Source organism: Pseudomonas sp. St29, assembly GCF_001547915.1.
Classification (GTDB): Bacteria; Pseudomonadota; Gammaproteobacteria; order Pseudomonadales; family Pseudomonadaceae; genus Aquipseudomonas.
Genome location: NZ_AP014628.1, coordinates 5,891,988 through 5,948,354, shown reverse-complemented (window position 1 = coordinate 5,948,354; position 56,367 = coordinate 5,891,988). Strand labels below are relative to the sequence as shown.

Genomic DNA, 56,367 nt, shown 5'->3' with positions numbered 1-56,367 from the left:
GGGGTTCTGATCAGCCCACCGGCGTGGGGCTGGAGCGTGAGCGCTACGCTGCGCGTTTGGCCAAGGCATCCGGGTTGCCGTTGCTGACCAGTGGTGGGTTGCATTACGGCACGCCGCCCACCGAAGCGGCGCTGATGGCCGAGTCCTTGCTCAATGACTTTGGCGTGACGGTGCGCTGGCAGGAAGGTCGCAGTCGCACCACCTGGGAGAACGCGCAATTCAGCGCCGAAGTCTTGCAACCCTTGGGTATCAGGCGCGTGGTGGTGGTGACCCAGGCCTGGCACATGCCTCGCGCCGTCTGGAGTTTCGAGCATGCGGGGTTTGACGTGGTACCGGCCCCGGTGGGCTTTCTCGGGGTGGACAACGCCCGTCCGCTGGGCGGCTGGATGCCGGAGTTCAAGTCGATCTGGCAGAGCGGCCAGCTGCTTAACGAGGCGGTGGGACAACTCGGTTACCGAGTCTTCTATCGCTGAGTGGCGCGCCGGCTCCCGCAGGAGCCGGCTGGCCGGGGATGGGCTTCAAACGGTCTTGGCAATGCGACTGGCCAACAGGGCCCAGCCGAACAGTAGGGTGCAGAGCACCACCAGCGGCCACGAGCGCCACTTCAGATAAGGCGTCAGATTGTGCATGGGCACCACTTCGCCATACAGGATGCCGCGCTCGAACTGTGGAATCTGCACGGTGATCTTGCCGAACGGGTCGATCAGCCCGGTGACGCCGTTGTTGGTGGCGCGGATCATCCAGCGTCCTGCCTCCAGGGCGCGCATCTGTGCCATCTGCAGATGCTGCAGGGGGCCGATGGAGGTGCCGAACCAGGTGTCGTTGCTGATGGTTAGCAGCAGGTCGCTGCGGGCCGAAAGACCGGCGGCGAACTCGGGATAGACCACTTCGTAGCAGATGAAGGGGGCAATCTGATAGCCCTTGGCCTGCAGCAACGGCTGGTCCGCCGGGCCACGGGCAAAGTCCGACATCGGCAGGTTGAAGAAGTCGATCAGGCCGCGCAGCACTTCCTGCAGGGGAACGTACTCGCCGAAGGGCACCAGTTTTTGTTTCAGGTAGGTGCCGTCGCCTTCGCCGGTCACGGTAATGCCGTTGAAGTAGCGTTTTTCATGGTGCACCAGCTGGCGCACCGGAACCCCGGTAATCAGTGCGGAATGACGATCGGCGGCAAAGTTGCCCATCATCGTCAGGTAGCCTTCGGCGGATTCCTTGAGCACCGGAACCGCGGTTTCCGGCCAGACCAGCAGGTCCACCCGCTTGCTGCTGAAACTCATGTCGCGGTACAGGGCCAGTTGGGCATTGAGCTGGGCGGGGTCCCATTTCATGCTTTGTTCGATGTTGCCCTGGATGGCCGCTACCGACATGGGGTCTCCCGACGGGCTGGTCCAGGCATGGCCTTTGAGCGCCAGGCCGATCACCCAGGGAGCTGCCAGCAGTAGCAGGCCGGCGACAATGAACCCTTTGCGCCCGGCCTTGATCAGGCGCGGCAGGTTGTAGAGCAGCGCGGCGGTCAGGGCCAGGGAGAAGGAGATCAGCCAGATTCCGCCCACTGGCGCGAGCCCGGCCAGGGGGCCGTCGAGCTGGCTGTAGCCGGAGTAAAGCCAGGGGAAACCGGTGAGGAACCAGCCGCGAAACGCCTCCTGGCCCAGCCACAGGGCAGCAAACGCCAGAGCATCCGCCAGCGGTGCTTCATTGCGCCGCAACCAGCGGGCCCAGAGCCAGGCGGGCAGGGCAAAGAACCAGGCAATGGCGGCGATGAAAGCCAGCATCAGCAGGCCGGCGAGCAAGGCCGATGCGCCGCCGTAGGTGTGGATGCTGACGTAGATCCAGCTGGTGCCGGCGCCGAACAGGCCGAAGCCGAAGCACCAGCCCCGGCCCAGGGCCTGGCGTGGCGTCAGTTCTCGCAGGCCGGCATAGAACAACCCTACCGCCAGCAAAGCCAGGGGCCAGATGTTGTAGGGCGCCAGCGCCAGGGTGGTGATGGCGCCGGCTGCCACGGCCAGCAGGTTGCCGGGCCAGCCGGGTCGGGTTGAGCGCTGCAAGAGGCGTTTCATCAGCTCTTTCCTGTTTCGCACCGGGCAGGGCGCGAGGAGATGGGTGGGTTGGATTCAGATGGGCATCGCGCCGTGCGGCTCAGCGGCCTGTCCCCGAGAGCCGTCGCCCCGAGCCCGGGGTTCCGGTTTCGGGGCGACGTTTCGTTGTACAGGAGAGCTGATGCCCCTGGCCCCTAGCGGGAGACGGGAGTCAGGCGCAGCAGATGAATCCGCCGGCTGTCGGCATTGAGCACGCGGAAGCGATAGGCGCCGATTTCAGTGATTTCGTTGCGTTTTGGCAAGTGGCCGAAGGCGCTCATGACCAGTCCGCCGACGGTATCGAACTCGTCATCGGAGAAGGTGCTGTCGAAGAACTCGTTGAAGTTCTCGATCGGCGTCAGCGCCTTGATCAGGAAGTCGCCGCTGGGCAGGGGCTTGATGTAGCTGTCTTCCTCGACGTCATGCTCGTCTTCGATGTCGCCGACGATCTGTTCCAGCACATCTTCGATGGTCACCAGGCCGGCCACGCCGCCGTACTCGTCGATGACGATGGCCATGTGGTTGTGATTGGCGCGGAACTCGCGCAGCAGCACGTTCAGGCGCTTGGACTCCGGGACGAAGGTCGCCGGGCGCAGCAGGTCCTTGATATTGAAGCTGTCGCCGTTCTCCTTGAGGATCAGCGGCAGCAGGTCCTTGGCCAGCAGGACGCCCATCACGTCGTCATGGCTTTCGCCGATCACCGGGTAGCGCGAATGCGCGGAGTCGATGACGGCGGGCAGGAACTCCCGGGGTGTCTGGGTCGCCTTGATGCTGATCATCTGCGAGCGCGGCACCATGATGTCCCGGACTTGCAGGTCAGCCACCTGGATGGCGCCTTCGACGATGGCCAGCGCTTCGCTGTCCAGCAATTTGTTCTGATGGGCTTCGCGCAGCAGCTCCAGCAGCTCCTGGCGGTTTTTCGGCTCATGGGCAAAAGCCTGGGTCAGTTTGCCCAGCCATGACTTTTGCCCGTTGCTCGATCGATCTTCGCTCATAGCGATTGCTCTGAATCCTTGGTTGTTACAGGGGGTTGTTGATCAGCTTTCGTCGTCTGCATAGGGGTCGGGATGACCCAGTTCTGCAAGCAACGTTCGTTCCAGTGCTTCCATTTCTTCGGCTTCGTCATCATCTATATGGTCGTAACCCAACAGATGCAAGCAGCCGTGAATCACCAGATGGGCCCAGTGGGCCTGAAGTTCCTTGCCTTGTTCGGCGGCCTCGCGTTCGACCACCGGAATGCAGATCACCAGATCCCCCAGCAAGGGGATATCCAGCAGCTCATCCGGCACGTCGGCAGGGAATGACAGCACATTGGTGGCGTAATCTTTGTGACGCCAGGTGTGGTTCAGCTCGCGGCCTTCGGCTTCGTCCACCAGACGGATGGTCATTTCCGAGTCGGCGGTTCGCTGGCGCAGGGCCAGTTCGCACCACTGGCGAAACTGTTCGTCGCTGGGGGCCGGCTGCTGGCTGGCGCGCTGCAGATCAAGCTCAAGCATCGTGGCGCTGGCCTCTGTCGGCGGAAGCCTTGGCGGTCTCGTCGTCGGCCCGCAACTCGAAGCGCTCGTAGGCTTCGACGATGCGTTGCACCAGCGGGTGGCGCACCACGTCCTTGGGCATGAAGTGGGTGAAGCTGATCCCGGGCACATCCTTGAGCACGTTGATCACCTGGGCCAGGCCGGACTTGGTGCCCTTGGGCAGGTCGACCTGCGTGATATCGCCGGTGATCACCGCGGTGGAGCCGAAGCCGATCCGGGTGAGGAACATCTTCATTTGTTCCACGGTGGTGTTCTGGCTTTCGTCGAGGATGATGAAGCTGTTGTTCAGGGTTCGGCCACGCATGTAGGCCAGGGGCGCGATCTCGATGACCTGGCGCTCGATCAGCTTGGCCACTTGTTCGAAGCCGAGCATTTCATACAGCGCGTCATACAGCGGGCGCAGGTAAGGGTCGATCTTTTGCGCCAGATCACCGGGCAGGAAACCGAGCTTCTCGCCGGCTTCCACCGCCGGACGCACCAGCAGGATGCGTCGCACCTGCTCGCGCTCCAAGGCGTCCACCGCGCAAGCGACGGCCAGGTAGGTCTTGCCGGTGCCGGCTGGACCGATGCCGAAGTTGATGTCGTTGCCCAGGATCTCCTTGACGTAGCGCTGCTGATTCAAGCCGCGTGGGCGAATCATGCCTTTCTTGGTACGCAGGGCGATGGCGGCGTCAGCCACCGAGGGGTTATCCAGCTCTTCCACAGCGGACTCCTGAAGGAACAGGTGCACCAGGTCCGGCGACAGCTCGGTTCCCTTGGTTTCCCGGTAGAGACGGCGCAGAAGATTTTCCGCGGAGGTGGTGTGCTTGGGTTCGCCGATCAGTTCGAACTGATTGCCGCGATTGCGGATCTGGATCGTCAGGCGCTGTTCGATCAAGCGCAAATGCTCGTCGAATTGCCCGCACAGATTGGCGAAGCGGCGAGCCTCGAAGGGCTCGAGGATGAAACGATGAGGTTCTATGGGTGCGTTCAAGGTCGTTTTTTAGCCGCCCAACGGCAATTAAGATGAATTCAAGGATAACGCCAGCGGCCTGGGTGCGAAAGCTCTTATGCGGAGCGTGTACCGGTGATGCTTTCTTCGTAGGAGCCGGCTTGCCGGCGAAGGCGGTCCTGAAGGACCCTTCGCCAGCAAGCCGGTGCCTACACAAGCCAGTTCTTACGATAACAGCGAGCCGCGCAGCGAGTGGGGCTGCGCCGAGTCGATATGCACGTCGGCGAATTGGCCGATCAGTGTGGGATCGTCGCAACGGAAGTTGACGATCCGGTTGTTCTCGGTGCGGCCCTGCAATTCGCCCGGATCTTTCTTGGAGTAGTCGGTCACCAGGATGCGCTGGGTCGACCCGACCATTTGTCGGCTGATTTCAAACCCTTGCTGGTTCAGGCGGTGTTGCAGCGCGTTCAGGCGTTCCTTCTTCAGTGCTTCCGGCGTGTCGTCGGCCAGGTCGGCGGCCGGAGTGCCCGGACGCTGGCTGTAGACGAAGGAGTAGGAGAAGTCGAAACCGACGTCTTCGATCAACTTCATGGTCTGCTGGAAGTCTTTTTCCGTCTCGCCAGGAAAGCCGACGATAAAGTCCGAGCTGATGCAGATTCCCGGTACCGCCGCTCGCAGCTTGCGCAGTTTGGACTTGTACTCCAGGGCCGTGTGATTGCGCTTCATCGCCGCCAGAATCCGATCCGAGCCCGATTGCACGGGCAGGTGCAGGTGCTTGACCAGCTCCGGCACTTCGGCGTGGGCCTGGATCAGGCTGTCGGAGAACTCCAAAGGGTGCGAAGTGGTGTAGCGAATCCGCTCGATGCCGTCCACCGCGGCAACTACGCGGATCAGCTCGGCCAGGTCGGCCAGGCGTCCGTCGTGGGTCTGGCCCCGGTAGCCATTGACGTTCTGGCCCAGGAGGGTGACTTCGCGCACGCCGTTTTCCGCCAGGTGGATGATTTCGGCAATCACGTCGTCAAACGGCCGGCTGACCTCTTCGCCCCGGGTGTAGGGCACGACGCAGAAGGTGCAGTACTTGCTGCAGCCTTCCATGACCGAGACATAGGCACTGGGGCCGTCGATGCGCGGCTCGGGCAGGTGGTCGAATTTTTCGATTTCCGGAAACGAGACGTCCACTTGCGGCAGCTTGCTGACGCGCGCGGCATCGATCATTTCCGGCAGGCGGTGCAGGGTCTGCGGACCGAAGACCACGTCCACATAGGGCGCGCGATCGCGAATGGCCGCGCCTTCCTGGCTGGCCACGCAGCCGCCGACGGCAATCACCATGTCCGGATTGGCCAGTTTCAGCTCGCGCCAGCGACCCAGCTGGGAGTACACCCGATCCTGGGCGCGCTCACGAATGGAGCAGGTATTGAGCAGGATGACATCCGCGTCTTCGGCACGTGCGGTGACTTCCAGGGCCTGATGTTCACCCAGGAGGTCCACCATGCGCGAGCTGTCGTACTCGTTCATCTGGCAACCGTGGGTTTCGATGTAAAGCTTCTTGGCCATGGACCTCAGTCTCACGTGATTCAAAGAACCGCGCATTATAGGGTCCATGCCCACAGGTTCCTAGCGTTGTGCATCGGGTAGCTATGCTATAGTTCGCGCCCTATTTTTATCCCCCGATGTGTTGCCCGCCCACCATGACCAAACGTGAAGCCCCAATCTACAAGGTGATTTTCCTCAACCAGGGCCAGGTGTTCGAGATGTACGCCAAGCAGATCTACCAGAGCGATCTGTGGGGCTTCCTGGAAGTGGAAGAGTTCGTCTTTGGCGAGCGCACGCAAGTGGTCGTCGATCCGAGCGAAGAGAAGCTCAAGGCGCAATTCGAAGGCGTGGTGCGCAGCTTTGTGCCGATGCATTCGATCGTGCGCATCGACGAAGTGGAGCGCCTGGGCACGCCGAAAATCAGCGAAGCCCGTGGCGTGAGCAACGTCATGCCGTTCCCGATGCCGATGCCCGAAAAATAAGCCTGGCTGGCCACTTCTTCGCAAGGGTTCGGTTTGTGTCTGTAGGCGCTGGCTCGCCAGCGAAGGGCATGGAGGCTTTTACGGCAATGGCGAAAAAGGCGAGCGCCCATCGGCGCTTTGCAGTTCCATCAGGTATTTGCGGAAAATCTGTCCCAGCACCTGGGTCGCGACTTCCAGCTCGTCGCGCTGCATGTGCTCGGCGACTTCGTCGGCGGTGTCCAGAGCGTCTTCGGCACCGTTGACTGCAGCCATCTTCAGCACGATATAGGCCTGGACATTGTTGGCCGGCACGCCCTCACCGTGGAAGAACATGGTGCCGAGTTTGAATTGCGCCTGAGCGTGGCCTTGCAAGGAGGCTTTTTCGAAATAGCTCAGGGCTTGATTGAGGTCCCGCGGCGCGCCTTTGCCTTCGTAGTAGAACTCACCCAACTCGTATTGCGCCTCGGCGTCGCCTTCGTCGGCGGCTTTCTGGCACGCGGCTAGCGCCTCGGCCTGTTCCTGTGCCTGGGGATCGAGGGTGCAGCGACCCATCGCTGGGATCAACAACGAGTTGCCGCCTGCTTGTGCGTGCGCGAGCAGGGGCTGAAGGAGCAACAGGCAGCCCAGTGTCAGGGCGCGGCCGGTGCGGTTCATGGGAATCGACTTACCTCTGAGGGGCGCGCGGACCCAGCGAGGGGTCCAATAAGCGCGCATTATGAAATAAGCGGGGCCAACCTTACAAAGTCTTTACTCGTTTTTCTGCTGCGTGGCCGCGATATCCGTCGCCTTGCTGGGCATTTGTCCCCTTGGCGGGGAAAAGTCCGAGTAAAGCCTCCCGCTGGCGCGGTTGATTACCACGCCAGCCCGCCTGTGCTTATTTCAAGGCGGCGAATGCGCGCTCGGCGGCATCCAGGGTCAGTTGCAACTCGGCTTCGCCGTGGGCGATCGAGGTGAAACCGGCCTCGAAGGCACTCGGCGCCAGGTACACGCCGCCTTCCAGCATCAGGTGGAAGAAGCGCTTGAACAGGTTGGCGTCGCTGGCCATCACGTCGTCGAAGGTGACGATGTCATCGGCACCGCTGAAGTACAGGCCAAACATGCCGCCGGCCTGGGTGGTGACGAACGGAATGCCCGCGGCGTCCGCGCGTTGTTGCAAACCTTCAAGCAGACGGCTGGTGTAGTCGCTCAGTTCGGCATGGAAGCCCGGGCGACTGATCAGGCGCAAGGTGGTGAGGCCAGCGGCCATGGCCAGCGGGTTACCGGACAGGGTGCCGGCCTGGTAGACCGGGCCCAGGGGCGCGATGTGCTCCATGATCTTGCGTTTGCCGCCGAAGCAGCCCACCGGCATGCCGCCGCCGATGATCTTGCCGAAGGTCGACAGGTCCGGTGTCACGCCGTAATGGGCCTGGGCACCACCGAGGGCGACGCGGAAGCCAGTCATCACTTCGTCGAAAATCAGCACCACGCCGTGTTGGTCGCAGAGGCTGCGCAGGCCTTCGAGGAAACCCGGTGCCGGCGGTACGCAGTTCATGTTGCCGGCCACCGGCTCGACGATGATGCAGGCCACTTCCTGGCCGACTTCGGCGAGCATCTTTTTCACGGCGGCAATGTCGTTGAACGGCAAGGTCAGGGTGTGTTTGGCGAAGGCCGCAGGAACCCCGGCGGAGCTTGGCACGCCCTGGGTCAGGGCGCCGGAACCGGCCTTGACCAGCAGGCTGTCGGAGTGGCCGTGGTAGCAACCTTCGAACTTGATGATGCTGTCGCGGCCGGTAAAGCCCCGGGCCAGGCGAATGGCGCTCATGGTGGCTTCGGTGCCGGAGCTGACCATGCGTACCATTTCCATGGACGGCACGATGGAGCACACGAGATCGGCCATTTCGGTTTCCATGGCGGTCGGTGCGCCGTAGGACAGGCCGTGTTCCAGCTGCTTGCGCACCGCATCCAGTACGTCCGGATGACTGTGGCCGAGGATCATCGGGCCCCAGGAACCGACATAGTCGACATAGCGCTTGTCGTCTTCGTCGGTGACGTAGGCGCCTTCTGCGTGCTTGAAGAACAGCGGGGTGCCACCCACGCTCTTGAAGGCGCGAACGGGCGAGTTGACGCCACCGGGGATGTGTTTCTGGGCGTTGGCGAACAGGGTTTCGGAACGGGACATGAGCGGGCTCTCAAAAAGTCAGCTGTTGAATAGGGCGTTGAAGGCGCGGGCGCGACGGGTCACTTCGTCGGCGCTATCGGCGCCGAACAGGCCGTGGACCACCGCCAGCAGGTCGGCGCCGTGGTGTACCAGCGGCGCTGCGTTATCCAGGGTGATGCCGCCGATCACGCAGATCGGCAGGTGCAGGCTGGCCCGGGCCTGATCCAGCAACTCCAGGCTGGCCGTGGGCGCGCCGGGTTTGGTGGTGGAATTGAAAAAGCGGCCGAAGGCGACATAACTGGCGCCTTCCTGCGCGGCTTGCTCGGCCAGCGACAATTGGTCGTGACAGGTGGAGCCGATGATCGCCTGGCGACCCAGCAGGGCCCGGGCCGGCGTCAGTGGGCCGTCGGTCTGGCCCAGGTGCACGCCGGCACCAATGCGCGCGGCCAGTTCGGCGTCATCGTTGATGATCAAACGGGTCTTGTAGCGCTCACACAGGGTCAGCAGGGTTTCGGCTTCCCGCAGGCGGCGGGCCTGATCGTCGCTTTTGTCGCGATACTGCAACAGGGTGACGCCGCCTTCGAGCGCCGCCTCCACGTACTGCAAAAACTTGCCGGCCAACAGCTGGCTGTCGGTGATGGCGTACAGACCACGTAGTTTCATCGAGCGGGCCTCATGACATTACGAGCAGAAATCCAACGGCAAGCGACGTGGGACGAATTGGCCGCGACCCAGTTGTTCGGCGTCGCGCAGGGTGCGCCAGGTGTAATCAAGGGCCGATTTCACGGCGCTGGCCAGGTGCTCGCCTTGAGCCAGGCGTCCGGCCAGGGCGCTGGCCAGGGTGCAGCCGGAGCCGTGATAGCTGCCCGGCAGACGCTGGCAGGTGTAGGTTTCGCGCAGGCCGTCACGGCTGTACAGGCGATTATGCACTTCGTGTTCATCGCCATGGCCGCCGGTGATCAGCAGGTGCTTGACGAACGGCAGGAGTTTTTCGGCGCATTGGTCGGCGCTGCCTTCGGGCAGTTCCGCAAGAATTCGAGCTTCAGGAAGGTTGGGGGTGGCAATGGTGGCCAGGGGCAGCAGGCGTTCGCGCATGGCGTAGCCGACTTCATCCTTGCCCAGCCGGCCACCGCCGCCGGCGCGCAGCACCGGATCGCAGACCAGCGGCAGATGCGGGTGCGCCTGGAGCAGTTCGACCACGGTGTCGACCATCTCCAGGGAGCCGAGCATGCCCAGCTTGACCGCGGCGACCGTGGAGTCGTTGAGCACGGCATTGGCCTGGGCCAGTACCCACTCGCGATCCAGAACGCGGAAATCGCTGACGTTGACCGTGTCTTGCACGGTCAGGGCGGTGACAGCCGGAGCTGCGTGACAACCCTGAGCCAGCAGGGCTTCGATATCTGCCTGCAAGCCGGCGCCACCACTGGGGTCGTGGCCGGAGAGACAGAGGACAACGGGGCGAGAGCTGTAGATATTCATGGGCGGCGAGCTTACCACCAATCGCTTTTTTTCGCGGCGCCTGGCGTCTGCTGGAAAATGTCGCCGCGCTGGGCGCGAACGTCTTGACCGATGCAACAGCTCTAGCTCGCGGTATTGCGCTGAAAGGCTTGATCTAGAGCCTTTAGACTAAAATTTACAATGGTGTTCATTGGCCATCAGCGGCTATGCTAGAGTGCATTCAAACCAATAACAGGTCATGCCGGTTATACGTCTGCTCAAGGGAAATGGGGGGACTTCCTGACATCACCGGACAAGCCACGCTGGGTCTTTAATGCGCTATTTGCTGCTGTTGCTGTTGAGCTTGCCGATGTTGGTGGGTGCCGCCGAGTTCGACGAGTTCACCCAGCGCCTTCCTTTGGGCCGAGTGATGCAGGTCCTTGAAGACACGGGGGGTGAAGCGACCATTGCCGACGTCAGCTCGGGGCCACTGGCCGAGCGCTTCAAGCCTCACGATAAAGACACCCTCAATGCCGGTTATTCACGTTCGGCGTTCTGGCTGAAGATCGACCTCGATTACCGCCCCGGCAACCCCACGGCGCAGCGCAACTGGTTGCTGGAGCTGGCCTATCCGCCCCTGGATCACCTGGATCTGTACCTCCCCGACGAAAGCGGGGGCTATCGCCTGGCGGAGCGGACCGGCGATGCCTTGCCCTTCGACAGTCGGCAGATCCGCCAGAACAACTACCTGTTCAACCTGAATTTCGCTCCCCATGAGCACAAGACGATCTATCTGCGGCTGGCCAGCGAGGGCTCGATCCAGGCGCCGGTGAGCCTGTGGTCCAATACCGCCTACCTTGAGGCCCAACCCGTGCGTCTCTACGTACTGGGCCTGATCTACGGCGTATTGCTGGGCATGCTGGTGTACAACCTGTTCATCTACCTCAGCGTGCGCGACACCAGCTACCTCTATTACATCTTCTATATCGCCTCCTTCGGCCTCTATCAGTTGTCGGTCAACGGTGCGGCGGTGGAGTACTTCTGGCCCAACAGCCCTTGGTGGGCCAACGCCGCGACGCCCTTCTTCATCGGTTCGGCCGGGCTGTTCGGCAGCCAGTTCGCCCGCAGCTTCCTGCAGACTGCCGGCCACAGTCCCTGGGTTGACCGCATATTGATGGCGTTGATGGGCTTTGGTGCGCTGGTCATGGCGCTGTCGCTGATGACCAGTTACGCCCTGGCCCTGCGCCTGGCTACCACCCTGGCGCTGCTGTTCACCGTAGTGATCTATGTCGCGGGAATCGTTGCCTGGTGGCGCGGGTTGCGGGTGGCGCGCTATTTCATCATCGCCTGGTCGGCTTTCCTGTTCGGTGGGGTGATCAACACCTTGATGGTGCTGGGTTACCTGCCCAACGTGTTCCTGACCATGTACGCCAGCCAGATCGGCTCGGCGATCGAGGTGGCGTTGCTGTCCCTGGCCCTGGCCGACCGGATCAACGCGATGCGCGAGCAGCAGGCTCAGACTCTGCTGGAGGCGGGGCAGAAGCTTGAGGTGCTGAACCAGCAACTGGCCCACAGCAACCGGCTCAAGGATGAATTCCTGGCCACCCTGACCCATGAACTGCGCACGCCGATGAACGGTGTCATCGGTTCACTGGAATTGATGCAGACCCTGGAGCTGGACCCGGAGCTTGCGCAGTACCAGCAGACTGCCGCCGGTTCGGCGCGAGACATGATGCGCATGGTCAACGGCATCCTCACGCTGACCGAACTGCAGGCCGGCAAGCTCAGCGCCCAGCGCCAGCCCTTCAGCTTGCGTTCGCTGCTGACCGCGTTGCAAACCCAGTACGCGGCCAGTGCGGCGGCCAAGTCCCTGTCGTTTCAGGTCGATCTGAGTGCGGGATTGCCCGATCGCCTGCAGGGGGATCGCTGCAAGCTCAGCCATTGCCTGGAGTGCCTGCTGGATAACGCCGTCAAGTTCACGCATTCCGGCGGCGTGGTCTTGCGGGTGGTGACTCGTGCCGTCTCGGTCGAAAGGGTCAGCTTGAGTTTCGAGGTGATCGACAGCGGCATAGGTTTCGTCAATCTGGACGAGGCGATGCTGTATCAGCGCTTCTTCCAGCTCGATGGTTCCATGACCCGCGAATATGGCGGATTGGGCATCGGCTTGGCGATCTGCCGCCAGTTGGTGGAACTGCTGGATGGGCAATTGACCCACGAATCCACGCCAGGGCAGGGCAGTTGCTTCCGTTTGCAGGTGGAGTTTGAGGTGCAGGAGCCGATTGCCCGGCTGCCCGCCGCCCATCAGCGGCGGACACCCCAGGACTGCACCGTGCTGTTGATCGATGACAATGACGTCGACCAACTGGTGCTGCGGGGCATGTTGCTCAAGCTCGGTTATCGGGTCCGCACGGTCGGCAGCCCAACCGATGCCCTGCAACTGTTGGGGCGCGAGCCGGTCAGCGCGGTGCTGATCGATGGCCAGATCAGCGCGGCGCAGTTAGGGGCGTTTCGCCTGCAGGCTCAGGCGATGCCCGGCTATGCCCAGTTGCCTATCCTGTTGGCCTGTGTTCCCGGCACCGAAGGGGGCGCGGCCACAGCGGGAGCCGATTGTCTCGGCAAACCGGTGAAATTCGAGGCCTTGCAGCTGCTGCTGTCCAAGCGTGTGCTCGCTGTGGAACAGGGCGAAAGCGCCGACATTTAGGCGGGTATGCCACTTTGTTCAGGGTGGGGCCGGTGCTTAACTTGGGGCCTTGGCACACCCTGAAGGAGCCCGGCAATGAACCTCCACCAGTTCGCTGAAACCCACGAAGTCACCAACCAGCCGCCCGCTCTGGATGGCGCCAACCTCTATCGGATCGATCTGCCGTTGCAGCAATGGATGCAGCGTTTCGATGCCGGTTGGGCCGAATCCCGGGTCGATGCCTACGGTGCATTGGCGGGGGGGCCGTTGATGGAGGCGGGGTTCCTGGCCAATCAGAACAAGCCGGTGTTTGCCAGTCACGACCGCTTCGGTCATCGAATCGATCTGGTGGAGTTTCACCCGGCCTACCACCAACTGATGCAGGCGGCCATCGAGGGCGGACTGACCTCACTGCCCTGGACCCACCCGCAAGCAGGAGCCCATGTGGCGCGTGCCGCCATGACCTATCTGCACAGTCAGGCCGAAGCCGGCAGCGGCTGCCCGCTGACCATGACGTTCGCCTGCGTGCCGGCCCTGAAGCTGCAGCCGGATATTGCCCGGCTATGGCTGCCGAAGATCCTCGCCACCGAGTACGACCCGCGCAACGTCGGCATGCAGCACAAGGCCGGGCTCACCATCGGCATGGCCATGACCGAGAAGCAGGGCGGGACCGATGTCCGGGCCAACACCACCCGGGCCTACCCGGTGGGGGCCCCCGGGCCGGGGCAGGCCTATGAGCTGGTGGGGCACAAGTGGTTCTGCTCGGCGCCGATGTGCGATGCCTTCCTGACCCTGGCCCAGACTGACAAGGGCCTGACCTGTTTCCTCCTGCCCCGTCATCGCCCGGATGACAGCCGCAATCAGTTCTATATCCAGCGTCTGAAGAACAAGCTCGGCAACCAGTCCAACGCCTCCAGTGAAGTGGAGTTTCGCGGCGCTCTGGCCTGGATGATCGGTGAGGAGGGGCGCGGGGTGCCCACCATCATCGAGATGGTGGCCATGACCCGCTTCGATTGCATGGTCGGTTCCAGTTCGCTGATGCGCCAGGCCCTGACCCAGGCCAGCCATCATTGCGCCCATCGCCGCGTGGGCGGACGCCTGCTCAGTGAGCAGCCGCTGATGCAGAACGTACTGGCCGACCTGGCCCTGGAAAGCGAAGCGGCCCTGGCCCTGAGCCTGCGCATGGGGCGGGCCCTGGACCATCAGGACGATGCCCGGGAGGCCAAGTTCTCCCGATTGGTGACGGCGGTGGGCAAGTACTGGATCTGCAAACGGGCCCCGGCCATGATCAACGAGGCCGCCGAGTGCATGGGCGGTGCCGGTTATGTCGAGGACAGCATCCTGCCGCGGCTGTACCGCGAAGCGCCGGTGAACTCGACCTGGGAAGGTTCCGGCAACGTGCAGTGCCTGGATGTGCTGCGGGCTCTCTCGAAAGAGCCGGGCGTGCTGGATGCACTGTTTGCCGAGCTCGGGGACGGGCATGGCGACCAGCGTCTGGCGGCGCATATCGTCGCACTCAAGGACAGCTTCAAGGACACCGCCGACATTCAGTATCGCGCCCGGCAACTGACCGAGGACATTGCTCTGGGCCTGCAGGCCAAGTTGTTGCTGGAGGCGGGCAACGACTTGGTCAGCGAGGCCTTTATCGCCAGCCGCCTGGGCGGCCAGGGTGGACGGGTCTATGGCACGCTGCCCCGCGGGCTGGATGTGGCCGCGATCCTCGCCCGCTCCACCCCCCAAGGCTTCTGACCCGCTGCAGGAGCCGGCTAGACGGCTCCTGCAACTCCGCTGTTCCCGTGGGGCGGTGTTGCAGGCAAGATGAACGCCTGCAAGATCAGAACACAGGATGCTTACCGTGACCGAAGCTTTTATTGTCGTTCAAACCGCCGAGCAAGCCGTGGATCGGCTTGCTGCTTTGCATGAGCGGGCCACCACGGCCCTGAGCCAGGCGCTCAAGCGTTACCTCAAGGATCGGGTCGAACCGGATGCCGAGCAGCGTGCGCTGTTTCGCTACCCCGAACTGCGCTTGACCTACCACTGCCACGGCGAAGTCCCACAGACCACCCGGGCCTATGCCAAGGTGCAACTGCCGGGCACTTACAGCGTCACCGTCACTCATCCCGCCGCCTTCCGTAACTACCTGCTCGAACAACTGGTGCCGTTGATGCACGACTTCACCGTCACGGTTGAAGTGGGTGTCAGCGAGCAGAACATTCCTTATCCCTACGTGGTGGAGCAGGGCGACGAACTGGCCGGTTCCGGCGTGACCGCGGCGGCCCTGGCCCGGGTATTCCCCAGCACCGACCTGTCCGCCGCCACCGACGGTATCGCCGACGGCCTCTACGACTGGGAAAACACCCACCCGCTGCCCCTGGCACTGTTCGATGCCGCGCGGGTGGATTTCTCCCTGCGGCGCCTGGTGCACTACACCGGTAGCGACTGGCGCCATGTGCAGCCGTGGATCCTGCTGACCAACTACCACCGCTATGTCGACCAGTTCATCGTCCATGGCCTGGAGCAACTGCGCAGCGATCCGCGTTTCGTGCGCATGGTCCTGCCGGGCAACGTGATCATCGACAAGGGCATGGACCACGGCGAGGCCTCGGCGATCGCCGCCGGTGTGGTCTGGCACCGTTACCAGATGCCGGCCTATCACCTGCAGGCCAGCGATGGCCATGGCGTGACCCTGGTGAACATCGGCGTCGGCCCGTCCAATGCCAAGAACATCACCGACCACCTGGCGGTGCTGCGTCCCCACTGCTGGCTGATGATCGGCCACTGCGGCGGCCTGCGACAGTCGCAGACGATCGGCGACTACGTACTGGCTCACGCCTACATGCGGCGCGACGGCATTCTTGACCGCGTGGTGCCGCCGAACATCCCGATCCCGGCGCTGGCCGAAGTCCAGCTGGCGCTGCAACAGGCTGCAGCCAATGTCACCGGGGAGAAGGGCGAGCAGTTGAAGAAGCGCCTGCGGACCGGCACCGTGCTGACCTACGACGATCGGAACTGGGAACTGCGCTGGGCCGAGGAACGTCCGTTCATCAATCTGTCCCGGGCGGTGGCGGTGGATATGGAGAGTGGCACCATTGCTGCCCAGGGTTATCGCCTGCGGGTGCCTTATGGCACTTTGCTGTGTGTTTCGGACAAGCCCCTGCACAGCGAGATCAAGTTGCCCGGTGCGGCCAATGCCTTCTATGAGCGGGCGGTCAGCCAGCACTTGAAGATTGGGATCGAAGCCGTGGACCTGATGCGCAGCGAGCTCAACTCCCTGCACTCGCGCAAACTGCGCAGCTTCGACGAACCGCCTTTCCGCTAGGCGTTTAATCCGTGGTCATTTGGCGATCAGGCCACTAGCATTGTCGGTCCTGATCGCTGAATGTTCCCGCTGCCATGTCCCGTGCACCTCGTCCCGCTTCCCGTCGCCCAGGCGCCAAGCCGTTTTCTCCTTCTTCCAGCAAGCGCGTGGCCAAGGCGCCGCCGGCCGAGCCGAAGCTGATCCTGTTCAACAAGCCTTTCGATGTCCTGACCCAGTTCAGTGATGGCGAAGGCCGGGCGACGCTCAAGGACTTCATCGCGATTCCCGGCGTCTATCCGGCCGGACGCCTGGACCGGGACAGCGAAGGGCTGCTGCTGTTGACCAATGACGGGCAATTGCAGGCGCGCATTGCCGATCCCAAGCACAAGCTGGCCAAGACTTACTGGGTGCAGGTCGAAGGCGAACCCACTGCCGAGCAGTTGCAGCGGCTGCGTGATGGGGTGGAACTCAACGATGGCATGACCCTGCCAGCCCAAGCCCGGCAACTGGAGGAGCCGCAGCTGTGGCCGCGCAACCCGCCGGTGCGTTTTCGCAAGAGTGTGCCCACCAGTTGGCTGGAGCTGGTGATTCGGGAGGGGCGCAACCGTCAGGTACGCCGCATGACGGCAGCGGTTGGCCTGCCGACCTTGCGGCTGGTAAGGGTCAGGATTGGCGACTGGACCCTGGATGGCCTGGATCAGGGGCAGTGGAAGGAAGTTGCGGCGCGCTTATAAGGCGCCGGATTCGATCAGGCCGATCACTACGCTCTTGATGATGAAGGCGGCCACGCCCAGGCCCAGCACGAAGAACAGGATAAAGGAGCCGAAGCGCCCGGCCTTGGACTTCTTGGCCAGGTCCCAGACGATGAAGCCCATGAATATGATCAGGAGGCTGACCAGACCGGTCATCATCCATTCTTCGAATACGGCTGGGTCCATCGATCATCTCCAATGCAGGCAGGGAAAAAATGCCGGGCGAGTATACGCCAACGCTCGCCGGCCTAGCATTGATCTGCATGCGTTATGTCGCCACAGCGTCAGGCCGGCCCGGCTGCAGGAGTCCGGCGAATGCGCCCGGGTACCTGCACTCGCCAGTCGGCTTCGACAGGTGGCCCGTCAATTGCGCAGGTGGGTCAGGGGCAGCTCGGTGCTGTTGAGTACCTGGTTGAGCACGAAGCTGGAACGCACGCTGGTGACACCGTCGATACGAGTCAGGTGACCGAGCAGGAGCTTCTGGTAGTGGTCCATGTCCGGCACCACGACCTTGAGCTGGTAGTCGGCATCGACCCCGGTCACCAGGCTGCATTCCAGTACCTGGGGCAGGCTGCGGATCGCCGCTTCGAAATTCTCGAAGCGTTCGGGAGTGTGTCGGTCCATGCCGATCAGTACGTAGGCGGTGAGGCTCAAGCCGAGCATCTTGCGGTCCAGCAAGGCGACCTGGCGGGAAATGTAGCCGTCGTCCTCCAACTGCTTGACCCGGCGCGAACAGGGCGAGGGTGACAGGCCGATGCGCTCGGCCAGTTCCTGGTTGGAGATGCGGGCGTCGCGTTGCAATTCGGCCAAAATACTCAGGTCATAGCGGTCGAGTTTGCTCATCAATCAGGCCTTTCTCATAAGTATTGCGTTGAATTATCTATCTTGGGTTAAAAATTGCGCAAGAGGTGTTTTTGCAAGCAATCTTCGCAATCCTCTGTCGTCGGCCCAGGCCTATTCTTATCACCAGAATCACTGCCCGGACATAGAGTCCACTGCGGCCCGCCGAATCAGGCCTGCCGCGGCCGCCAATCCCACAGGGTTGAGCCGGCCCCCGGGCTACACCCTGTCCAGAAGACGGAGTGAGGTGAGCCGGCGTCAAAAGCGTCGAGCACGGACAAAATCTCAAAGGGCGGCCGACGGGCCGCCCTTTTTTATTGCCTGCGAAATAAGTCTCGTGACTGATAATCTCTAGCAGAACCGCCCTGGGCTTTTTCAGTCTTATCTACAGGCCCCAATCCGCAGTGAGGAATAGCATGAAGTCGCGCATCTGGCGTTTGGCAGGTGTTGGTGTGTTGTGCGTGAGCGTCAGCGCGCAAGTGCTCGCCGATGAGCGAGACGACAGACGACCGCCCCAGCAGGGAGCGCCTTCCGGCGGGCAGCATGAGCATGCCCCGGAAGGGCATGGGGAAGGCAATCAGGGCCGTCCGGGGAACCCGCCGGAACGGGCGCAACCCGCCCCGCAGCAGCGGCCGCAGAATGAAATCATCCGTGGCGAGAACAGCCGTCAGTTCGAACACAATGGACAGAACCCCGGCGGGCAGTGGCAGAACCGCCCCCCGCATGATCCCAACCAGCAAAGCCGGCCTGCGCCGGCGCCGCAGCAACAGCCGCAGGCAGCACCCAGCCTACCGATCCAGGGGCGGCCCGACACCGTGCGCCAGACCCAGGAGCCCCAGCGTGGCTACTACCAGGACATTCCCCGGCGCAACGACTACAACCAGCACTGGCAGGCCGGTGGGCCGGGTTCACGGCCGGACTATGGTCGCCCCAATGATCATCGCTGGCCGGGACGTCCCGATGGGCATGGCAACGGTTGGGGACCAGGGCCGCAGTACCGCCCGGGCTACGTGATCGACCGTTTCCCCGAGCGCAACTACCGGGTGCCGTACCGCGGCCAGGACTACTTCTTCTCGGGTGGCTACTGGTATCGCCCGCAGGGTTCCCGCTATGTGGTGGTGCATCCACCCTATGGCATTCGAGTGGGATACCTGCCCGATTACGCGCGGGAAATCTGGATCGGCAGCGCGCTGTTCTTTCTCGCCGCCGGGGCCTACTACAGCTACGAAGCGGACACCCAGCAGTACGTCGTGGTCGAACCGCCCGTGGGCGTGCCGCCGCCGGATCAGCCGGCGGCTGGCAATGGCTATGACGTTCTGGCTTACCCGGTCAACGGCCAGTCGCCGCAGCAGATCGATCAGGATCGCTACGACTGCTATCGCTGGGCGGTGCAGCAGAGCGGTTTCGATCCGGCCGGCGCGACCTATCAGCCCGCTCCGGAAGTGGTGCAGGCCTACCGTCAGGCCCAGGGCAACTGCCTGAGTTCGCGGGGGTATCAGGTCACTTACTGAGCCCTGGCGGCCTCGACCACTTCCTGCGGATCGGCGTGTACCAGCACTTCAGCCCGTGGATAGGCCTGGTGGATCGCCTCGGCGGCCTGATCGCTGATGGCGTGGGCCACCGACAGGCTCAGGTCGCCAGGCAATTCCAGGTGCAGTTGGACGAACCAGTGGCTGCCGGAAATCCGCGTGCGCAGGTCATGGGCGCCCAGCACCCCGGGCACACTGCAGGCCAGTTCCAGCATGTGCTGGCTGACATCGGGGGGCAGCTCCTCATCCATCAGCACCGAGAAGCTTTCCCGGGCGATGTGGATCGCGCTCCAGAGAATGTAGGCGGCGATCCCCAGGCCGAACCAGGCGTCCACCTGATGCCAGCCGAAGGCCGCCAGCACCAGGGCCAGGAGGATGCTGCCATTGAGCAGCAGGTCGGAGCGGTAGTGCAGCGAGTCGGCCCGTACCGCATTGGAGCCGGTTTCGCGGATCACTCGATGTTGCAGGATCAGCAGCGCCACGGTCAGCACCAGTGACAGCCCGATCACCCCGATGCTCAGCCAGGGCGCGCCCACCGGCTCCGGGTGCTGCAGGCGCTCGAACGCCTGAAAGGCAATCAGCACCGCACTGCCGGCGATGAACAGCGCCTGGGCCATGCCCGCCAGCGACTCGGCCTTGCCGTGGCCGTAGCGATGATCGTCATCGGCCGGGCGCAGGGCGTAATGCACCGCCAACAGATTGAGCAGCGAGGTGAAGCCGTCGAGCACCGAGTCGGTCAGGCCCGCCAGCATGCTCACCGAGCCGCTGAGCCACCAGGCGATCGCCTTGGTCACAATCAGGATGCCTGCGACGGTGACCGAGGCGCGGGTGGCCAGGCGCAGGAGGCGAGCGTGTTCCGGGTTGCCAATCATCGACGGCGGGTTCCTTGAGTCGGGGGTCAGGCGGCGGGCTGCAGGCCATACAGGGCCAGTTGCTGCACGCTGCCCTTGTGCTGGATCAGGCGCGGGTCATCCAGGGGGAAGTGGCCCCCCAGTTCGCTTTCCAGAATGGCCTGCAGTTTACGGTTGTCGACTTTACCGTCGGCGCCAATGGCCTGCTGGAGTTTTTCCGGGGCGATCTGCGCGGTCTTGCCGGGCTCCAGGTAGATCGCCCCGGTGGCGAAGTCGACGCCAAAGGCGATCAGCCCCGGGATCACATAGAACAGCAGGCCAACGGCATCCAGTACCACGACCACCGGATCGATCTTGCCGTCGATCTGGCCGCGCCGGTCGGGGAAGAAGATCGAACCGCAGGCAGTCAGTTGGGTCAGCAGGGTGGTGATCAGGACGCCGCCAATGACACGGTGGGGAATACGCATGGAAATCTCCTAGCAAGCACGAAAGCAAAGAAGGATGGAGCGGGGTGTTGAGTCTTGTCGATCAGCACTCAGACCATGATTAACCCCAGGCAGTTCGCCGTTATACTCGCGCCTCTGTTTGGGAGCCAGCATGAATTCTTTGCCAATTGATGAAGTTTTGCCTGCACTGCGCGAGGCCCTGGCGGCGCGCCATGAAGCGGTGCTCGAAGCCCCGCCCGGGGCCGGCAAGACCACCCGCGTGCCCCTGGCGCTTCTGGATCAGGACTGGCTGGCAGGACAGACCATCCTCATGCTCGAGCCTCGGCGGCTGGCGGCACGGGCCGCCGCCGAGCGCCTGGCCAGCGAGCTGGGGGAGAAAGTCGGGGAAACCGTGGGCTACCGCATCCGCCTGGACAGCAAGGTCGGCCCGCGCACCCGTATCGAAGTGGTCACCGAAGGCATTCTCACCCGTCGCCTGCAGGACGACCCGGCCCTGGAAGGGGTGGGGCTGCTGATCTTCGACGAATTTCACGAGCGCAGCCTGGATGCCGATCTGGCCCTGGCCCTGAGTCTCAATGGTCGCGAGCTGTTCCGTGACCAGCAGCCGCTGAAGATCCTGTTGATGTCCGCGACCCTGGAGGGCGAGCGGCTGTCCACGCTGCTGGGCGATGCGCCGATCCTGCGCAGTGAAGGGCGCATGTTCCCGGTGACCCAGCGCTGGGGGCGCCCGTTCCAGCCTGGCGAGTTCATCGAGCCGCGAGTGGTGCAGACGGTTCTGGAAGCCCTCAATGATGAAAGCGGCAGCCTGCTGGTGTTTCTCCCCGGGCAGGCGGAGATCCGCCGGGTCCATCAGCAACTGGCCGAAGCCCTGGGGCCGCGCGACGATATCCTGCTGTGCCCATTGCACGGCGAGCTCGACCTGGCGGCCCAGCGCGCCGCCATCGACCCTGCCCCGCCGGGCCAGCGCAAAGTGGTGCTGGCCACCAACATTGCCGAAACCAGCCTGACCATCAACGGTGTACGGGTGGTGGTGGACGCGGGACTGGCGCGGGTCCCGCGCTTCGACCCCGGCAGCGGCATGACCCGCCTCGACACCCAGCGCATCTCGCGCGCCAGCGCGACCCAGCGCGCCGGTCGGGCCGGGCGCCTGGAACCCGGCGTTTGTTATCGCTTGTGGTCCGCCGATCAACAGGAACAACTGGCCGCCTATGCCAGTGCGGAGATTCTCCAGGCCGACCTGGCCGGACTGGCCCTGCAACTGGCGCGCTGGGGCGTGGCGCCGAACCAGCTGGCTTGGCTGGACGCGCCGCCCGGCGCCGCCTATGCCCAGGCCCAGGACCTGTTGCGGCGCCTGGGAGCGCTCAACGACGACGGCACCTTGACCCGCCACGGCCAGGCCATGGCCGAGTTGCCGGCCCATCCGCGCATTGCCCACTTGCTGTTGCGTGGCCAGTCCCTGGGGCTGGCGCAGATGGCCTGTGACGTCGCGGCGCTGTTGGGGGAGCGGGACATTCTGCGGGGGACCGGTGCCGATCTGCACAGTCGCCTGGTGCTGCTTTCGGGAGAGGAGCGGGCGGCCCGCGGTGCTCAGGGCGGCGTACAACGAGCACGGCAACTGTCGCGTCAATACCGCAGCTACCTGCGTGGGCAGGCAGAGTCCGCCGTCAGCGATCCCGAGCATCCGCGTTGGCTAGGGGCTCTGCTGGCCCTGGCCTATCCCGACCGCGTGGCCCAGCAGCGGCGTCCCGGTGGCGCCGAGTATCGTCTGGCCAACGGCCGCGCGGCGCAGTTCAGCGAAGCCGACAACCTGATGAAGCAGCCCTGGCTGGTGGTGGCCGACCTGGGCAGTCGCCAGGGCCAGCGTGAAGAACGCATCTACCTGGCAGCGGATTTCGATCCGGCGCTGTTCGACAGCGTGCTGGCGGAGCAGGTGCGGACGGTCGACCAGTTGGACTGGGATGAGCGCGAAGGTGTGCTGCGCGCCGAGCGCCAGCGCAAGGTCGGTGAGCTGGTGCTCGACCGTGAGCCCCTCAGCGGCCTGGACGAAGCTGCCCGTTGCCGGGCCCTGGTCAATCTGGTGCGGCGCAAGGGACTGGAGCTGTTGCCCTGGACCCCGGAACTGCGCCAGTGGCAGGCCCGGGTGATGTTGTTGCGCCAGCTCGAGCTGGCGGACAAGGGCGAGAGCCAATGGCCGGATGTCAGCGACGGCGCCTTGCTCGAAGGCCTGGAGCAATGGCTGCAACCCTTCCTGGGCAAGGTGTCGCGCCTCAGTCATTTTGCCAATCTGGAGTTGGCCAGCATCGTTCACAACCTGCTGCCCTGGCCGCTGCCCCAGCGCCTGGACGAACTCGCGCCGCACCATCTGACGGTGCCTTCGGGGTCGTCGATCCGCCTGGACTACAGCGAGCAGCCGCCGATTCTGGCCGTGCGCCTGCAGGAGCTGTTCGGTCTGTCGGACACCCCGCGGATTGCCGGCGGGCGCCAGGTGGTCAAGTTGCACCTGTTGTCCCCGGCGCGGCGTCCGGTGCAGGTCACCCAGGACCTGGCCAACTTCTGGCGCAGCACCTATGCCGAGGTCAAGAAGGACCTCAAGGGGCGTTATCCCAAGCACTACTGGCCGGATGACCCGTTGATCGCCGAGGCGACGGCCCGGGTCAAACCGCGCAAATAGAGAGCGGGGCTTACTGGGCCGGTAACAGAAAGCGCGCCAGCACCGGCAAGTGATCGGAGATGCGCAGGGTATCGTCCTGGCGCACCCGGGATTCGACCCGCTTCAGGCGCGGGCTGTAGAACAGGTAGTCGACCGTGCGATCCGGGCCGTCCAGGTTCGGGTCGTTGGGGTAGTGGGTCAGCCAGCGCGCACGGTCGACGCCGCTGGCCTGGGTGTTGCTGGGGATCATCGGGTACTTGTCCCACAGCAGGTGCAGCGGGCTGTCGATCTGATACGGCGCGCGCTGTGCCTCGCTCAGGCGTTGGTACTGGCCCAGGGGCAGCAGGTTGAAGTCGCCGCCAATCAGCCAGGGCGTGCCGCGGCTTTCCAGCTTGTCCAGCACCTTGGCAATGGCCGTCACTTGCCTCTGTTGTGTGTCGTCGGCCCGCTGCGCACGTTCCAGGTGGGTATTGAGCACCACCAGTTGGCCGCCGTCGCTCAGGGGCAGGTAGCTCAGGAGCAGGGCGTCCTTGGGCTGGAATTGCCGGCTGATGAGCGGCTGTGGGGCAATCGGCAGTTGCAGGCGTTCGGCGTGTTCGATGCGGTAGCGGCTGAGGGTCGCCAATTGCCGGCCGACGCTGCCAAAAATGTGCAGGGAGGGCACGAAATCGGCCTTCCAGTCGTAAGCCTGGGTGCTGCAGGGATACAGATCGGTGACCCGCTCCTGCAGCAGCTTGAGCTGATCCTGGTAGGCGCTGGCCTTGGCGCCGTTGTCCACTTCCTGCAGCAGCACCAGGTCCGGTTGTTCGTCGCGGATCACCCGGGCCACTTCGTCGAGGCTGAAGGCCATGTCTTCCAGGGTCGGGCGTTCATCCTCGCCCCGGACTTGGTCGTTCCAGAACACGTAGCGCTTGCCGGCCAGGTATTGCAGGTTCCAGGTCATCACCTTGAGCGCCTGGCCCGGCACCAGTGGAGCGGCCTGGGCGCTGCAACTGACCGTCAGGGTTTCCTTGGGCTGCGGACGCCAGGTCAGGCTGTAGATCAGGCTGGCCAGCACCAGGCCGATCAGTAGCAGGCTCAACAGGGTGATGCGCAGTAGACGGGTCATCGGCTCGGCTTATGGCGTTGCGGGATGGGCCGGAGCATAACCGAGTGCGCCGCCCTCACCCAAGGGGCAGAGCGGTCGCGCAGCCTTTCAGCGCTGGTCCGACTGCTCGTTGATGAGCATGAACAGGCGGAACAGCACCACGCTGGTGAACAACTGCAGGAAGCTGTAGGCACTGTCCAGCACCAGGCTCAGGATCGGGTTGTGCGGTTCGGGATAGGCGGCTTCGCTCGCCCCCTTGAGCAGCCACAGCGGGGCCATGACCGCCAGGATGCACAACAGGATGCGCAGGAAGTGCCCGCGGCTCAGGCGCAGGCTTTCCTTGATCGCCGCCAGGGGCGCCAGGCCCTTGAGCACCAGCAGGTACTCGGCGAAGGCCAGCACCACCATCAGCCACAGCCCCGGCAGGAAATACAGCGACAGCCCGAGCAGAATCAGCAGCGTGCTGACCGCGGTCAGCAGAGCGAAGCGCGGCCACAGGCTGAGCGCCATGGCCCACAGATCGCGATTGCGGGGCGACTGCCCGCGGGTGCGGGCATCGAGAAACAGGATCAGCGCACCGGTGTACAAGGGATACAGCAACAGGCCCACCACCACGTTGGAGCCGGGGAAGGCCTTCTCGCCCAGGGCGCTGCTCACGCCCTGCTGCAACAGCGCCTCGAGAATCACCAGAGGCAGGCACAGTTGGGCGATGCGGCCGAGATTACGCTGGAAGAAATAGAAAGAGTCGCGCAGAACATCTAACGGAGTCATTGATGGGGATCGCAGTTGACCAAGCGGTTTGACACTTTAACCGATGCAGGCCCTCCGGGAGCAAACGTAAACCTTGAGTAAAGACCATTGAAAGTCGTCGCCCCAGCCCCATAACTGGTGCGTACCGCAGCCCTGTGGGGGCGCGGACCAGATTTTTACCGGCAATCTAAAGAGGTCGCCATGAACAGCGAAGAGCAAACCCTGATCGATGGACTGTTTTCACGGTTGCAGCAAGCCGAAACGGATTCAGCCCCGCGTGATGCCCAGGCCGAGGCGCGGATCAAGGAGCATCTGACCCGCCAGCCTGCGGCCGGGTATTTCATGACCCAGGCGATCCTGGTGCAGGAGGCTGCCCTGAAAAGCCTCGACCAGCAGAACAAGCAACTGACCCAGCAAGTGCAGCAGTTGCAGGCCGAACTGCAACAGGCCCGCTCCCAGGCCGCAGCGCCAGCTCCGGCGGCGAGCGGCGGTTTTCTGTCGAGCATCTTCGGTGGCTCCCGCGAGCCGGCTCCGGCGCCCGCGCAGGCCCCGAGCGTGGCGCCATCCTCCGGCGGAGGCTGGCGTGAGCCGTCGCGTTCGTCCTTTGGTGCACCGGCCCAGCAGGGCTTTGGCGCGCCGCAGCAGAACTATGCGCCAGCACCTGCTCCGGCCGCGGCCGGCAGCGGCTTCCTCGGAGGCGCCTTGAAAACCGCTGCCGGCGTGGCCGGCGGGGTGATGCTGGCGCAGGGCATCAGCAGCCTGTTCCACAGCAATCAGCAACCCCAGGAAATCGTCGAAGTCATCAAGGAAGAACCGGCGCCGGCCAGCGACAACAGCGGCTGGGGCAATGACGATCAGCGTCTGGCCAACAACGACGCCTGGGGCGGCAACGACCAGGGCGGCTTCAGCAACGCCGACTACGGCAGCGACGACAGCTCGTTCTTCTCCGACGACGACTCCTTCGTCTGACCCACCGTCGGTCCGGGGCAGGTGCCTGCCCCGGACCGATTATTCGCGGAACATTCCTCGTGACTGGCATACTGGGCGACTTTTTTCGGGTCTTGAGCCCCGTTCCAGCCCCCGCGCTGCTGCGCCATGAGGATTAGCGGTGAAAAAAATCGCTGTGTTCGCCGATGTCCAGAACCTCTACTACACCGTTCGCCAGGCCTATGGTTGTCACTTCAACTACGCGGCGCTGTGGGCGGATATCAGCAAGCAAGGGCAGATCGTCGAAGCCTATGCCTATGCCATCGATCGCGGTGACAGCAAGCAGCAGCAGTTTCAGCAGATCCTGCGCAACCTGGGCTTCACGGTAAAACTCAAACCCTACATTCAGCGCAGCGACGGCTCGGCCAAGGGCGACTGGGACGTGGGCATCACCATCGACATCATGGACGCCGCCGCCCAGGTCGACGAAGTGGTGCTGGCCTCCGGCGACGGCGACTTCGACCTGCTGCTCGAGCGCATCATCCACAAGCACGGGGTCAGCGCCGTGGCTTACGGCGTGCCGGGCCTGACCGCCAATTCGCTGATTCGCGCCGCCACGCGCTATGTGCCGATCGAAGGCGCCCTGCTGCTCAAGAGCTGATCATTTTTCATACGGAGCTGCACAGGTTTGGAACGTATTGCCGTCATCGACTTTGAAACCACCGGAATCTCCCCGAGCAGCAGTTGCCGGGCCACGGAAATCGCCGTGGTGATGCTTGAGCAGGGGCGCATCGTCGAGCGTTACCAGAGCCTGATGAACGCCGGGGTGCGGGTGCCTGGCTTCATCGAACAGCTGACCGGCATCAGCAACGCCATGCTGCGCAGCGCGCCGTCGGCGGAGCAGGTGATGAACGAGGTCAACGAGTTCGTCGGCACCACGCCGTTGCTGGCCCACAACGCGGCGTTCGACCAGAAGTTCTGGGATTTCGAGCTGGGGCGGATCAAGCGCACCCGTTTGCAGAATTTTGCCTGTTCGCTGTTGCTGGCCCGACGCCTGATGCCGGCGGCCCCCAACCACAAGCTGGGCACCCTGACCCAGTACGCCGGCCTGCCCCACACCGGCCAGGCGCACCGGGCCATGGCCGATGCGGAAATGGCCGCCAACCTGGTGGCGCACCTGGCGGGCGAGCTGCGGCACACCCATGGCGTGCGTGAGCTGTCCCACGACTTTCTCTGCAAACTGCAGAAAGTCCCGGCGGCCAAGATCCCCGAGCACCTCAAGCGTCAGCGCGGGGGCTGAGCCCAGGCTCCGGATTCATTTGCCGTTGCTTTCCAGTTGCCCCAGGGGCACCCGCCGTTCGATGGCGCTGGACAGCACGATGGAGGTCTTGCTGAAACCGAACTGGGCCACACGGTTGATCAGCTCTTCCAGCTCCGGCATCGACCCCACTGCCGCCTGCATGATCACGCAAGGATCGCCGGTCACCCGATGGCATTCGGTGAGCTGGGGGATCTTGATCAACTCGTCATAGTTCTTCTGGTTGCCATGCTGGGCCAGGCGCAGTTCGATCACGCATTGGATCGGCAAGCCGACCTTGGCCATGTCGACCTTGGCCTGATAGCCGGTGATCACCCCGCTGGCCTCCAGCTTGGCGACGCGCTCGGCCACCGCCGGCGCCGAGAGGTTGACCTTGCGCGCCAGCTCGGCGTAACTCGCCCGGCCGTTTTCCAGCAGGCTGGCCAGGAGCAAGCGGTCGTATTTGTCCATGGATGGCTCCTGATCGGACCGACTTTCGAAAGCACGGTATTTAGCGCAGAACTCCATGCTTTGGAAAGTGTACTGCCCTTATAAACAGGTTTTGTAACTTAAGTTCACCAGGTCGCCTTTCTAGAATAGTGTTCCTCCTGCCTGCTCCGAGCTGCCTCCCATGCCTGGCCAAAGCCGTTTTTCCCTGCCGTTGATCGCCGCTTTCTTTGCCTTGTACGTGATCTGGGGGTCGACCTACCTGGTGATCCGCATTGGCGTCGAGTACTGGCCGCCGCTGATGCTCGGCGGCGTGCGCTTCATCATCGCCGGCAGCCTGATGTATGCCTTCCTGCGCTGGCGCGGGGTTCCGGCCCCGACCTGGGCGCAATGGAAGGCCGCCGGGATCATCGGCGTGCTGCTGCTCAGTTGCGGCAATGGTGCGGTGACGCTGGCCGAACACTCCGGGGTGACCTCCGGCGTGGCGGCCCTGGCGGTGGCCACGGTGCCGCTGTTTACCTTGCTCTGCGGCTACTTCTGGGGCGCGCGCAATACGCGCCTGGAGTGGGCCGGCATCCTCCTCGGGATGATCGGCATCGGCATGCTCAACCTGGGTTCCAACCTGCAATCCAGCCCGCTGGGGGCCGCGCTGCTGCTGTTCGCTGCGGCGGCCTGGGCCTTCGGTTCGGTGTGGAGCAAGCACCTGCCGCTGCCCCAGGGAGCCATGGCCAGCGCGGCGGAAATGCTCGTCGGTGGCGTGGTGCTGATGATCGGCAGCACCTTGAGCGGCGAGCACCTGGACGCCATGCCGCCCCTGGAAGGCTGGCTGGCCCTGGCCTACCTGGCCGGCTTCGGTTCGATCATCGCCTTCAACGCCTACATGTACCTGCTCAAGCACGTGCGGCCGGCCGCGGCCACCAGCTATGCCTACGTCAATCCGGCGGTGGCGGTGCTGCTGGGGATCGTCTTTGTCGGTGAAACCATCGGCATCGAAGAGGCCCTGGCCATGCTGGTGATCATCAGCGCGGTGGTGCTGATCGGCCTGCCCCAGTGGCGCAAGCCGAAAGCCGCGGTGCAGCAAGAGGTGGCCTGATCAGCCGGCTGGTGCCTGGCCGGCAAGGTTCTGGCGGAGAAAGTCGTCGATCAATTGCGCCGCCTGCCGGTGCAGGGCCTGGCGATCCGCGCCATCGCCATCCCGGCAGATGATCTCGTCCCCAGGCGCCTGCTCCTTGAGCAAGGCTGCGGCGTCCGGCTTGCACAGCTGCATGAAGCTGAAGTGGCTGGCATCGGCCAGGACCTGATAGCGCGAAGGCGGGGACGCCAGATGGGCGTTCAGGTAGCCCGACTCCTCTTCCACCGGCATGTCCGCGATGTTCACTCCGGCCCCCAGGACCAGGATCGGTGTCTTTAGCGTCGACACACTCTCGGGGGTAAAGCCACGGGCGAACCCCAGGTCCAGCGCGACGACGGTCTTGACTCGCGGGTCCCGCAGGTCTGCGCCGAGAGGGCCTTGGTGCTCCGGGGTGATCCCCAGTTCGGGCGCCAGTCCGCACAGGCGCGGATTGGGATGCAGCCGGCATTCCTCCAGGTAGCGTTGCGGGCTGTAGCGGGCACCGGCCAGCGCGGTGACGGTCCAGCCGCCCAGGGAGTGGCCGATGGCGGCGATGCGCTGCGGGTCGACCGTGCCGGCCAGGCTGTTGTCGCGGCTGAGCTCGTCGATGACCCGGCTCAGGTCGCGCGGGCGTTCCCAGAGCTTCGCGGCTTCTGCGGGGCGCTGGTCGAATGTGCTGGTGCCCGGGTGATCGGGGGCCGCGACTATATAGCCCTGGTCGACCAGCTCGGGTACCAGCCAGCTGAGGTTGCGCCAGTTGCCGCGGTAGCCGTGGGACAGCACCACCAACGGGTGTGCGCTGCTGCTGGGCGGGGCATCCTGGATCGTGGTCAGGCCCTGGAAAATCCGGTTATCGGCCGAGGTCAGGGCGGGGGAGGAGGCCGTGGTGGGGTACCAGAGGGCGACATGCAGGGGGCGCTGCTGACTGGCGTCCGCCAGCGTCACTTCACGAAAGCCGATGAGTTCGGCGGCCTGCACCTGGGGCAGGCACAGGGAAAGGGAAAGGCCCGCTAGCATCCATGCGGACAGGGCAGATTTGCGCATTCGGATCTCCATTGGCAAAGCATCGGTGTTCTGCCAGTGGGGGCGCGCCTTGGAGGAGTCGACGGCGTTCAGCGGCAGAGGGCGGACGACGACTGATGGCAGTCGCCGCCCATCCTTTTACCTGAAGTGGCCGGGAAAGGGTGACCGGATTGCGGAGCAAGCGGTCACGCCTCTGGCATCAGTTACAGGCGCCGGCGTCGCGCCAGACCTTGCCACTGCCTTCGCCACCGACAGTGGCAGCAGACGGCTCGTTGCCTTTGGTCCACCAGCGGGCGATGTAGTAGCGGCCGTTGTGGCTGACCTTGTCGTTGGCCAGGTAGGTGCCTTGACGGCTCCAGGCGCCCAGGCAACCGGCTGGCGTTTCCACGCTGTCGGCCAGCACGGTCACGCTATGGTCGCGGCTGACCGTATGGCTGCCGTTGCCCAGGTTCAGGGTGAAGCGGTAGCTGATGTCCTTGTCGCTCTTGGGCGCGACAAAGATCAGTTTCGACCCCGAGGCCTGGAAGGCGACGCTGGGCGTCACGGTCCATTGGTAGCTCAGCGCCAGGCCGGCCGGATCGCTGGAGCCGGCGGCGTCCAGGGTCACTGTTTCACCGCCCTTGGCCTGGCTGACGCCGGCGATGCTCGCCAGCGGCGGCTTGACCGGCGCCGGCTTCTCGGCCAGCACCTTGACCTGATGCACTCGGGTAGCGCTGTGCTTGCCGTTGTTCACTGTCAGGCTGACGTTGTAGATCACGTCCTGGGCAGCCCTCGGGGCGACGAACTTCATCAGGTCGCCAGCGGCTTCAAAGGCGACGCTTGGGTTGACGCTCCAGCTGTAGCTGAGCTTCAGGCCCGCCGGGTCGCTGGACCCGCTGGCGTTGAGGTAGACCGTTTCGCCCGGCTTGGCCTGGCTGGTACCGCCGATCACGGCTACCGGCGGTTTGACTTCCTCCACCGGTGGCTCGACCGGTTTCTCGCCGCCGCTCTGGCACGGGCCCAGGTCCCGCCAGACCTTGCCGGCGCCGTCCGGGCCGGTGGTGCTGGCCAGGCCCGGCTCGGCGCCCGAGGTCCACCAGCGGGCCTGGTACTGACGACCTTTCCACTGCACCACATCGTTGCCGACGTAAGTGCCCCTGAGCGTCCATTCCGGTTTGCAACTGGCGGTGCCGGCCTTGCCCTTGATCAGCATCTCGTGGGTCCGGGTGCTGCTCTGCTTGCCGTTGCTCAGGGTCAGGGTGAAACGGTAGCGGGTGTCTTCCTGTAGTTCCGGCGCGGTGAAGCTGATGCGCGCGCCGTCGTAGTCGAAGTCCAGGCGCGGCGAGGCTTCCCAGGCGAAGCTCAGGGCATTGCCCTGGGGATCGCTGGAGGCCGAGGCATCGAGGACGATCCTGTCCCCGGCGTTGGCTTCGGTCTTGCCGCTGATCACCGCCACCGGAGGTTCACCGGCATTCACCGGCTTGAGGGACGCGGCCTTGACCTCGTTGTCGGCGCTGAATTCGCCGTCGGCCAGCAGGGTCCAGGCGCCGTTCACGCTGCTGCTGCCATAGACCTGATAGCCCTTGATGTTGCCGCTCAGGCCGGCGTCCTGGCGCGGCAGGTAGTGCAGTTGCGAGAAGCGGCTGTCGGCCCCCAGGTCGATCAGTATTTCATGGGGGTAGCGCGCCCCCGGCGCCGTGCTCCAGTAGGAGTTGGGGTTGCCGTCGATGGCGTGGTTGCCGACCGCTGCGCCAGGCACCGCGCTGCTGGTGGACACAACCTTCCAGCTCTCGCGGGGCAGGGCCTTGCCCTTGGCATCCACCAGCAGCAGTTCGGCGACGCTGGCGTTGTCCTTGCCGTCCACCGCGGAGGTGGCGACGAATTTCAGGTAGCGGCCCTGGGCCGTGTCCTGGGTCAGACCATAGGCGTGGCCTTCAAGCACCTGGTCATGAGTGGCCCGGTTGTCGGTGTTGACCGCCAGGTACCAGCGTCCCGGCTGCGGGTCGTTCACCCCCAGGGACACGTTGTGGCTGCGTGCCGAGCGGTAGTCGTAGCTTGAGCCGCTGGGCTGGGCGCCGCGCTTGAGCAGCAACTGGATCTGGCCGGCCTTCTCGGTGAGTTCGCCGTCCACCACGGTGAATACCAGGCGCCGGGTGCCTTCGGGCACATCCACCGGGAAGTAGCGGGTCTGGCCGCTGGCCAGGCTGACTTTCTGGTTGAGGATCGAGGTGCTTTGCTCCTGTTCGAGCGGGACCACGGAAGGGCTGTAGGCCGACATCAGCGCCGCGTTTTCCCGCCAGACCCGGGCCATGTTGGCGGTTGTCGCGTTGCCCAGCGGCACGCCGCGGCTGTCCTTGACGTCCGGGTTGGAGAAATAGCCCACATGGTTGCCGCAGAGGATAGTGCCGACCCGACCGTTGTTGTAACCGAAGCGGTAGTGGCTGCCATCGGAGCAGTGGCTACCGCCGATGTTGTGGGCCAGTTCGTGACGGAACACGGTGGACGATTTGATGGAGTTGATGGTGTAGCGCCCGGGTAGCTGGCCCCAACCCACAGCGGTGTTCTCCCCGGGGATGCCAACGACGAAGCTGGCGACCACGTCCGGGCTGTAGCGGCGCATGCCTTCGGCGAAGACGTTGCGCACCTGATTCACGTTGGGGCTGGTGATGGCGACATCCTTTGGCACAACTTGAGTGCCCACCAGGCGCAGGCGCACGCCCTGCACCTTGGACTGTTGCAAGGCGCGGTTGACCGAGGCCACCTGGACCAGGGCGTAGGCTTCGTGGTCACCGATATAGTCGGCGGCGGCCTGGGAGAACCCGGCCAGCAGGTCGATCACGGTTTCGCCCTGGACGTTGCGGTCGACCTGGAAACTGCGCAGGCCGCTGCGTGATTCCTTCTGGGCTGGCGGCTCGCTGCCGTCATTGGCGATGTAGTCGACGCTCGACGGGTCAAAGGCCGCCCCGGGGTCGAGGTGGATCAACGACTGCTGGCCGTTGGCGTCGCCGCGAATGATCGCATTGGCGTCCGGCAACAGGGCGAGAAAGCTGCCGTCGGGACGCGCGGCGAGGGTCATCTCTCCGGGGGCGCTGAGGGTGCGGGCACGTCCTTCCAGCTGGCCGGTCATGACCCGCAGATCCTTGAAGGTATCGTCCTGTTGCGGGACCAGGCTGCGGATGCGCATCCCGGTGACTTGTTGCAGCTGTTCGGTGCCGGTTTCGGCCGCGCCGAATGGCATGGCCCTGGCACCGGGCATCGGCAGGTTGATGAAGTGACCCTGGATCACCGTCGCGCCCTGAGTCGCATCGGGAGTGGGCTGGCCGACATCGGCCTGCACCATGCCCAGGGGCAAGAGCAGGGCGGCGCCCAGGCTGGCGCCCCAAAGGCGGGTAGCGCGGGACAAGGCAGTCAATCTGAAGCTCGACATAACTATTCCTGGAGAGTCTCGGCGCGGTGCGAAACCTGGCGAACAGGACCGCTAAAGCGTCCGCGCTGAGAAGGTGGATAAGGAGTTGTGCCGGCGGAGGGCATCATAGGCAGGGGCGCTCCGGGCGTACATCGAACAGGGTGCTTTTCGTACCGGTCCTAGGCGCCCGGGTGGGGCGCTGCTGGGGGCGGGGCGCCAATCGTCCTGGGCGGCCAAGCACTGACATGCAGCGCGCTGCAGGGGCCTCGGCGAGGTCACGCAGACGGCAGCCGACAAGGGCCGCCGTCTGCGCGGGGGGAGGGGGCTGGTTGCCGGGGGCGTGAAGCCCCCGGTGAAAGTCAGTGACAGGGCCCGAGGTCGCTCCAGACCTTGCCGCTGAAGTCCGGCCCGGTGAACGCCGGGTTGCCCGGCTCCTGGCCTTGGGTCCACCAGCGGGCGAGGAAGAAGCGCCCGTTGTGGCTGACTTTCTGACCGCCCAGGTAGGCCGTGCTGCGATTCCAGGCACTTGTGCAGCCGGGCGCCGTTTGCGGCGGGGCGAGGACCGTGACGCTGTGCTCGGCGGTGGTGGTTTTCTGGCCGTTGTCCACGCTCAAGGTGAAGCGATAGCGGGTGTCCTGCTTGAGCCGCGGCGCGCTGAAGCTGATGCGCGCGCCGTCAAGCTCGAAGTCCAGTGCCGGCGTGACGTGCCAGGCAAAGCTCAAGGCTCGGCCTTGCGGGTCGCTGGAGCCCGAGGCATCCAGTTGCACCCGTTCATCGGCGTTGGCCTGGCTGCGACCGCTGATCACGGCGACAGGTGGCTGGATGGCCGCGACCGGCTTGAGGGCAACGGACTTGACCTCGTTGTCGGCACTGAACTCGCCTTTGGCCAGCAGCGCCCAGGCGCTGGTCGGGCTGTCGCCGCCATACACTTCGTAGCCCTTGATGTTGCCGGCGGTATCGTTGTTTTGCCGCGGCAGGTAATTCAGGGAAGAGAAGCCCCGCTCTGCTCCGAGGTCGATGATGATCTCGTGGGGATAGCGGGCGCTGCCCGAACTCCAGTACGAGCTCGGTTTGCCATCGACGAACCACAGGCTGTTGTCGATGCCGGAAGTCTTGCCGTTGACCGAGTGGACGCGCCAGCCGCTTCTTGGCAGCGGCTTGCCCTTGGCGTCGGCCAGCAGCAGTTCGGCGATGCTGGCGACGTTGCTGCCGTTGATCGACGACGTGGCGACAAAGCGCAGGTAGCGAGCCTGGCTGGTTTCCCGGGTCTTGGCGAAGACATGGCCTTCAAGCAACTGGTCGCTGGCGCTCTTGTTCTTCTCGGCTCGTACCCCGACGTACCAGCGTCCGGGCTTGGGATGATTGACCCCCAGGGCGACGCCATGGTTTTCCAGGGTGCGGTAGTCATAGTCGCTGACGCTGGGGCGGGCGCCGTGCTTGAGCAGCAGTTGCACCTTGCCCGCACGTTCATGGCGCGGGCCGTGGTTGATCGACAACGCCAGGCGCTCGGTGCCCTCGGGAATGTCCAGGGCCTCGTAGTGGATCGCGTCCCGTCGCAGGTCGATGGATTTGCTCAGCAGCGGTTGGGCTTCCTCGTGATCCATGGGAATCACCGCCGGGCTGTAGGCGGACATGCGCTGAGCCCCTTCACGCCACAGGCGGGCCATGTTGGCGGTGCCCAGCTGGCCCAGGGGTACGCCCAGGTTGTCCCTGACATCCGGGTTGGAGTAGTAGCCCACGTGGTTGCCACACAGGATCGTGCCCACCCGGCCGTTGTGGTAGCCGAAACGGTCGCTGCTGCCGTCCGAGCAATGATCGCCGCCGATGTTGTGCCCCACCTCATGGCGGAAGGTGGTGGGGGACTTGATGTTGTTGATCGAGTAGCGGCCGTTGATATTGCCCCAGCCGAGCATGGTGTCGACCCCCGGGGTGCCGACGAAGAACCCGGTCACCAGGTCGGGGCTGTATTGCCGCATGCCCTCGGCGAACAGGGTACTGACCTTGCGCATGGTGCCGTCGGGGCCGGAGGTGATCGGGTGATCCTCGGCAATCACCTGGGTGCCCACCAGGCGCAGGCGCACCCCGTCGATCAGTGACTGGCGCAGGGCATGGTTGACCGAGGCGACCTGGGCCAGGGCGTAGGCTTCGTGGTCGCCGATGTAGTCGGCGGCGGCCTGGGAGAAACCGGCCAGCAGATCGATGACGGTTTCGCCCCGGGCGTTGCGGTCGATCTGCAGGCTGCGCTGGCCGTCACGGGTTTGCAGCAGGTTGGGCACTGGCGGTTCGGCGGGCTTTTCGTAGTCGATGTTGCCGGGAGCGTGGGAGTGTCCTGTCTCGGCCGGGATCAGCGTCTGCCGACCGTCGGCATCACCGCGAATGGTGGCGTTGGGCAGCAGGGCGATGAAGCTGCCATCGCTGCGCGTTGTGACCACGACGTTGCTTTCGTTGTACGCCAGGCGGCTGGGGCCCTGGGCCCGGCCCACCAGGACCTTGATGTCCTTGAAGCGATCGTCCTGGTCCAGGCGCAGGGCGCCGATGCTCAGGCCGGTGGCCTGGGTCAGGCGCTGGGTACTGGCGGCCGGTGCATTGCGCAGCCGGGGATCGGGGTTCAAGGCCTGGATGTCGATGAACGGGCCGCTGATCGCCGCGGCGCTGTCAGCGGCAGGTGTGACGGGGGATGTCTCGTGGGCCAGGACCGGATTGGCCAGGGGCAAGAGCAGGACGGCACCCAGGCCGGCTGCGCGGATGGCATCGGCCAGGGAAAGGGAAGGCAATGTGCGATGAGGCATGACCACTCCGGGAAAGGCACAGCGCAGCGCGAAACCTGTATTGGGAATCGTTGAGTGACGGGCGCTGATGGGATGGATTCGGGAGGTTTGCCGGCGCGGTGAATGTTATGAATCGACCTGTTGCTTGTACATGTCCGCCAGGCCTTTTCGGTCATGTACGAGGCGGTGGATGGCCGGCGATGCCAAGCGGCGGTCGGGAAAGCAAGCGCGCAAAAGTGCGGTAAACTGCCGGCCATTGCCTCTTCTGTGCTGACTTTTTCCTACGGTACCCCCAATGACATTCGCCACTCTTGGCCTGATCGAACCCTTGCTGCGCGCCCTTGAAACCCTCGGCTACCAGACCCCGACCCCGGTACAGGCACAAGCCATTCCGGCGGTCCTGGGCGGGCGTGATCTGATGGCCGCGGCCCAGACCGGCACCGGCAAGACCGCCGGTTTCGCCTTGCCGCTGCTGCAGTTGCTGACCATGGAAGGGCCGAAGGTCGACAGCAATTCGGTGCGTGCGCTGATCCTGGTGCCGACCCGGGAGCTGGCCGAACAGGTTCACGAAAGCGTGCGCCAGTACGCCGAGCACCTGCCGCTGCGCACTTATGCGGTGTACGGCGGGGTCAGCATCAACCCGCAGATGATGAAGCTGCGCAAAGGCGTGGACCTGCTGGTGGCGACTCCGGGGCGTCTGCTGGACCTGTACCGGCAGAACGCGGTGAAGTTCAGCCAGCTGCAGACCCTGGTGCTGGACGAAGCCGACCGCATGCTCGACCTGGGCTTCTCCGAGGAGCTCAAGGACATCTACGCGGCGTTGCCGAAAAAGCGCCAGACCCTGCTGTTTTCCGCGACCTTCTCCGACGCCATCCGCCTGCTGGCCGGGCAGATGCTCAAGGACCCGTTGAGCATCGAGGTCAGCCCGCGCAACGTGGCCGCCAACACGGTCAAGCAATGGGTGGTGCCGGTGGACAAGAAGCGCAAGCCGGAGCTGTTCAGCCATCTGCTGCGCAAGAACCGCTGGAAGCAGGTGCTGGTGTTCGCCAAGACCCGCAACGGCGTGGACGCCCTGGTGGAGAAGCTGCAGGGCCAGGGCGTGAACGCCGACGGCATCCACGGTGACAAGCCCCAGGCCACGCGCCAGCGCGCCCTGGACCGGTTCAAGGCCAGCGAGATCCAGATCCTGGTGGCCACCGACGTGGCGGCCCGTGGCCTGGACATCGAAGACCTGCCGCTGGTGGTCAACTTCGACCTGCCGATCGTCGCCGAGGACTACATCCACCGCATCGGTCGTACCGGCCGTGCCGGCTCCACCGGCGAGGCGATCTCCCTGGTGTGCGCCGATGAAGTCAACCTGCTGTCGGCGATCGAGATGCTCACTCGCCAGACTTTGAAGCGTCATGAAGAGCCGGATTTCGAGCCCGAGCACCGGGTACCGGAAACCGACGCCAGCGGTCAGGTGGTGAAAAAACCGAAAAAGCCCAAGAAGCCGAAAACCTCAGGCGGTGGCGGCAAGCGCAACCTGGGCAAGTGGGTGGACAGTGGCGAAGTGGCCGAAGCCCCGGCGGTGAAACCGGTGCGCAAGGTCCCGGCGTTCAACACCGGACCGCGCAAGCGCAAACCTTGAAAGCAGCTACAAGCTGCAAGTTGTAAGCGGCAAGTTCAGGTGAGCTTGCCGCTTGCAGCTTATGGCTTGCCGCTGCTGTTCAGCCATTCGAGCATTCCCAGCCCGGCCCGCCGTCCGCTGGCAAAGCAGGCGGTCAGCAGGTAACCGCCGGTGGGGGCTTCCCAGTCGAGCATTTCCCCGGCGCAGAACACTCCCGGGATTGGCGCCAGCATCAGCCGTTCATCCAGCGCTTGGAAGGTGACGCCGCCGGCGCTGCTGATGGCTTCGTCCAGTGGCCGCGGGCGCACCAGGGTCAAGGGCAGCGCCTTGATCGCCGCCGCCAGGCGTGCCGGATCGTTGAAGGTGTCGGCGCCTGTCAGCTCCCGCAGCAACCCGGCCTTGACCCCCTCGATCCCCAACTGACTCTGCAGGTGCTTGGCCATGGAGCGCGAGCCACGCGGCTTGGCCAGGGCCGCCTGAACCTTGTCCCGAGGTTTGCCCGGCAGCAGGTCGATATGAACAGTCGCTTGCCCGTGCCGGAGGATGCTGTCGCGGATCGCTGCCGACAGGGCATAGATCAGGCTGCCTTCGATGCCGCTGGCGGTGATCACGCATTCACCCAGCCGAGGGATGTCGTCATTGAGGCCGATGGCCACGTTCTTCAGCGGCGCCCCGGCGAATTTGCTGCGCAGCAGCTCGCTCCAGGCACTGACCTCGAACCCGCAATTGCTCGGTTGCAAGGGCGCCACCTGCACGCCGCGCTGTTGCAGCAGCGGCAGCCACGCGCCGTCTGAACCCAGGCGCGACCAACTGCCTCCACCCAACGCCAGCAGGGTGGCATCGGCCTTTACCGCGAGCTCGCCGTCGGGGTGCTGGATACGCAGGCTGCCGTCGGCATTCCAGCCCAGCCAGCGGTGGCGGGTGTGGATAACCACCCCGGCGTCGCGCAGGCGCTTGAGCCAGGCGCGCAGCAGTGGCGCGGCCTTCATGTCGGTGGGAAACACCCGCCCGGAGCTGCCGACGAAGGTGTCGATGCCCAGGCCGTGAATCCACTGGCACAAGGCCTCGGCGCCGAATTCGCGCAGCAGCGGGGCGATGTACGGGGCCCGCTCGGCATAGCGCGAGAGGAAGGCCGGGTAGGCTTCGGAGTGGGTGATGTTCATGCCACCGACCCCGGCCAGGAGGAACTTTCGGCCCACCGATGGCATGCCGTCGTACAGATCGACCCGAACGCCGGCCTGGCTCAGTACCTCGGCCGCCATCAGGCCGGCGGGACCGCCGCCGATGATTGCGACGTGGTGGGGCGTGGAAGAGTGCGATGCAGTCATGGCAGAGGCGGGGCTGAGGAAATAGGCCGGGCATTCTACCCGAGGTGCAGGGGGCTTGCTGGACCGATGCAGCCTGGTCAAAAACTGAGCATCGGGCTGCATGCCTTGTGTGCCGTGGGCTGGCGCGACTTTCGCGCAGGTTGTCCACAGGCAGCTCCACAGGGATTGGGGGTAAGCGGCCCACACCTGGATGACACCCTGATGAAACTGATCAAAAACTAGTCGATTGTCTGCAGGCCTTGCGCCGCGTGGGCTGTGGCGACTTTCACGCAGGTTGTCCACAGGCGGTTCCACAGCGATTGGGGGTAAGCGCTAGGGCGTCGCCGAACGCCAGATGCCGCTGATCAAAAAACAGGCGCCGCGCTGCAAGCCTTGTCGATAGAGGGCTGCAGCGTGTTTCACGCAGCTTATCCACAGGCGGCTCCACAGGGATTGGGGGTAAGCGACCCACAACACTGTGACCGTCTGATGGCATTGATCAAAAAACAGACGATTGCTCGCGGCCCCCGGAAAACATGGGCTGGCGGGGCTTTCTCCCAGGTTATCCACAAGCGGCTCCACAGCGGATGTGGGTAAGGCCGCGGGGTTCAGTAGCAGCCCGAGGATTCCCAGACCCGCTGTGCACTGTGATGGAGGATGCCGTGGCGCCGGGCCAGGGCCTGGCGGTCCTTGCTGTAGCCGCCGCCGATCACCCCGACCACGGGAATGTCGCGGCCCAGGCAATGGCGCATGACCCGTTCGTCGCGCTCGGCCACACCGGCATCGGTGAGCTTGAGGTAGCCCAGGGCGTCGTCCTGGTGCACGTCGACCCCGGCGTCGTACAGCACCAGGTCGGGCTGATACAGCGGCAGCAGGTAGTTGAGGGTGTCGTCCACCACCTTGAGGTAGTCGGCGTCGCCCATGCCCATGGGCAGTGGGATATCCCAGTCGCTCTGGGCCTTGCGTGCGGGGAAGTTCTTTTCACAGTGCAGCGAGACGGTCACCGCATCGGGGGTATGTTGCAGGATCCGTGCAGTGCCATCGCCCTGGTGCACGTCGCAGTCGAAGATCAGCACCCGCCCCACGCGCCCGCTTTGCAGCAGGTAATGGCTGATCACCGCCAGGTCATTGAAGATGCAGAACCCCGCCGGGTAGTCGTAGTGGGCGTGATGGGTGCCGCCGGCCAGGTGGCAGGCCAGGCCATGTTGCAGGGCCTTTTCGGCCGTCAGCAGGGAGCCGCCGACAGCGCGCACGGTGCGCCGGGCCAGGGCTTCGCTCCAGGGCAGGCCGAGGCGCCGCTGGTCTTCCCGGGACAACTCGCCGCTCATGTAGCGCTCGATATACGCGGGGTCGTGGGCCAGGGCGAGGATGTCGGCCGGGCACAGCTCGGGGCGCAGCAGGTCGGCGTCGCGGGTCAGGCCGCTGTCCACCAGGTGGTCGCGCAGCAGGCGGAACTTGTCCATGGGGAAGCGGTGTTCCGGCGGAAACTCGGGGCTGTAGTCGTCGTGATAGATCAGTGGCAATGACATGGCATTTTCTTAGAGGAACCCGTGAAGGATCCTACCAGCGATGTAGACTTGCACCCATGGAAACGGAGGGGCCCGATGGAGCCAATATTGCAACTCGAAAGCGCGCGCCTGTTGCTGCGCCAGTGGCGTGATGATGATTTGCCGGCATTTGCCGCGATGTGTGCCGATCCGCAAGTCATGCGCTACTTTCCCGCGCCCTTGAGTCGTCTGGAAAGTGCCGCGCTGATCGGGCGCATACGCGGGCATTTCGCCGAACATGGCTTTGGCCTCTGGGCGCTTGAACGTAAGGATAACGGTGCCTTTATCGGCTTTACCGGGCTGCTGGAGGTGGGCTTCGAAGCGACCTTTACCCCTGCGGTGGAGATCGGCTGGCGCCTGGCCCGGGAACACTGGGGCCTGGGGTATGCCAGCGAAGCGGCCTGGACTGCCTTGCGTTGCGCGTTCGATCGACTGGCCCTGGACGAAGTCGTGGCCTTCACCACCCGCAATAACCTGCCGTCGCAGAAAGTCATGCAGGCCATTGGCATGCATCACGCGGCCCAGGAGGATTTCGAACACCCTAAACTCGCCGCCGATCATCCGTTGCGCGAGCATGTGCTGTACCGCATTACCCGCGAACAATGGCTGGAAACCTTGCATGGATAGCAGGCGCGCACGTTTAGAATGTGCCGACGAGATACCTGGCCCCAATTGATAGACCGCCGCAGCCGAGATTGCGCGGTTTTGCCCTGTGTGAGGAGAGTCTGAATGAGTCATGTGCTGGATGATCTGGTCGATCTGTTGACCCTGGAAGCCATCGAGGAAAACCTGTTTCGCGGTCGCAGCCAGGACCTGGGTTTTCGCCAGCTGTTTGGCGGCCAGGTGCTCGGCCAGTCGTTGTCCGCGGCCAGTCAGACGGTGGAGGAGGCGCGCCATGTGCACTCCATGCATGGCTACTTCCTGCGTCCCGGCGACGCCGCCTTGCCGGTGGTCTACCAGGTGGATCGGGTGCGCGACGGCGGCAGCTTCAGCACTCGCCGGGTGACCGCGATCCAGAAGGGCAACCCGATCTTCACCTGCAGTGCTTCCTTCCAGTACGACGAAGAAGGTTTCGAGCACCAGAACAGCATGCCCCAGGTGGTCGGGCCGGAAAACCTGCCGTCGGAGCTGGAGATCACCACCCAGCGCGCGCACCTGATTCCCGAGCACATGCGCGAGAAACTGCTGTGCCCCAAGCCCATCGAAGTGCGCCCGGTGACCGAGAAGGACCCCTACAACCCGCAGCCGATGGACCCGGTGAAGTACGTCTGGTTCCGCGCCGACGGCGCCCTGGCGGACATCCCGGCGCTGCACAAATACCTGCTGGCCTACGCCTCGGACTTCGGCCTGCTGACCACCTCGATGCTGCCCCACGGCAAGTCGGTGTGGCAGAAGGACATGCAGGTCGCCAGCCTCGATCACGCCCTGTGGTTCCACGCCGACCTGCGGGCCGACGACTGGCTGCTGTACGCCATGGACAGCCCCTGGGCCGGCAATTCCCGGGGCTTTTCCCGGGGCAGCGTGTTCAACCGCTCCGGGCAACTGGTAGCCTCGGTGACTCAGGAAGGGTTGATCCGTCATCGCAAGGATTGGGCATGAGTCTTACAGAGATAAAACACTGGGTGTTCGACATGGACGGCACCCTGACCATCGCCGTGCATGATTTCGCGGCGATCCGCGAGGCGCTGTCGATTCCTCCAGAGGACGACATCCTCACGCACCTGGCGGCCTTGCCGGCGGACGAGTCCGCGGCCAAGCATGCCTGGCTGCTGGAGCACGAGCGCGACCTGGCCCTGGGGTCGCGCCCGGCGCCGGGCGCGGTGGAACTGGTGCGGGACCTGGCCGGGCGCGGTTATCGCCTGGGCATCCTCACGCGCAATGCCCGGGAACTGGCCCACGTGACCCTGGAAGCCATCGGCCTGGCGGACTGCTTTGCCAAGGCCGATGTACTGGGGCGCGACGAGGCCCCGCCCAAACCCCATCCGGGTGGTTTGCTCAAGCTGGCCGAGGCTTGGGACGTGGCGCCGCAGCGCATGGTGATGGTGGGTGACTACCGCTTCGACCTGGACTGCGGACGCGCCGCGGGAACGCGCACGGTGCTGGTGAACCTGCCGGACAACCCCTGGCCGGAGCTGACCGACTGGCATGCCCGGGATTGCGCGCAGCTGCACGAACTGCTGTCGGCCTGAAGGCCTGCTCTCCGGCAAGCCGGCTGCTGCCCGCCCCGTAGGCGCCGGCTTGCCGGCGAAAGCGTCATGGCTGGCAGCGCCTTGGTCTAGTTGAACAGCGCCGCCTGCCCTTCGGCTGAGGTGAACATTCGGTCGCCGTCATGCCCGACGCCGGGTACTTCCACCAGCCGTTGTGGCAAGCCTTGCGGGTGACGCCGCATCAGGTAGTCGAAGTAGTTGCGTCCGCGAATCAGCCGATAGGCCCCCTGAGTCTCGGCCGCGCAGCTCTTGTCCAGGGCCGGGTGGTTGGGGTCTATGTCCTGCTGGCCCAGCAGGTAGGTGATGTCGCGCGCCACGTAGCCCTGTTCGAGTTGCGCCGGGGACTGCCCGGCGGCATAGGCCGGCAGCCGGTTCAGGCCATATTTCCAGTCATTGAAACCCGGGCAGTTGACCGGCGCGAATGCCACCGGGCGTGTGGCATCGAAGTAGGCGTAGGACGACGGATTGGCGATCACGAAGCGCAGGCCGATGCCGAGCTTTTCCAGCTCGGAATGCTTGCCGGTGGTCAGGGCATAGCGCTGCACCACCTGAGCGCCACCGGAGTGACCGGCGATCACCACTTCCTTGAGTGCGGGAAAGAGCCGGCGGTCCTGCAGGCGCCGGAGGATGGCGTCCAGCACCGCGTAGGAGCTTATGGCTACGGGGTCGGCAGCGGGTTCGCCGGCCATCCAGGCATTGCCCTGCCAGCGCAGCAGCGTGGCCGGCAACGGATGGCGGGCGCTGTCGCCCTGGTTGAGAAACTGTGGGGCGATCACCAGGGTCGCGGCGCTTTGCCCGGCTCGTGCGGCAGCATTTTCGCCGCTCTTCAGGTAAGTCTGGGCGTTGCGCAGACGACCGTGAACGATGATCAGCGCCCGCTGTACGCCGGGTAGCGGCTGGCGCCAGTCCTGGCTCAGGCCCAGGGCCAGCTGCCCGCCCTCCAGGGGCAGGCGCCCGGGGCTGATGACCTTGACCCCGTGTTCAGCGGCCTGGGCGCTCAGGCTGCCCAGGCACAGCAGCAGTGCCAGCAGGCGACGCATTTACAGGCTCTTGGCGGCGAAGGTGTCGCACTGGCCGACCTGGCCCTGGCTGAAGCCGGTCTTGAACCAGCGCACCCGTTGCGCCGAGGTGCCATGGGTGAAGGAGTCCGGCACGACACGGCCCTGGCCTTGCTGCTGCAGGCGGTCGTCGCCGATGGCGTTGGCGGCATTCAGGGCTTCTTCCACGTCCCCCGGTTCCAGCCAGTTCAGGCGTTGCTGGGCGTGGTAGGCCCAGACCCCGGCCAGGCAATCGGCCTGCAGTTCCTGGCGCACCAGCAAGCCGCCATCGCCTTCCATCTGCCGCCCTTGCTGACGCGCCGCCTGGATCTTCGCCGACACCCCGAGCAGGGTTTGCACGTGGTGCCCGACTTCGTGGGCGATCACATAGGCCTGGGCGAAGTCGCCGGCGGCGGAAAAGCGCTGGGCCATTTCCCGGAAGAAGTCCATGTCCAGGTACACCTGGCGATCGGCCGGGCAGTAGAAGGGCCCGCTGGCGGAAGTCGCCGCGCCACAGGCGGAGTTGACCCGGCCACGGAACAGAATCAGCTTGGGCGCCTGGTACTGGCGGCCGGCCTGCTGAAAGATCTGGCCCCAGGTGTCTTCGGTATCACCGAGGATGGCGCGCACGAATTCCGCCTGCTCATCGTTGGCCGGGGGCGCCTTGCGCGCCTGGGGGGTGGCCGGCGCCGAGGTCTGGCTGCTCTGGCCGAGCAATTGCCCGAGAATCTGCAGCGGGTCCTGGCCGGTGGCCCAGCCGATACCGACGATCAGCACGATCGCCGTCAGGCTCAACCCCTTGCCGCCGCCAAACCGCATGCCACCGCCACCGCCACTGCTGCTGTCATCTCGCACATCGACGACGTTGTCGCTGCGCCGGCCTTTTTTCCAAAGCATGGGGGAGTCCTCGTTTTTGCTGCTGGTCAGTGTTGCTGGTGGCTCAGACCGGCGCCAGTCCGGTCGTCAGGGATTTTTGCGCACGCTACCATGGCCCGGCGCAGGATCGATCCGGTCCAGACTCATTCGGGGCTTGCTATTGAACATCGATACCCGCATCAAATTCCGTCACCTGGTGTGTTTTCTTGAAATGGCCCGCCAGGGCAGCCTGGCCCGAGCCGCCGATAGGCTGGCGGTGAGCCAGCCGGCAATGTCGAAAACCCTCAAGGAACTGGAGGCCCTGCTGGAAACCCGGCTGTTTGCCAGGAGCAAGGCCGGCCTCAGCCTGACCGAGGCCGGGCGGGCCTTCCTGCGTTACGCCGGGCCTTCGGTGCAGGCCCTGCGCGAGGGCGTCAGCAGCCTGCGCGGCGGCGAATATGCCGCCGGGCTGGTCCGCATCGGCGTGCTGTCCACCGTGGAAAGCCTGCTGCTGCCGGAGGTGATGCGGCGCCTGCACCAGCGGCACTCGGCATTGACCGTGAGCGTGGTGACCGGCCCGAGCGCCTATCTGCTGTCGCAGTTGCGGGTCGGCGATCTGGACCTGGTGGTGGGCCGCATGACCGAGAGTCCGGAGATCCAGGGCCTGAGCTTCGAGCACCTGTACAGCGAATCCATGACCCTGGTGGCTCGCCCCGAGCATCCGCTGGTGGTCGGTCCCTTCACCCGTGACGCGGTGAGCGAATATCCCCTGGTGCTGCCCCTGGCCGGCACCAGCATCCGCAAGCATGCCGACAGCCTGTTCGTGCAGTGCGGCATTGCCCAGTCGGCACAGCGTTTGGAAACCCTGTCGGTGGCCCTGAGCCGGCGTTACACCCTGTCCAGCGATGCGCTGTGGATCGCGCCGCTGGATGCGGTGCGCCTGGACCTGACCAATGGCGAACTGCAGGAACTGGACCTGGGCCTGCGCGAGCCCGGCGGTTCGCTGGGCATCTCCAGCAACGCCAGCCTGCCGCTGTCCCTGGCGGCGCAATGGGCGGTCGAGGTACTCAGGGAGGTGGGACAGGCCTATCGCGAAGGCTGTTATCCATAACCATTTGGTTATGGGTTGAGGGCGGCATTTCAATTTTCCGCGCTCCTGATTTGTTTGAAACTGCACCCGCTGCGCTCCATAAATCAAACAACAGGAGAACGACATGTCTGATGCAGACAGCAGTCGCTTCGTGATTCGCGACCGTAATTGGCACCCCAAGGCCCTGACCCCCGACTACAAGACCTCCGTTGCCCGCTCGCCGCGCCAGGCACTGGTGAGCATTCCGCAATCGCTGAGCGAAACCAGCGGCCCGGACTTTTCCCATCTGCGCACCGGGCGCTTCGATAACGACCTGTTGCTCAACTTCAATAACGGCGGCTTGCCGGTAGGGGAGCGGATCATCGTTTCCGGGCGGGTCTGCGACCAGTACGGCAAACCCATTCCCCACACCCTGGTGGAGATGTGGCAAGCCAACGCCGGCGGCCGTTACCGGCACAAGAACGACCGCTACCTGGCGCCCCTGGACCCGAACTTCGGCGGTGTCGGCCGGGCCCTCACCGACCGCGACGGCTATTACAGCTTCCGCACCATCAAGCCCGGCCCCTACCCATGGCGCAACGGCCCCAATGACTGGCGTCCGGCGCATATCCACTTCTCCATCAGTGGCCCGTCGATTGCCACGCGCTTGATCACCCAGCTGTATTTCGAAGGCGATCCCTTGATTCCGCTGTGCCCGATCGTCAAGTCCATCGCCAATCCGGATGCGGTGCAAAGCCTGATCGCGCGCCTGGACATGGGCAACGCCAATCCCATGGACTGCCTGGCCTACCGCTTCGACATCGTGTTGCGCGGCCAGCGCAAGACCCACTTCGAAAACTGCTGAGGAGCCCGCCATGCCTGTTCAACTGCTGCCTGAAACCCCCTCGCAAACGGCCGGCCCCTATGTGCACATCGGCCTGGCCCTGGCGGCGGCGGGTAACCCGACCCGCCCCGAGGAAATCTGGAACCAGATGGCCAAGCCCGATGCGCCGGGCGAACGGATCCTGCTGATCGGCCATGTGTACGACGGCAACGGCCACCTGGTGCGCGATTCCTTCCTGGAGTTCTGGCAGGCCGATTCTGCCGGGGTCTACGACCCGGTGTTCGACACTGAAAAGCCGTTCAACTGCTTTGGCCGCACCGCCACCACCTTCGATGCCGGGGAATGGACCCTCAACACGGTCAAGCCCGGGGTGGTGAAGAACGCTGCCGGGGTGCCCATGGCGCCGCACATCAACCTGTCGCTGTTTGCCCGGGGGATCAATATCCACCTGCACACCCGGCTGTACTTTGCCGATGAGCCGGAGGCCAACGCCCAGTGCCCGGTGCTGAACCTGATCGAGCAGCCGCAGCGCCGGGAAACCCTGCTGGCCCATCCTTGCGAGATCAATGGCCAGCGCGCCTACCGCTTCGACATCCGCATTCAGGGTGAAGGCGAGACGGTATTCTTCGACTTCTGAAACATCGCCGGGCCGCCCCTCCAGAAACCCTTGCCTGACGCCGCGCCGTGGCGCCAGGGAAGGGTGGGCATCAGTGGTCGCAAGCGTCCCAGGCCGGAGCGAAGTCCGGACTGACCTGACGCTGATCCTTGGGCAGGGCGGCGATCAGCGCCCGGTCTGCATCGTCCAGGCGAATCTTCAGGGAGTCCAGGTTGGCCAGTTGGTTGGCCCGGCTGCTGGCCTTGGGGATCGCCGCGACGTTGTCCTGGTCCAGCAACCATTTGAGCGCCACCTGGGTCGGCAACACGCCGTGCTTGGCGGCGATCTGCTGGATCTCGGCCACCTCTGAAACCTTGTTGCGCGCCAGCGGGGTATAGGCGGTCAGCACCATGTCGCGTTCGCGGGCGTAATCCAGCAGGCCGCGCTGCCCCAGCAGCACGTGGTACTCCACCTGGATCGCCGACAACGGCGCGCCCAATTCCTCGACCACCCGGCGCAGCAGGGCCAGGGGAAAGTTGGCCACGCCAATGTGCTTCACCCAGCCTTGTTCCTTGAACGACACCAGGGTGTCGATGCTGCGCTCCAGCTCCCAGTCGCTGGCGGGCCAGTGGATGTGGAACAGGTCGACGTAGTCGCTGCGCAGGGCTTTCAGGCTGCGCTCCAGCGAGTGGCGCATGGCATCGGGCTGCAACTGGTCCCACCAGACCTTGGTGGTGACGTGGATCTGCTCCCGGGGGACCGCGCTATTGGCCAGGGCCAGGCCCACGGCCTCTTCGTTGTGGTAGGCCTGGGCCGTGTCGATGTGCCGGTAACCCAGCTCCAGGGCCTGTTCCACGGCGCGGGTGCATTCCAGATCGAGCATCGGCCAGGTGCCCAGGCCGAGCTTGGGCATGTGCAGGCCACTGTGGGTCAGGACCGGGCAATCTAGGGTGTGAGGCATGGGCAATCTCCCTGTGGATAAAACAGCGCAGCCGGGGGCGACAGGTCGGGGCGGTGGCCGGCGGTTGAGGGGCGTACAGCACGCTTGGGCGGACGATGCCCGGCCAATAGGGCTGTGGCGCAGTCGCTGGATGCTGGATTTGTGGAAGGTGGTTCCAAAAAATATACGGGCTCGGCTAACCTGCGCACAAGGCGTTGTGCCGGGCCCCGGGTCCGGCTGCGTCGATTCTGGGCGGTAATCGAACCCTGCCGCGCAGTTCCCCAACCGGCCCGTTGTCACTAGAATCGGCCAAATTTTGTCGGGACCCGACCATGGCTGGCAGTCAAATCGAACGCGTCTTCAGCGTTCTCGAACGTCTTACCGGTGATCCCCGCGGCCTGCCCCTGCAGACCCTGGCGGAACAGCTGGAGATCCCCAAAAGTGCAACCCATCGCCTGCTGGCGGAGTTGATTCGCCTGGGTTACGTGCGCCAGAACCCGGACAACCTGCGCTACCAGCTGTCCACCCGGCTGGTGGCCATGGGCTTTCGCTACCTTGCGGTCAGCGGCGCCGACATTGTCCAGCCGGTGCTCGATCGGCTGGCCCAGGAGGCCGGCGAGCTGGTGCGCCTGGGCGTGATCGAGGGCGAGCGCCAGACCTGGATCGCCAAGTCCCAGGGCGCCCGTTCCGGCCTGCGCTACGACCCGGACATGGGCCGCGAGGCGCCGCTGTTCTATACCGCTTCCGGGCATGCCTGGCTGGCCACCCTGAGCGATGCCGAGGCCTTGTCGCTGGTGGAGCGCCAGGGCGTGGAGCCCCCGGCGGACCTGGGGCCCAATGCACCGCGCTCGAACATCGAGTTGCTCGAACGCCTGCGCCTGGCCCGCGAGCAGGGCTACGCCTGGGTCGAGGAAAGCTCGGCGGTCGGCACCTCGGCGATTGCCGCCGTGGTGCGTCATCCCATCGATGGCCGGGTGGTGGGCGTGCTCAGCATCGCCGGCCCCAGCGCGCGCCTGCCGTTGGCGCGGCTGCACCAACTGGCGCCGTTGCTGCTGCGCTTTGCCGAAGAGCTGTCGGCCGCCAGCCAGGCTTCCGAACTGTTCAACCTGTAGCCGCTGCCGAGCCTGCGAGGCTGCGCAAAGGCCCCTAGGGCCTTGCCTGGCGATCTACCGTCGAGCAGGTGGTGGCCTTGATATCGCCGCGTCTGTTGCACAGCCGTTCGCAGCCTGCGGCAGCGGCTACAAAGGCTTCGGTATGTCCTCTGTAGCCGCTGCCGAGCCTGCGAGGCTGCGCAAAGGCCCGCAGGGCCTTGCCTGGCGATCTACCGTCGGGCGGGTGGTGGCCTTGATATCGCCGCGTCTGTTGCACAGCCGTTCGCAGCCTGCGGCAGTGGCTACACGAGCCTCGGCTCGGCACAAAGCCGTTCGATAATCGGACGGTATTTTTTATCTCTCTTGTATGAAAATGGAACTGAGTTCTAAATATTTGGAATTCATTGTCCCTATAACAATCACAAGAGGATCTTCCATTGAACCCGCCACTGCGTATTGCCCTGATCGGCGTCGGCAACATGGGGCAGCAGCACTACCAGCACCTCAATACCCTGGCCGAGGCCCGGCTGTGCGCCGTGGCCGATCCCGGACCCCAGGCGCAAGCCATTGCCGCGCAATGGCAGGTGCCGCATTTCAGCGATCACCGGACCCTGCTGGAGGACATTCGCCCGGACGCGGTGATCGTCGCCAATCCCAACAATCTTCACGTCAGCACTGCCCTGGATTGCCTGGCCGCAGGCGTGCCGGTGCTGCTGGAAAAACCGGTGGGCGTGCACCTGGATGAAGTACGCGAGCTGGTGGCCGCATCGCGCAACACGGGCGTGCCGGTGCTGGTGGGCCACCACCGGCGCCACAATCCATTGATCGCCCGCGCCCATGCTCTGGTGCACAGCGGCGCCCTGGGCCGCCTGACCAACGTCACCGCGCTTTGGCAGTTGCGCAAACCCGAGAGCTACTTCGATATTCCCTGGCGCCGCGAGGCCGGGGCCGGCATGTTGCTGACCAACCTGATCCACGACCTGGACCTGCTGCGCCACCTGTGTGGCGAAGTACGACAAGTACAGGCCATCACCAGCAACAGCGTGCGTGGCTACGCCAACGAAGATTGCGCCGCGGTGCTGCTGCAGTTCGACAGCGGCGCCCTGGGCAGCCTGACCGGTTCCGATGCCGCGGCCGCGCCCTGGAGCTGGGAGCTGGATGCCGGGGAGAACCCGGTGTATCCGCGTCATGCCGACCAGCCTTGCTACCTGCTGGCCGGCACCGAGGGCGCGCTGAGCATTCCCCAGCTCAAGCACTGGCATTACGCCGAAGCCGGGGAGGGTTGGCATCAACCCTTGCTGATGCAGCAGGAGGCCTTCGAGCCGGGCGAGGCCCTGCGCTTGCAATTGCTGCACTTCGTCCAAGTCGTCCGCGGCGAAGTCGCGCCCCTGGTCAGCGCCGCCGATGCTGCGCGCACCCTGGCGCTGGTCGAAGCGATTCGCCAGGCCGCGGCCACGGGTCGCGCCTGCACCCCAACCCCGATTGAGTGAACGACTGATGAGTGAGCGGATTTTTTCCCTGGCCAGCCTGACCGTGCTGGAGCTGTCGCCACCGGAGATGGTGGAGGTGGCGGCCCGGGCCGGCTACAGCCATGTCGGCCTGCGCCTGGAGCCGGCGACCCCGGAGGAGCATCACTTCCCGCTGGTGGCGGATGCCGGCTTGCGTCGCCAGACCCTGGCGCGCCTGCGCGATAGCGGCGTGCGGGTGCTGGATGTGGAGATCCTGCGGCTCAAGCCGCAGACCCGGGTGGGGGACTTCGAAGCGCTGCTGGCGGTGGGCGCCGAGTTCGCCGCCAGCGAGTTGCTGGTGGCGGGCAATGACCCGGACGAGGCGCGCATGACCGACAACTTCGCCGCCCTGTGCGATCTGGCGCGGCAGTACGGGTTGCACCCGCACCTGGAGTTCATGCCCTGGACCGACGCGCGTAACCTGGAGCAGGCCGTGCGGGTGGTGGAAAACGCCGGTCGTGACAATGGCTGTGTGCTGGTGGACGCCTTCCATTTCGACCGTTCCGGCTCGCGCCTGGCGGACCTGGCCAAGGTTGATCCGGCGCGCCTGCGTTACGCGCAGTTGTGCGACGTGGCCGGGCCGCGTCCGGACGACATGCAGGAGATCCTGCGCCAGGCCCGTAACGAGCGGCGCTTTCCAGGGGAGGGCGATTGTGATCTGGCGGGGTTGCTCAAGTGTCTGCCGCCGGAGTTGCCCCTGAGCCTGGAAATTCCCACGGTGCAATTGCTCGAACAGGGCGTGAGTGCCTTGCAGCGGGCACAGATGGCGCTGGATGCAACTCGCGCGCTGCTGGCCAGGACCTGAGTGGGCGGGAGGGCTTTCGCCGGCAAGCCGGCTCCTACAACTACCCGCTAGGAGCCAGCTTGCCGGCGAAGCTGTGTCTTCAATCACCTTCAAGGAATGCCCATGACCCGCAGCACGCCCCTTTCCGGGATCAATCAGCCTTTCAAGGGCATCCTGCTGATCGTCCTGGCGACCTTCCTGTTCGCCAGCCACGATGCCCTGTCCAAATACCTCTCGGGGTTCTTCCCGGTGATCATGGTGGTCTGGGCCCGATACCTGGTCCACACCTTGCTGATGGCCGGGATCTTCCTGCCGCAATCCGGCCTGCGGGTGCTGCGCAGCAAGCGACCGCTGCTGCAAGTGCTGCGGGCCTTGTGCCTGCTCAGCACCAGCTTGCTGTTCACCTCGGCGCTGCTGTTCATCCCCCTGGCCGAGGCGACGGCGGTCAACTTTCTCGCGCCGGTGCTGGTCACCGCGTTGTCGGTGCCCTTGCTCGGCGAGCAGGTGACCCGCGGCCAGTGGCTGGCGGTGATCTGCGGTTTTGTCGGGGTGCTGATCATCGTCCACCCGGGCGGTGAACTCTTCACGCCGGCGGTGCTGCTGCCGTTCTGTTCGGCGCTGTTCTTCTGCTTCTATCAACTGCTGACCCGCAAGCTGGCCGAGCACGACAGCCCCACCACCAGCAACTTCTTCGCCGGGTTGTGCAACACCCTGGTGATGACGGCGCTGGTGCCGTTCTTCTGGCAGACCCCGGGGATTGTCCATGGCGTGCTGATGCTGGCGCTGGGGGCCTGTGGCATGTGCGCCCACCTGTTCCTGACCCAGGCCTTTCGCCATGCGGCACCGGCGCTGTTGGCGCCCTTCGGCTATTGCCAGATTGTCTTTGCCGGGCTGCTGGGCTGGCTGCTGTTCAGCCACACGCCGGATGGGATTACCCAAGTGGGCATCGCCGTGATCTGCCTCAGCGGGCTGGCGGCGGCCTGGCAGCAACGCCGCCGCTGAGACGGCTCAGAAGCGGAAGCGCACCACCAGGTTCTGCAGGCCGGCCGCCAGGTGCGACAGCTCCTGGCTGGTGGCGTTGGTGCGCGTGGCGGCATCGGCGCTTTCCAGGGACAGGTCGCGGATGTTCAGCAGGTTGCGGTCCACTTCACGGGCCACCTGGGCCTGTTCTTCCGAGGCACTGGCGATCACCAGGTTGCGCTCGTGGATCTGCTCCATGGCCCGGGTGATTTCCCCCAGGGCCAGCCCGGCCTGTTCGGCGATGGACAGGGTCTGGGCCACCCGCTGACTGTTGCCGTGCATGGACTGCACCACGCTGTCGGTGTCGCCCTGGACCCGGCCGATCATCTGTTCGATTTCCTGGGTCGACTGCTGGGTTCGATGGGCCAGGGCCCGCACTTCGTCTGCCACTACGGCAAAACCACGCCCGGCTTCCCCAGCCCGTGCGGCCTCGATGGCGGCGTTCAGGGCCAGCAGGTTGGTCTGTTCGGCGATGGCGCGGATCACGTCCAGCACCTTGCCGATTTCCCGTGACTGCTCGGCCAGGGTCTGCACTTGCTGCAGGGCGGTGCCGACATCGCTGCTCATGGCCTGGATCGAGTCCAGGGTCTCGATCACCCGGGTCTGTCCCTGGGCGGCCTGGGCGGTGGACTGGCGGGTGGTGTCGGAGGTGGACACCGCGTTGCGCGCCACTTCCTCGACGGCCGCGGTCATCTCGTTGACCGCGGTGGCCGCTTGCTCGATTTCGTTGTGTTGCTGCTGCAGCCGGCTGGAGTCCTGGTGGGTGCTCTGGCTCATCTGTTGCGCGGCGGCGGCCAGTTGGGTCGAGGTGCTGCTGATCAGTTGCAGGGTTTCACGCAGGCTGGCCTGCATGCTGGCCAGGGCCTTGAGCAGGCGCGCGGTTTCATCACTGCCCTCGCTGTGGATCGGGCGGCTGAGATCACCGGCGGCCACTTGCTCGGCCACGCCCACGGCCTGGCGGATGGGCATGACGATGCTGCGAATCAGCAGCCAGGCCAGGCACAGGGTCAGCACGGCGACGGCCAGCAGGGCGCCGATCACCGTGACTTTGACCTGGGTGTACAGCGCGTCGGCACGCTGGGCCGACTGGCTGACTTCCTCGGCGGTCAGGTTCATCAGTTCGGTGAACTGGTCGCCGGTCTGGGTCGAGTAATCCTGGATCTTGCCGTTGAGCAGGGCCGTCATCTCGCTGCTGCGATTGTCCCGGGACAGGGCTTCGTACTCGGCCAGGGCCTGTTGGTAGCTCTTGACCGTGGCGAGGAATGTCTCGTACTGCACCCGGTTGTGATCGCCCACCAGCGGCGCGAACCTGGCCAGGGCCTGGTCGAGCCAGGCTTGCACCTGATGCAGGCGGGCAATGGTGCTTTCCAGCACTTTGGGTTCACGGTTGAGGGCCATGCGCAGGCTCAGCACGCGGATGCTCAGCACGTAGTCGCGCACTTCTCCCAGGTAGCGGGTGCTGGGCAGGGAAATGTTTTCGGTGTGCTGGCCGGTGGCGCGGACTTCGGCCACTTGCTTGAGGGCGAACAGCCCCTGCAGCAGGACCAGCAGGGCAATCACGCCGAAGCTGATCACGGCGCGCTTGGCGATGCTCAGGTTACCCAGCGTCATGGGACGATCTCCGAGTGTGGGAAAACAAAAGGGGGCACAAGCAGATAAAAAAAACGCAGGCCCTGGGCGGGCCTGCGTGAAAGGAGCATCAGTCTTCTACTTGCGGAATCTTGCGAGGGGCCATGAAGTACATCCAGGTCAGGGCAATGAAGTACATGGCCGGGATCAGGGTGAACAGCACGGTGTAGTTGTTGTTGGTGGCGGTGAGGATGTGGCCGACGATCTGGGTCATGAACATGCCGCCGATGGCCGCGCACATGCCGCCGAAGCCGAACACGGTGCTCATCATGTGCTTGGGCGTGTAGTCCATCACCAGGCTCCAGATGTTGGCGGTCCAGGCCTGGTGGGCGCCGATCCCCAGGGAGATGGCGAACACGGCCAGCCACAGGTTGGCGGTGCCGGCGGCCATGATCACGCCGATGATGCAGCAGGCGAACATGAACATCGACAGCAGCCGCGCCTTGATCGGGTTCATGCCGCGACCAATGAGGAACGAGGAGAGGATGCCGCCACCGACGCTGCCGAAGTCGGCGGTCAGGTAGATGATGATCAGCGGGATGCCCATCTGGGTCACGTTGATCCCCAGGTTGTACTGCTGGTTGAGGAACGGCGGCAGCCAGTACAGGTAGAACCAGAACACCGGCGCGGTCAGCGAGTAGGCCAGGGCGAAGGCCCAGGTGCCGCGCATGCGCAGGATGCGGCTGAAGGGCACGCGGGTTTCCTCGGGTTCCGCTTGTTGCTGGATGTAGGCCAGCTCCGACGCTTTGACGCTGGGGTGATCTTCCGGGTTGAAGTACTTCAGGCCCCAGAACAGCAGCCAGATGCCGCCCAGTGCGGCCATGCACAGGAACGCCGCCTGCCAGCCCCAGGCATGCAGGATCAAGGGCAGCAGCATCGGCGTGAACATCGCACCAACGTTGGTCCCGGCGTTGAAGATGCCGGTGGCCACCGCACGTTCACCGGCCGGGAACCACAGGCGCGTGGTCTTCACGCAGGCCGGGTAGTTGGCGGCTTCGGTGAGCCCGAGAATGAACCGGCAGACCATGAAACCCGCCGCCGAAGTGGCCAGGCCGTGGGCGCCGGTGGCCAGGCTCCAGAGCAGTACGGCAAAGAAGAACACCCGCTTCACGCCGACCCGGTCGATCAGCCGGCCCTGGAGCACGAAGCCCACGGCGTAGCCGACCTGGAACCAGAAGTTGATGTTGGCGTAGTCCATCGCCGTCCAGCTCATTTCCTTGGCCAGGATCGGCTGCATCACGCCCAGGGCGGCGCGATCGATGTAGTTCAGGGTGGTGGCGAAGAACACCAGGGCGAGCATGCCCCAGCGGGTCTTGCCGACGGCCATGGCGCCGCGGATCTTGTCGCCGATACCGCCGGCAACACGCAGGCTCGGGGCGATGCGAGAGCTTTGAGAAGGAATCATGTAAGCCATCCGTTCAGTGACTGACGAGCCAGGGCTCGTCGGAACTCTAAGGCGCGTGATCAATCGTCAGCGAGGGCATGTGCGCCGGGGACTGGGTGATTGATCGGCTGGGTAGGTTCGTCGTTGCGGCGTTGCTGCAGGTGGACGAACGTCATCGGGACGACCGCAGCTCAGGGCTGTCGCGTGTCGTGATCCAGGGTGCCGGTTGAGGTCGTTCCAGGCGCAAGCCAAAGGGATGAGCAGCAGGGCGGGGCGTTGAGTGCAAGCATGAGGGTGTACCCGATTTTTGAAATTTTTATGGTCTGTTCTGGGTCTGGGTGATTGAAGCCGCGGTTTTCGGGGCGGCTCAATGTGTTGTCGATGGTGCGCAGTGGCCGAAAAATCGTCAATTCGCCAATCGGCATTCTGTTCGATAATCGAACACAAAACTAACTGGTTCGTACACTTTGAATCATGCTGTGGAATAATCCGCTCCATCGAATAAAAGGCTCGGGCGCCACCGGCCGTCATTTCCCGGGAGTTGAATCATGCAGCGTTCCATTGCCACCGTTTCCTTGAGCGGCACCCTGCCGGAAAAACTCGAAGCCATTGCCGCCGCAGGGTTCGATGGGGTGGAGATTTTCGAGAACGATCTTCTCTACTACGACGGCAGTCCCCGGGAAATCAGGCAGATGTGCGCCGACCTGGGGATCGCCATCACCCTGTTTCAGCCGTTTCGGGATTTCGAGGGCTGCCGCCGTGATCGCCTGGCGCGCAACCTGGAACGCGCCGAACGCAAATTCGACCTGATGCAGGAGCTGGGCACCGACCTGGTGCTGGTGTGCAGCAACGCCCAGGCCGACAGCCTCGGGGAGCGGCAAATCCTCATCGACGACCTGCACCTGCTGGCCGAGCGGGCCGGCGCCCGTGGCTTGCGCATCGGCTACGAGGCCCTGGCCTGGGGCCGTCATGTGAATACTTATCAACAGGTCTG

Annotated in this window: 50 protein-coding genes (2 of these 50 running past the window's edge); 24 read left to right on the top strand and 26 right to left on the bottom strand. The window is 64.7% G+C overall.

Annotation, left to right across the window (positions count from 1 at the left end):
- Nucleotides 1-473 carry the 3' portion of a YdcF family protein gene (locus PST29_RS26495; RefSeq protein ID WP_060844719.1) on the top strand. The gene continues 289 nt to the left of window position 1, outside the view, so the window shows 473 of its 762 coding nt (coding positions 290-762); its start codon lies beyond the left edge, outside the window; it ends in the stop codon at nucleotides 471-473.
- A gap of 45 nt (nucleotides 474-518) precedes the next feature.
- Here PST29_RS26495 and lnt read toward each other — a convergent pair whose 3' ends face one another.
- From lnt to miaB, 5 genes are all read right to left on the bottom strand, one after another.
- Nucleotides 519-2,042: an apolipoprotein N-acyltransferase gene (lnt, locus tag PST29_RS26490; RefSeq protein ID WP_060842017.1), complete on the bottom strand. Its 1,524-nt coding sequence runs from the start codon at nucleotides 2,040-2,042 to the stop codon at nucleotides 519-521.
- Between the two features lie 185 nt (nucleotides 2,043-2,227).
- The gene (locus PST29_RS26485; protein ID WP_016965481.1) at nucleotides 2,228-3,067 is read right to left on the bottom strand and encodes an HlyC/CorC family transporter; all 840 of its coding nucleotides are present in this window, start codon (nucleotides 3,065-3,067) and stop codon (nucleotides 2,228-2,230) included.
- Between the two features lie 42 nt (nucleotides 3,068-3,109).
- Nucleotides 3,110-3,568, bottom strand: a complete 459-nt coding sequence (ybeY, locus tag PST29_RS26480) for an rRNA maturation RNase YbeY (protein ID WP_060844718.1) — start codon at nucleotides 3,566-3,568, stop codon at nucleotides 3,110-3,112.
- Nucleotides 3,561-4,580 carry a PhoH family protein gene (locus tag PST29_RS26475; RefSeq protein WP_060841245.1) on the bottom strand — a complete coding sequence of 340 codons (1,020 nt, stop codon included), beginning with the start codon at nucleotides 4,578-4,580 and terminating at the stop codon, nucleotides 3,561-3,563. Before PST29_RS26475 ends, ybeY begins: the two co-directional genes overlap by 8 nt.
- Nucleotides 4,581-4,763: 183 nt before the next feature.
- The gene (gene miaB / locus PST29_RS26470; RefSeq protein WP_060844717.1) at nucleotides 4,764-6,092 is read right to left on the bottom strand and encodes a tRNA (N6-isopentenyl adenosine(37)-C2)-methylthiotransferase MiaB; all 1,329 of its coding nucleotides are present in this window, start codon (nucleotides 6,090-6,092) and stop codon (nucleotides 4,764-4,766) included.
- A 134-nt stretch (nucleotides 6,093-6,226) separates the two neighbouring features.
- Here miaB and PST29_RS26465 point away from each other — a divergent pair, with 134 nt between their 5' ends.
- A complete protein-coding gene (locus tag PST29_RS26465; protein WP_007927079.1) occupies nucleotides 6,227-6,553 on the top strand; it encodes a DUF1820 family protein in 327 nt (108 codons plus the stop codon).
- 78 nt (nucleotides 6,554-6,631) lie between these two features.
- Here the strand turns inward: PST29_RS26465 and PST29_RS26460 are convergent, their stop codons facing one another.
- From PST29_RS26460 to PST29_RS26445, 4 genes are all read right to left on the bottom strand, one after another.
- Entirely contained in the window at nucleotides 6,632-7,186 is a 555-nt protein-coding gene (locus PST29_RS26460; RefSeq protein ID WP_016965755.1) for a tetratricopeptide repeat protein, read from the bottom strand.
- A 220-nt stretch (nucleotides 7,187-7,406) separates the two neighbouring features.
- Entirely contained in the window at nucleotides 7,407-8,690 is a 1,284-nt protein-coding gene (gene hemL / locus PST29_RS26455) for a glutamate-1-semialdehyde 2,1-aminomutase (protein ID WP_060844716.1), read from the bottom strand.
- A gap of 18 nt (nucleotides 8,691-8,708) precedes the next feature.
- Entirely contained in the window at nucleotides 8,709-9,332 is a 624-nt protein-coding gene (gene thiE / locus PST29_RS26450) for a thiamine phosphate synthase (protein ID WP_060841242.1), read from the bottom strand.
- An 18-nt stretch (nucleotides 9,333-9,350) separates the two neighbouring features.
- Nucleotides 9,351-10,148, bottom strand: a complete 798-nt coding sequence (locus PST29_RS26445; protein WP_042941299.1) for a hydroxymethylpyrimidine/phosphomethylpyrimidine kinase — start codon at nucleotides 10,146-10,148, stop codon at nucleotides 9,351-9,353.
- Between the two features lie 292 nt (nucleotides 10,149-10,440).
- On the opposite strand from PST29_RS26445, the gene PST29_RS26440 reads away from it, so the two are divergent.
- From PST29_RS26440 to PST29_RS26425, 4 genes are all read left to right on the top strand, one after another.
- Nucleotides 10,441-12,807, top strand: a complete 2,367-nt coding sequence (locus tag PST29_RS26440; protein ID WP_060841241.1) for a hybrid sensor histidine kinase/response regulator — start codon at nucleotides 10,441-10,443, stop codon at nucleotides 12,805-12,807.
- A 75-nt stretch (nucleotides 12,808-12,882) separates the two neighbouring features.
- Nucleotides 12,883-14,535, top strand: a complete 1,653-nt coding sequence (locus PST29_RS26435) for an acyl-CoA dehydrogenase family protein (RefSeq protein ID WP_060844715.1) — start codon at nucleotides 12,883-12,885, stop codon at nucleotides 14,533-14,535.
- A gap of 97 nt (nucleotides 14,536-14,632) precedes the next feature.
- Complete coding sequence (gene amn, locus PST29_RS26430; protein WP_161799194.1) at nucleotides 14,633-16,105, top strand: AMP nucleosidase; 1,473 nt, start codon at nucleotides 14,633-14,635, stop codon at nucleotides 16,103-16,105.
- Between the two features lie 146 nt (nucleotides 16,106-16,251).
- Complete coding sequence (locus tag PST29_RS26425; RefSeq protein ID WP_162492861.1) at nucleotides 16,252-16,818, top strand: rRNA large subunit pseudouridine synthase E; 567 nt, start codon at nucleotides 16,252-16,254, stop codon at nucleotides 16,816-16,818.
- Here PST29_RS26425 and PST29_RS26420 read toward each other — a convergent pair.
- Both PST29_RS26420 and PST29_RS26415 read right to left on the bottom strand, forming a co-directional pair.
- Nucleotides 16,813-17,022 (bottom strand): DUF2788 domain-containing protein, encoded by a 210-nt coding sequence (locus PST29_RS26420; RefSeq protein ID WP_060841238.1) that lies wholly within the window; start codon nucleotides 17,020-17,022, stop codon nucleotides 16,813-16,815. The two genes, PST29_RS26425 and PST29_RS26420, sit on opposite strands and share 6 nt — an antisense overlap.
- A gap of 177 nt (nucleotides 17,023-17,199) precedes the next feature.
- Nucleotides 17,200-17,679, bottom strand: coding sequence for an Lrp/AsnC family transcriptional regulator (locus tag PST29_RS26415; RefSeq protein ID WP_016963825.1), 480 nt, complete (start codon nucleotides 17,677-17,679; stop codon nucleotides 17,200-17,202).
- A 413-nt stretch (nucleotides 17,680-18,092) separates the two neighbouring features.
- Between PST29_RS26415 and PST29_RS26410 the strand changes: the two genes are divergently transcribed.
- Complete coding sequence (locus PST29_RS26410) at nucleotides 18,093-19,187, top strand: DUF6515 family protein (RefSeq protein ID WP_060844714.1); 1,095 nt, start codon at nucleotides 18,093-18,095, stop codon at nucleotides 19,185-19,187.
- On the opposite strand, the gene PST29_RS26405 is transcribed toward PST29_RS26410, so the two are convergent.
- Nucleotides 19,181-20,077, bottom strand: coding sequence for a cation diffusion facilitator family transporter (locus tag PST29_RS26405; RefSeq protein WP_060844713.1), 897 nt, complete (start codon nucleotides 20,075-20,077; stop codon nucleotides 19,181-19,183). The genes PST29_RS26410 and PST29_RS26405 overlap by 7 nt on opposite strands.
- A 26-nt stretch (nucleotides 20,078-20,103) precedes the next feature.
- Nucleotides 20,104-20,523: a hypothetical protein gene (locus PST29_RS26400; RefSeq protein ID WP_047306214.1), complete on the bottom strand. Its 420-nt coding sequence runs from the start codon at nucleotides 20,521-20,523 to the stop codon at nucleotides 20,104-20,106.
- Between the two features lie 130 nt (nucleotides 20,524-20,653).
- On the opposite strand from PST29_RS26400, the gene hrpB reads away from it, so the two are divergent.
- Entirely contained in the window at nucleotides 20,654-23,173 is a 2,520-nt protein-coding gene (gene hrpB, locus PST29_RS26395) for an ATP-dependent helicase HrpB (protein WP_060844712.1), read from the top strand.
- Nucleotides 23,174-23,183: 10 nt separating this feature from the next.
- Here hrpB and PST29_RS26390 read toward each other — a convergent pair whose 3' ends face one another.
- Both PST29_RS26390 and PST29_RS26385 read right to left on the bottom strand, forming a co-directional pair.
- Nucleotides 23,184-24,260 (bottom strand): endonuclease/exonuclease/phosphatase family protein, encoded by a 1,077-nt coding sequence (locus PST29_RS26390; protein WP_060844711.1) that lies wholly within the window; start codon nucleotides 24,258-24,260, stop codon nucleotides 23,184-23,186.
- A gap of 87 nt (nucleotides 24,261-24,347) precedes the next feature.
- Nucleotides 24,348-25,010, bottom strand: a complete 663-nt coding sequence (locus PST29_RS26385) for a YciC family protein (RefSeq protein ID WP_060844710.1) — start codon at nucleotides 25,008-25,010, stop codon at nucleotides 24,348-24,350.
- Nucleotides 25,011-25,190: 180 nt separating this feature from the next.
- Here PST29_RS26385 and PST29_RS26380 point away from each other — a divergent pair, with 180 nt between their 5' ends.
- The 3 genes from PST29_RS26380 to PST29_RS26370 all read left to right on the top strand — a co-directional run bounded on the left by PST29_RS26380 (nucleotide 25,191) and on the right by PST29_RS26370 (nucleotide 27,216).
- Nucleotides 25,191-25,958 carry a DUF2076 domain-containing protein gene (locus PST29_RS26380; protein WP_060841232.1) on the top strand — a complete coding sequence of 256 codons (768 nt, stop codon included), beginning with the start codon at nucleotides 25,191-25,193 and terminating at the stop codon, nucleotides 25,956-25,958.
- Between the two features lie 139 nt (nucleotides 25,959-26,097).
- Nucleotides 26,098-26,577, top strand: a complete 480-nt coding sequence (locus PST29_RS26375; protein WP_060841231.1) for a LabA-like NYN domain-containing protein — start codon at nucleotides 26,098-26,100, stop codon at nucleotides 26,575-26,577.
- A gap of 27 nt (nucleotides 26,578-26,604) precedes the next feature.
- Nucleotides 26,605-27,216: a 3'-5' exonuclease gene (locus PST29_RS26370; RefSeq protein WP_060841230.1), complete on the top strand. Its 612-nt coding sequence runs from the start codon at nucleotides 26,605-26,607 to the stop codon at nucleotides 27,214-27,216.
- A 15-nt stretch (nucleotides 27,217-27,231) separates the two neighbouring features.
- Here the strand turns inward: PST29_RS26370 and PST29_RS26365 are convergent, their stop codons facing one another.
- Entirely contained in the window at nucleotides 27,232-27,684 is a 453-nt protein-coding gene (locus PST29_RS26365; RefSeq protein WP_060841229.1) for an Lrp/AsnC family transcriptional regulator, read from the bottom strand.
- 160 nt (nucleotides 27,685-27,844) lie between these two features.
- On the opposite strand from PST29_RS26365, the gene yedA reads away from it, so the two are divergent.
- Nucleotides 27,845-28,753 (top strand): drug/metabolite exporter YedA, encoded by a 909-nt coding sequence (yedA, locus tag PST29_RS26360; protein ID WP_060841228.1) that lies wholly within the window; start codon nucleotides 27,845-27,847, stop codon nucleotides 28,751-28,753.
- Here the strand turns inward: yedA and PST29_RS26355 are convergent, their stop codons facing one another.
- The 3 genes from PST29_RS26355 to PST29_RS26345 all read right to left on the bottom strand — a co-directional run bounded on the left by PST29_RS26355 (nucleotide 28,754) and on the right by PST29_RS26345 (nucleotide 35,968).
- Nucleotides 28,754-29,815: an alpha/beta hydrolase family protein gene (locus PST29_RS26355; protein WP_060844709.1), complete on the bottom strand. Its 1,062-nt coding sequence runs from the start codon at nucleotides 29,813-29,815 to the stop codon at nucleotides 28,754-28,756.
- A gap of 178 nt (nucleotides 29,816-29,993) precedes the next feature.
- A complete protein-coding gene (locus PST29_RS26350) occupies nucleotides 29,994-33,200 on the bottom strand; it encodes a discoidin domain-containing protein (RefSeq protein ID WP_060844708.1) in 3,207 nt (1,068 codons plus the stop codon).
- Nucleotides 33,201-33,538: 338 nt separating this feature from the next.
- Nucleotides 33,539-35,968, bottom strand: a complete 2,430-nt coding sequence (locus PST29_RS26345) for a discoidin domain-containing protein (RefSeq protein WP_060844707.1) — start codon at nucleotides 35,966-35,968, stop codon at nucleotides 33,539-33,541.
- 274 nt (nucleotides 35,969-36,242) lie between these two features.
- Between PST29_RS26345 and PST29_RS26340 the strand changes: the two genes are divergently transcribed.
- Nucleotides 36,243-37,577: a DEAD/DEAH box helicase gene (locus PST29_RS26340; RefSeq protein WP_060844706.1), complete on the top strand. Its 1,335-nt coding sequence runs from the start codon at nucleotides 36,243-36,245 to the stop codon at nucleotides 37,575-37,577.
- Nucleotides 37,578-37,636: 59 nt separating this feature from the next.
- On the opposite strand, the gene PST29_RS26335 is transcribed toward PST29_RS26340, so the two are convergent.
- Together PST29_RS26335 and PST29_RS26330 are read right to left on the bottom strand one after the other, a co-directional pair.
- Complete coding sequence (locus PST29_RS26335; protein ID WP_060844705.1) at nucleotides 37,637-38,884, bottom strand: TIGR03862 family flavoprotein; 1,248 nt, start codon at nucleotides 38,882-38,884, stop codon at nucleotides 37,637-37,639.
- 587 nt (nucleotides 38,885-39,471) lie between these two features.
- Nucleotides 39,472-40,392: a histone deacetylase family protein gene (locus PST29_RS26330; protein WP_060844704.1), complete on the bottom strand. Its 921-nt coding sequence runs from the start codon at nucleotides 40,390-40,392 to the stop codon at nucleotides 39,472-39,474.
- A 75-nt stretch (nucleotides 40,393-40,467) separates the two neighbouring features.
- Here PST29_RS26330 and PST29_RS26325 point away from each other — a divergent pair, with 75 nt between their 5' ends.
- From PST29_RS26325 to PST29_RS26315, 3 genes are all read left to right on the top strand, one after another.
- Entirely contained in the window at nucleotides 40,468-41,037 is a 570-nt protein-coding gene (locus PST29_RS26325) for a GNAT family N-acetyltransferase (protein WP_060841221.1), read from the top strand.
- A gap of 102 nt (nucleotides 41,038-41,139) precedes the next feature.
- Nucleotides 41,140-42,009 (top strand): acyl-CoA thioesterase II, encoded by an 870-nt coding sequence (gene tesB, locus PST29_RS26320; RefSeq protein ID WP_060841220.1) that lies wholly within the window; start codon nucleotides 41,140-41,142, stop codon nucleotides 42,007-42,009.
- Nucleotides 42,006-42,599 carry an HAD family hydrolase gene (locus tag PST29_RS26315; RefSeq protein ID WP_060844703.1) on the top strand — a complete coding sequence of 198 codons (594 nt, stop codon included), beginning with the start codon at nucleotides 42,006-42,008 and terminating at the stop codon, nucleotides 42,597-42,599. The genes tesB and PST29_RS26315 overlap by 4 nt, the downstream gene beginning before the upstream one ends.
- A gap of 86 nt (nucleotides 42,600-42,685) precedes the next feature.
- On the opposite strand, the gene PST29_RS26310 is transcribed toward PST29_RS26315, so the two are convergent.
- Both PST29_RS26310 and ypfJ read right to left on the bottom strand, forming a co-directional pair.
- Nucleotides 42,686-43,657, bottom strand: coding sequence for a hypothetical protein (locus tag PST29_RS26310; protein ID WP_060844702.1), 972 nt, complete (start codon nucleotides 43,655-43,657; stop codon nucleotides 42,686-42,688).
- Nucleotides 43,658-44,551 carry a KPN_02809 family neutral zinc metallopeptidase gene (gene ypfJ, locus PST29_RS26305; RefSeq protein ID WP_060844701.1) on the bottom strand — a complete coding sequence of 298 codons (894 nt, stop codon included), beginning with the start codon at nucleotides 44,549-44,551 and terminating at the stop codon, nucleotides 43,658-43,660.
- Nucleotides 44,552-44,690: 139 nt separating this feature from the next.
- Here ypfJ and pcaQ point away from each other — a divergent pair, with 139 nt between their 5' ends.
- From pcaQ to pcaG, 3 genes are all read left to right on the top strand, one after another.
- Complete coding sequence (gene pcaQ, locus PST29_RS26300; RefSeq protein ID WP_060844700.1) at nucleotides 44,691-45,620, top strand: pca operon transcription factor PcaQ; 930 nt, start codon at nucleotides 44,691-44,693, stop codon at nucleotides 45,618-45,620.
- A gap of 103 nt (nucleotides 45,621-45,723) precedes the next feature.
- A complete protein-coding gene (gene pcaH / locus PST29_RS26295) occupies nucleotides 45,724-46,443 on the top strand; it encodes a protocatechuate 3,4-dioxygenase subunit beta (protein WP_060841215.1) in 720 nt (239 codons plus the stop codon).
- 10 nt (nucleotides 46,444-46,453) lie between these two features.
- On the top strand, nucleotides 46,454-47,059 hold the full coding sequence (gene pcaG, locus PST29_RS26290; protein ID WP_060841214.1) for a protocatechuate 3,4-dioxygenase subunit alpha: 606 nt from the start codon (nucleotides 46,454-46,456) through the stop codon (nucleotides 47,057-47,059).
- Nucleotides 47,060-47,129: 70 nt separating this feature from the next.
- Here pcaG and PST29_RS26285 read toward each other — a convergent pair whose 3' ends face one another.
- Nucleotides 47,130-47,978 (bottom strand): aldo/keto reductase, encoded by an 849-nt coding sequence (locus PST29_RS26285; protein ID WP_060841213.1) that lies wholly within the window; start codon nucleotides 47,976-47,978, stop codon nucleotides 47,130-47,132.
- A gap of 311 nt (nucleotides 47,979-48,289) precedes the next feature.
- Between PST29_RS26285 and PST29_RS26280 the strand changes: the two genes are divergently transcribed.
- The 4 genes from PST29_RS26280 (at nucleotide 48,290) to PST29_RS26265 (ending at nucleotide 52,342) form a co-directional block, all read left to right on the top strand.
- Nucleotides 48,290-49,069 carry an IclR family transcriptional regulator gene (locus PST29_RS26280; protein ID WP_060841212.1) on the top strand — a complete coding sequence of 260 codons (780 nt, stop codon included), beginning with the start codon at nucleotides 48,290-48,292 and terminating at the stop codon, nucleotides 49,067-49,069.
- Nucleotides 49,070-49,485: 416 nt separating this feature from the next.
- On the top strand, nucleotides 49,486-50,538 hold the full coding sequence (locus PST29_RS26275) for a Gfo/Idh/MocA family protein (RefSeq protein WP_060844699.1): 1,053 nt from the start codon (nucleotides 49,486-49,488) through the stop codon (nucleotides 50,536-50,538).
- A 7-nt stretch (nucleotides 50,539-50,545) separates the two neighbouring features.
- The gene (locus tag PST29_RS26270) at nucleotides 50,546-51,361 is read left to right on the top strand and encodes a sugar phosphate isomerase/epimerase family protein (protein ID WP_060844698.1); all 816 of its coding nucleotides are present in this window, start codon (nucleotides 50,546-50,548) and stop codon (nucleotides 51,359-51,361) included.
- A gap of 102 nt (nucleotides 51,362-51,463) precedes the next feature.
- Nucleotides 51,464-52,342 carry a DMT family transporter gene (locus PST29_RS26265; RefSeq protein WP_060841209.1) on the top strand — a complete coding sequence of 293 codons (879 nt, stop codon included), beginning with the start codon at nucleotides 51,464-51,466 and terminating at the stop codon, nucleotides 52,340-52,342.
- 6 nt (nucleotides 52,343-52,348) lie between these two features.
- Here the strand turns inward: PST29_RS26265 and PST29_RS26260 are convergent, their stop codons facing one another.
- Complete coding sequence (locus PST29_RS26260) at nucleotides 52,349-53,971, bottom strand: methyl-accepting chemotaxis protein (protein WP_060841208.1); 1,623 nt, start codon at nucleotides 53,969-53,971, stop codon at nucleotides 52,349-52,351.
- 88 nt (nucleotides 53,972-54,059) lie between these two features.
- Nucleotides 54,060-55,394, bottom strand: a complete 1,335-nt coding sequence (locus PST29_RS26255; protein WP_060844697.1) for an MFS transporter — start codon at nucleotides 55,392-55,394, stop codon at nucleotides 54,060-54,062.
- Nucleotides 55,395-55,921: 527 nt separating this feature from the next.
- Between PST29_RS26255 and quiC the strand changes: the two genes are divergently transcribed.
- On the top strand, nucleotides 55,922-56,367 hold the beginning of the coding sequence (gene quiC, locus PST29_RS26250; protein ID WP_060844696.1) for a 3-dehydroshikimate dehydratase QuiC. Its footprint extends 1,465 nt past the window's final position; the window shows 446 of its 1,911 coding nt (coding positions 1-446); it begins with the start codon at nucleotides 55,922-55,924; its stop codon lies off the right edge, out of view.

Coding starts and splice junctions, on each gene's coding strand:
- PST29_RS26485 (WP_016965481.1), bottom strand. CDS start 3,067: ATGAGCGAAGATCGATCGAGCAACGGGCAAAAGTCATGGCTGGGCAAA.
- ybeY (WP_060844718.1), bottom strand. CDS start 3,568: ATGCTTGAGCTTGATCTGCAGCGCGCCAGCCAGCAGCCGGCCCCCAGC.
- miaB (WP_060844717.1), bottom strand. CDS start 6,092: ATGGCCAAGAAGCTTTACATCGAAACCCACGGTTGCCAGATGAACGAG.
- PST29_RS26465 (WP_007927079.1), top strand. CDS start 6,227: ATGACCAAACGTGAAGCCCCAATCTACAAGGTGATTTTCCTCAACCAG.
- PST29_RS26460 (WP_016965755.1), bottom strand. CDS start 7,186: ATGAACCGCACCGGCCGCGCCCTGACACTGGGCTGCCTGTTGCTCCTT.
- hemL (WP_060844716.1), bottom strand. CDS start 8,690: ATGTCCCGTTCCGAAACCCTGTTCGCCAACGCCCAGAAACACATCCCC.
- thiE (WP_060841242.1), bottom strand. CDS start 9,332: ATGAAACTACGTGGTCTGTACGCCATCACCGACAGCCAGCTGTTGGCC.
- PST29_RS26445 (WP_042941299.1), bottom strand. CDS start 10,148: ATGAATATCTACAGCTCTCGCCCCGTTGTCCTCTGTCTCTCCGGCCAC.
- PST29_RS26440 (WP_060841241.1), top strand. CDS start 10,441: ATGCGCTATTTGCTGCTGTTGCTGTTGAGCTTGCCGATGTTGGTGGGT.
- PST29_RS26435 (WP_060844715.1), top strand. CDS start 12,883: ATGAACCTCCACCAGTTCGCTGAAACCCACGAAGTCACCAACCAGCCG.
- amn (WP_161799194.1), top strand. CDS start 14,633: ATGCTTACCGTGACCGAAGCTTTTATTGTCGTTCAAACCGCCGAGCAA.
- PST29_RS26420 (WP_060841238.1), bottom strand. CDS start 17,022: ATGGACCCAGCCGTATTCGAAGAATGGATGATGACCGGTCTGGTCAGC.
- PST29_RS26415 (WP_016963825.1), bottom strand. CDS start 17,679: ATGAGCAAACTCGACCGCTATGACCTGAGTATTTTGGCCGAATTGCAA.
- PST29_RS26410 (WP_060844714.1), top strand. CDS start 18,093: ATGAAGTCGCGCATCTGGCGTTTGGCAGGTGTTGGTGTGTTGTGCGTG.
- PST29_RS26405 (WP_060844713.1), bottom strand. CDS start 20,077: ATGATTGGCAACCCGGAACACGCTCGCCTCCTGCGCCTGGCCACCCGC.
- PST29_RS26400 (WP_047306214.1), bottom strand. CDS start 20,523: ATGCGTATTCCCCACCGTGTCATTGGCGGCGTCCTGATCACCACCCTG.
- hrpB (WP_060844712.1), top strand. CDS start 20,654: ATGAATTCTTTGCCAATTGATGAAGTTTTGCCTGCACTGCGCGAGGCC.
- PST29_RS26390 (WP_060844711.1), bottom strand. CDS start 24,260: ATGACCCGTCTACTGCGCATCACCCTGTTGAGCCTGCTACTGATCGGC.
- PST29_RS26385 (WP_060844710.1), bottom strand. CDS start 25,010: ATGACTCCGTTAGATGTTCTGCGCGACTCTTTCTATTTCTTCCAGCGT.
- PST29_RS26380 (WP_060841232.1), top strand. CDS start 25,191: ATGAACAGCGAAGAGCAAACCCTGATCGATGGACTGTTTTCACGGTTG.
- PST29_RS26365 (WP_060841229.1), bottom strand. CDS start 27,684: ATGGACAAATACGACCGCTTGCTCCTGGCCAGCCTGCTGGAAAACGGC.
- yedA (WP_060841228.1), top strand. CDS start 27,845: ATGCCTGGCCAAAGCCGTTTTTCCCTGCCGTTGATCGCCGCTTTCTTT.
- PST29_RS26355 (WP_060844709.1), bottom strand. CDS start 29,815: ATGCGCAAATCTGCCCTGTCCGCATGGATGCTAGCGGGCCTTTCCCTT.
- PST29_RS26350 (WP_060844708.1), bottom strand. CDS start 33,200: ATGTCGAGCTTCAGATTGACTGCCTTGTCCCGCGCTACCCGCCTTTGG.
- PST29_RS26345 (WP_060844707.1), bottom strand. CDS start 35,968: ATGCCTCATCGCACATTGCCTTCCCTTTCCCTGGCCGATGCCATCCGC.
- PST29_RS26340 (WP_060844706.1), top strand. CDS start 36,243: ATGACATTCGCCACTCTTGGCCTGATCGAACCCTTGCTGCGCGCCCTT.
- PST29_RS26335 (WP_060844705.1), bottom strand. CDS start 38,884: ATGACTGCATCGCACTCTTCCACGCCCCACCACGTCGCAATCATCGGC.
- PST29_RS26330 (WP_060844704.1), bottom strand. CDS start 40,392: ATGTCATTGCCACTGATCTATCACGACGACTACAGCCCCGAGTTTCCG.
- PST29_RS26325 (WP_060841221.1), top strand. CDS start 40,468: ATGGAGCCAATATTGCAACTCGAAAGCGCGCGCCTGTTGCTGCGCCAG.
- tesB (WP_060841220.1), top strand. CDS start 41,140: ATGAGTCATGTGCTGGATGATCTGGTCGATCTGTTGACCCTGGAAGCC.
- PST29_RS26315 (WP_060844703.1), top strand. CDS start 42,006: ATGAGTCTTACAGAGATAAAACACTGGGTGTTCGACATGGACGGCACC.
- PST29_RS26310 (WP_060844702.1), bottom strand. CDS start 43,657: ATGCGTCGCCTGCTGGCACTGCTGCTGTGCCTGGGCAGCCTGAGCGCC.
- ypfJ (WP_060844701.1), bottom strand. CDS start 44,551: ATGCTTTGGAAAAAAGGCCGGCGCAGCGACAACGTCGTCGATGTGCGA.
- pcaH (WP_060841215.1), top strand. CDS start 45,724: ATGTCTGATGCAGACAGCAGTCGCTTCGTGATTCGCGACCGTAATTGG.
- pcaG (WP_060841214.1), top strand. CDS start 46,454: ATGCCTGTTCAACTGCTGCCTGAAACCCCCTCGCAAACGGCCGGCCCC.
- PST29_RS26285 (WP_060841213.1), bottom strand. CDS start 47,978: ATGCCTCACACCCTAGATTGCCCGGTCCTGACCCACAGTGGCCTGCAC.
- PST29_RS26280 (WP_060841212.1), top strand. CDS start 48,290: ATGGCTGGCAGTCAAATCGAACGCGTCTTCAGCGTTCTCGAACGTCTT.
- PST29_RS26270 (WP_060844698.1), top strand. CDS start 50,546: ATGAGTGAGCGGATTTTTTCCCTGGCCAGCCTGACCGTGCTGGAGCTG.
- PST29_RS26265 (WP_060841209.1), top strand. CDS start 51,464: ATGACCCGCAGCACGCCCCTTTCCGGGATCAATCAGCCTTTCAAGGGC.
- PST29_RS26260 (WP_060841208.1), bottom strand. CDS start 53,971: ATGACGCTGGGTAACCTGAGCATCGCCAAGCGCGCCGTGATCAGCTTC.
- PST29_RS26255 (WP_060844697.1), bottom strand. CDS start 55,394: ATGATTCCTTCTCAAAGCTCTCGCATCGCCCCGAGCCTGCGTGTTGCC.